Source organism: Nocardia sp. NPDC004068 (assembly GCF_042874315.1).
Taxonomy (GTDB): domain Bacteria; phylum Actinomycetota; class Actinomycetes; order Mycobacteriales; family Mycobacteriaceae; genus Nocardia.
Genome location: NZ_JBIAMW010000025.1, coordinates 1 through 54693 on the forward strand (window position 1 = coordinate 1; position 54693 = coordinate 54693).

The following is a 54693-nucleotide window of genomic DNA, read 5'->3' on the forward strand; positions in this document are numbered from 1 at the left end:
TAACGCGGAACATCGTGGGGTTCCGTCTGCCCGACCCCCGTTGTCCCGTTTCCGCTGGTCAGCTAGTATGCACTAAATACATGCTGATCGGGGTGAGCACGGATTGGTATGTGCGGCTGGAGAAGGGGCACATCGCGGGTGTGTCCGAGGACGTCCTGGACGCGGTCGCTCGCGCGCTGCGACTGGACGACGACGAACGCACCTACCTGTTCGACCTGGCCCGGTCGGCGCGGCCCGCGGGTCGCGCACGGTCGCGGCGGCGGGATGTCGAGGTTCCGCCGCAGGTGCGGTGGCTGCTCGACGCGATGACACTGTCCGCGGCGTTCGTGCGCAATGGCCGCACCGAGGTGGTCGCCAGCAATGCGCTGGCCCGAGCGGTGTTCTCGCCGATGTTCGCCAGCGCCACGGTCGATCGGCGCGGCCGCCCCAACCTGAGCCGCTACATCTTCCTCGACCCCGGCGCCCGGGAGTTCTTCCCCGACTGGGACGCCGCCTGCGCCGCCACCGCGGCCCTGCTGCGCGCGGAGGCCGGGCGTGAGCCCCGCGACCGTGCGCTGCGCGAACTGGTCGGCGAGTTGTGCACGCTGAGCCCCGAATTCCGCTCCCGGTGGGCCGCCCACGACGTCCTGATCCGCCACGACGGCGGCAAACGGCTGCGGCACCCCGAGGTCGGGGAGCTGGAACTGACCTTCCGCGACCTCGACCTTCCCCTACCGGGTCCGGCCGTGCACAACCTGATCACTTACACCGCCGAACCCGGCACGCCGTCGGAGGACCGGCTCAAACTCCTCGCCAGCTGGGGTGTCACACCGTCGGGGGTCGACCGGACATAGCGCGGCCCACCGGTCCCGTGGCCGCCGCGAAGGCGGACCCCGGACGCGCGGGTGGGTGGGGGCGTACTAGGGTTCGAGCGCGTTCGGATCATCGGCTCGATCACGGAGGAAACCTTATGCGTCGCACCGGGATCGGTGTCTCGATGTTCGTTCTCGTGTTGGGCGTCGCGGGGTGCGGGGGGTCGGAGTCGCACGAGGGGCACAGCGGGCACAGTTCGACGGTGGCGGCGACGGCGACGTCCGCACCGGCGGCGGGTGGGGATTGCGCGACAACCCAGTGGCCGCAGGTGATGCCGGACTTCCGGGGAAAGCGGTTGGGCGAGACGGTGGTCGGCGCGGCGTTGTGTTACGACATCGCGGCGGTGACCGCGCCCGACGGGAGCGATGTGCGGCAGGATCCGAACGCGATGACCACGCCGTGGGTCATCGCCGAGCAGTCGCCCGCGCCGGGCGCGTCGCTCACCGCGTCCACTCCGGTGACGTTCGAAGTGCAAGCGGCGCCGCGCAATTGAGTCAGTGGCCGGTGGCGCGCTGCATGTCCTCGGGGTAGCGGGCGCCCGCGACGGCGGTGGCGGGGGCGGCGGACTCGATGCGCGCGAGATCCTCGGGGGTGAGGGTGAGGTCGGCGGCGGCGACGTTCTCCTCGAGGTAGGCGCGGCGTTTGGTGCCGGGGATGGGGACGACGTCCTCGCCCTGGTGCTGGACCCACGCCAACGCCAATTGCCCTGCGGTGACGCCCTTTTCGGCGGCGAGGGTGCGCAGCGCGTCGACCAGGGCGAGGTTGCGCTCGAAGTTGGCGTCGCTGAAGCGGGGCAGGCGACGGCGCATGTCGTTCTCGGGCAGGTCGGCGACGGAGGCGAGCGCGCCGGTGAGCATGCCGCGGCCCAGCGGGGAGAACGGGACGATGCCGATGCCCAGTTCGCGGCAGGTGGGCACGATCTCGGCCTCGATGTCGCGGGTCCACAGCGACCATTCGCTCTGCAACGCGGTCACCGGGTGCACGGCGTGGGCGCGGCGGATGGTGTCCGCGGACGCCTCGGAGATGCCGAGGTGGCGGACCTTCCCGGCGCGCACGAGGTCGGCGAGCGCGCCCCAGGTCTCCTCGACGGGCACGGCGGGGTCGACGCGGTGCTGGTAGTACAGGTCGATGTGGTCCACGCCCAGCCGGGTCAGCGACTCGTCGAGGCACTGCCGCACGTAGGCGGCGTCGCCGCGCGTGCCCGCCGGGCCGCTGTCGCCCCACACGATGCCGAATTTCGTTGCGAGCACGACCTTGTCGCGGCGGTCGGCGATGGCGCGGCCGACCAGTTCCTCGTTGACGCCCGCCCCGTACACGTTGGCGGTGTCGAGCAGGGTGACGCCGAGGTCGAGCGCGCGGTGGATGGTGGCGATGGATTCGCGGTCGTCACCGCGGTCGCCGTAGGCGTGGCTCATGCCCATGCAGCCGAGCCCCTGCGCGCCGACGGTCAGCGTGCCCAACGTCCTCGTTGCGATCATGGAGTGCGGTCCTCCTTCGTTGCGCGAATGGGTGAATCGTGGTCACCGGCACCGACGCTACGGCTTGGAGTGCGCTCCAGGTCAAGAGGAAACCTAGACGGGGGCGGCCCCGCTCCGGCGGTCGCCGGGGGTTTGCATGATCTTGGTCCACCACGCGGCGAGCGGACTGGGATCGGGCCAGACGACGGCCTCGTCGGCGCTGTCGCCGTCGTCGCGGGGGGATACGGGGGCGGCTTGCGGTCGAACGGTCATCACGGATCTCCTCCGGAAACACCTACGGCTCCGGCTCGCGGTGGCGAGCGGCTCGGATCTATATCGTCAGTGTTAGATTTTGTATAGCAGATCGCGGGAATCGAGCTCAACCGAACCGGTCCCTATAATGCCGTTGTCGGATCGGAGGTGAGGTGTGGAAATGGGTCCTGACCAGGGGCAGCCACTGCCCGACCCGACGGTAGGGGTTTACGCGATCTCCGTCGCGGCCGATTTGTCCGGTATCGGGGTGCAGACCCTGCGGCTCTACGAACGCCACGGTCTGGTCACCCCGGCGCGCAGCGCGGGCGGCACCCGCCGCTACAGCAGCGCGGATCTGGCGCGGCTGCGGCGGATCGTGGCGTTGGTGCGCGACGGGGTGAATCTGGCGGGGGTGCGGCGGATTCTGGAGTTGGAGGACGACAACGCCGCGCTGCGGGCCGCGAACGGGACTGGGGCGCAGCGGGATTCGTAGGCTCTCGTCGGCTTGTAGGCTCTCAGGCGGGTTGCCACAGTTCGATACGGTTTCCCTCCGGGTCGGTGACCCAGCCGAACCGGCCGATCCCGTCCATGTCCTGGATCTCCTCGGCGACATTCGCGCCCTTGTCCCGGAGCTGGGTGAGCATGGCGTCGAGGTCGCGGACCCGGAAGTTGAGCATGGTCTGCTGGGTGCGAGCGCCGAAGTAGTCGGTGTCGGCGGGGAAGGGCGCGAAGACGGTGGGGCCGGGCTGTTGCTGCCACACGGCGTTGTCGGTGGCGTCGAGGCCGAGGCAGTCGCGGTACCAGGCGGTGAGGGCGGCGGGGTCGGCGGCGCGCAGAAAGTAGCCGCCGATGCCGAGGACTCGTTCCATGGCGTCAGTCTGGCACGGCCGCTCTGCGCGCGCGCCGGGCGCGGACCCAGCGCCGGGCGCGAAGAGCCAACCACCACACCACGATCAGCAGGATCAGGACGGCGACGAAGGCCAGGATCGGGACGGCCAGGGCGAGGACGGTCAGGACGAGGGAGGTGCCGTCCTCGGCGGTGGAGACCACCGGGTTGCCCGCGCCCGCGGTGGTCGCGGTGACGAAGGGCCGGGCGACGGTGCGGCCGACGTGCACGCTGCCCGCGGTGAGGGCGCCCAGGACGACGGCGACGGTGGGCGGGAGGTGGGACTCGAGGCTGGTGTCGGCGGCGAAGAGGATGGCGCCGGAGGTGGGGGCGATGAGGGTGCCGACGGCGTGCACGGCCGAGTCGAGGGCGGGGATCTTGTCGCCGATGAGGTCGAGGACGAACAGCACGGCGAGCCCGAGCAGCGCGGGCGTCGACGACAGCCAGGAGTAGGAGTCGCCCAGATCGATCCAGCCGAGACGGTCCGCGCCGCCGACGACGAGCAGGGGAAGCCAGGCGTTGAGCCCGGCGGCGCCGGACAGACCGAAGGCGCCGAGGATGGCCGTGAGGGCCGCTGAGATCTCCACCCCACCAGTGTGCAGTCCGCAGGCGTCGGTGCGGTGTGAGTACGGCGTCAGTGCGGTGTCAGCGGGGCGGGCGACGGTGGCGGGGTGAACGGTCTTGTGACACAGCTTGTCCGGGGTGAGCGCGCGCTGGCCCAGTTGCTGCGCTTCGCCCTCGTCGGCGGATCGAGCAATATCGCCTACGCGCTGGTGTTCTGCGCGCTGGACCGGTCGGGGCCGATGCTGGCCAATATCGTGGGGTCGATCGTGAGCACGGTCCTGGCCAACGAACTGCACCGCCAGCTCACCTTCCGCGCGGCGGGCCGGGTCGGCTGGTTCACCGCGCAGTGGGAGGGCGGGGGGCTCGCGGCGGCCGGATTGCTCTGCAGCACAGCGGCTTTGGCGGGGCTGGCGCGGTGGGCGCCGGGTCTGGGCGCGGCCGGGCAGGCGGGCGCGGTGCTCGCGATCACGGCCGCGGTGGGCGCGCTGCGGTTCCTCGCGTTGCGGGGGTTGGTGTTCTGAGAGGGTGGGTACATGAGTGCTGAATTGCGTTCGGTCACAGTCCGGGTCGAGAACGAGCGCTGGCGCCAGACGGTGCTCGCGGCGGTCGATCTGGTCGCGGAACCGGGCCGGATCACCGCGCTGCTCGGCGGGCCGGGGGCGGGCAAGACGATGGTCGCGCTGGCGCTGACCGGGCAACTGCCCGCCGCCGCGCGGGTGCGGGGGCAGGTGCTGATCAACGGGTCGGTCGTCGGCGCCGGGCAGTGGCCGCGGCTGCGGGGGCCGGTGGTGGGGTATGTGCCGCAGGACGGGGTGCGCGCGTTCGACCCCGAGCAGACGGTGGGCGCGCAGTTGCGCCGCCATCACGACAGCGCCCGCGTCGAACAAGCCTGCGCCGCGGCGTATTACCCGCGCGAGGCGCTGGATCTACTGCCGCATCAGCATTCGGGCGGCCAGATCCAGAGGGCGGCTCTGGCCGCCGCCCTGCTACCCGAGCCGTCCGTGCTCGTCGCCGACGGCCCGGCGAATTCCCTCGACGCCGGAACGGCGTTCGGGGTGTGGATGTCGCTGCGGAGGTACGCCGACGCGGGCGCGACCGTCGTGGCCGTCAGCAACGAGGTGTCGCTGCTGACCCGCCGGGGTATCGCCGACCGGCTGGTGATCCTGCACGAGGGCCGCGTCGTCGCGGCGGGCTCCCCCGACGAGCTCTCCCGGTCGAGCGACCCGTTCGTGCGCGCCCTGCTCGCCGCGCCGTGACACCGGTTGGGCGCCAGCGGGTTTCGCCGGGAGCGGTCGGGTTCCCGCTCGAGCGGTCTGCCTCCCCGCGTGGTGCGGGCGAGCCGTCGGCCGCTGCCCGCCACCGTGTCTCAGCGCACCACGATAGTCGCGGACCCGTGCCCAAACAGGCCCTGGTTCACCGCGATTCCCGCGCGGGCGCCCTCGACCTGGCGGCCGTCGGCCTGGCCGCGCAGTTGCCAGGTCAGTTCGCAGATCTGGGCGATGGCTTGGGCGGGGATGGCTTCGCCGAAGCAGGCCAGGCCGCCGCTGGGGTTGACCGGGACGCGGCCGCCCAATGTCGTTGCGCCGCTGCGCAACAGCTGCTCCGCGGCGCCGGTCTCGCACAGGCCGATGTCTTCGTACCAGTCCAGTTCCAGCGCGGTGGACAGGTCGTAGACCTCGGCGAAGGACAGGTCCGACGGGCCCAGCCCGGCCTCCTCGTAGGCGGCGTGGGCGATGGCCGCGCGGAAGGGGCGCGGCGGCGGGTCGACGGCCACGGCGGAGTCGGTGGCGAAGTCGGGCAGATCGAGGACGGTCTTGGGGAACGTCGGGGTGATCGTGGACAGCGCGCGGATCCGTACCGGATCGGTGCTGCCGTGGCGGCGGGCGTAGTCCATCGAGGTCAGCACGAGGGCCGCGCCGCCGTCGCTGGTGGCGCAGATGTCGAGCAGCCGAAGCGGATCGGACACGATCGCCGAGGCCGACACCTCCTGCGCGGTGACCTCCTTGCGGTAGCGGGCGTACGGGTTGTGCAGGCCGTGGCGGGCGTTCTTCACCTTGACCGCGGCGAAGTCGTCGAGGGTCGCGCCGTGCAGGGCCATGCGGCGGCGGGCGTAGAGCGCGAAGTAGATGGGGTTGGTCGCGCCGAGCAGGTGGAACCGCAGCCAGTCCGGATCGTCGCGGCGCTCCCCGCCGACGGGCTGGAAGAACCCCTTGGGCGCGGCGTCCGCGCCGACGACGAGCGCGACCTCGGTGAGCCCGGCGAGGATCTGGGCGCGCGCGGTGGCGATGGCCTGGGCGCCCGAGGCGCAGGCGGCGTAGCTGCTCGAGATCCGCGCGCCCGACCAGCCCAGCGCCTGGGCGAAGGTCGCGCCGGAGACGAAGCCGGGGTAGCCGTTGCGGATAGTGTCCGCGCCCGCGATGTAGCCGACGTCGCGGTGGTCGATCCCGGCGTCGGCCAGCGCGGCGCGCGCGGCGACCAGGCCGTATTCGACGAAATTGCGTCCCCACTTGCCCCATGGGTGCATGCCCGCACCCAGGACGGCGATATCGCGGTCAGGCATCGACGGGCCTCCACATCCACACGGTGTGCTCGGTGTCGGCGTCGGTGTAGAGCACGCCCACGGTCAGTTCGACCGGCATGCCGACGGCCAGGTCGTCCACGCTGAGCCCGCGCACGACCTGCCCGAGGACGACCATCCGCTCGACGTCGAGTTCGACCGCGGCGACGAGGTAGGGCTCGAACGGGTCGGGGGAGACGTAGGGCGGGGGCGGCTGGTAGCGGGCGTCGGCGTAGGACCAGATCCGTCCGCGCGAGGAGAACCGGTACTCGGCCAGTTCCGACCCGTCCTTGGGGCTGTCGCACTGCGGGTTGCGGCACGCGAGGGTGTTGCGCGGGAAGTACGGCGTACCGCAGACGCCGCAGCGGCTCCCGATCAGGCGCGGCGTGCCGTCCTCGGCGGTGAACCAGTCGGCCACCGCGGGGCGTTGTTGCTTCTGCACGCCACCGACGTTATAGGAACACGTTCTATTTTGGAATGGGAACGGTTCCGTGAATCCGTGCCAACCGGTACGGTTCGGTCGGTGGGCACGAATGACATTGACCCGCAGGCGATCCGCACCGTGACGATCGCCGGGGACCCCGGGGACACGCGGCGGATCGTGCGGCGGCTGGTGGCGACGGGATCGGGCACGGCGGCCGCGCTGCGCTGGCACGAGCACACGATGCACCTCACCGAGCTGTCCACCCGCGCCCCGATCGCCCACGTCGAGCGCGCGATCCGGGTCGCCGACGGGCTGATCGTGCTGGCCGGCGCGGCCGACGCCGATCCGCGGCTCGAGACGGTGCTGCGGGTGGCCGACGACCATCAGGTCGCGAGGCTGTGCCTGGTGACCGACCTCGCCCACCCCGCCGCCGATTTCGGCCGCGCCCTGCGGGTGATCACCGCCGCGCGCGGCGCGGTCCCGGTGCCGGTGCAGATCCCGGTGGGGGTGGGGCCGGGGTTTCTGGGGATCGTCGATCTGGTCACGATGTGGTCGCGGGCGCCGTTGGAGAGCGAATTCTTCGGGGGGCGTTGGGAACTCGCGCGGCGGTGGTATCGCGGTCTGGTGGCGGCGGTGTCCGACGCGCCGGAGGCGGGGGTGCCCGACGACCTGCCCGACCGGATCCGCGCCCGCACGCTCGTCGGGGAGGTGGTGCCGGTGCTGTGCGACGCGGCGCCGCGCAGCGCGGACCTCGCGGCGCTGCTCGACGCGGTGGTGCGGTATCTGCCGTCGCCGATGCAGGTGTGTCAGCCCGAGCACGTCCTGGATTACTGATCCGGGTGCGGGTCAGTCGGCGGCGTCGGGGAGTAGGTTCACGCAGCCTGCGATGACGTCGGCGGCGGTGCAGGAGAGGGTTTGGTCGGTGGCGAAGGCGTGGGCGCGGAGGCGGGCGAGGGCGTCGGCGAGGGTGTAGTCGCTGTGGGCGGCGAGCATGCCGCAGGCGGTGTCGACGTCGTGGTAGACGACCTCGGAGCGGATGCGCCAGGGGGCTTGGTCGTTCTCCTCGGCCAGTGCGCGGCCGGTGAGTGCGGTCAGGGTGGTGGCGTCGTCGCGGGTGCGGTCGGAAATCGCTTGGGCGCCCGCGGAATACAGGTCGAGCGAGCCGAAGGGGGCGGCGCCGAGTCGCAGCGGGAGGGCGGTGACCGCGCCCGCGTTGACGGTCGCGGCGTAGGCGCCGAAGATGGGCCAGCGGGGGTCGCGCTCGATCTGTACGGATTTGACCGGTTCGCCCGCGCGCAGGGCGTAGGCGTCCCGTGCCGGTCCCTCACCGAATCCGTACTGGGCGTCTTCGAGGTTCTGGCCCCAGTCGCAGCTGCTGCCGAAGATCTCGAGGCTGTCGATGTCGGCGCGCAGGGTGACCGCGACGGCGTCGACGCCGGGCAGGCAGGTGACGCAGGCCGCGCAGATGCGGTGTCCCCAGGTCGCGGCGGGGACGGGTTGCCCGATCGCCGCGATCGCGGCGTGCAGGCGGGTGTGGGTGCGCCCGTTCATGGGTCGCTCCGATCCGTGTGGGTGTGCCCGCTGGCCTGGAGATCGTGGGGACCCTCGCGACGCCCGCCCCGGGCGCCTGCTCAGCGTGTTCGTGCCGCGGTCAGGGGAGCGCGACGACATCATCTCGATCGGAGCAGCCGAAACCCGCTTCCACCGCGGGCCGCGTCTCCTGGGCGTGGTCGAACCGAACCCCACGAGGAGTCGGGGGTCGAGGCAACTCGACCGATCGGGCGGGCCACCGGATACACCGGCTTGCTCAGTTTCCCACGAACGGTTCCTGGGCGCATCCCCCGGATTCGGCCGTGCGTGTCTGGAGGGTTCGGTCGGCGAGAAAGCCGTTGTGCCCCAATGCGATTTACCGACAATGCCCGTTCGGGAACGCGCGGCGGCGTGTCGACATCGGGGGGCGACGACGGCGGTGGGTGATGTGTCCAGCAGGTCGAGGTTGCCGGAATTCGCAGGGCGGGGCCGCATTCGGCGATGGGGCGGCGGTTCATACCGGGCGCGCGGCTATGTGTCTGCGGACCTGTTGTGCGCCAAGGTTTTTGGGGGTCGGTTCGTCGTCCGATCTCGGCGCTGCGCTAGGCGATGCCGCCCCCGCGCCGGGATCTCGATCCCGTCCGGGGCTGAGGAAGGCGTGCTCACACCGATCGCCGTACCAGCGGCGCTCAGGGATCACCCCTACAGTTCGACGACGACCTTGCCCTGCACGTGCCGCCCGGCCTGGAGCTCGACCGCGGCGCGGATCCGCTCGACCGGGAAAGTCGCGGCGATCGGAACCCGCAGCTCGTCCGCCGCGACCAGGCGGGCGATCTCGTCGAGAGCGCCGGGGGCGGCGTCGGCGCCGTTGGCCGGGGTGATGCCGTCGATCTGCCCGGCGATGGTGGTGATGCGCGCGTCGGGGACGCCGAGTTCGCGTGCGGCGTAAGCGGTTTCGGTGCCGTGCAGGTCGATCGCGGCGGTGATGCCGTCGGGGGCGAGGGCGCGGACGCGGTCGGGCAGTCCGTCGCCGTAGGTGACCGGGTCGGCGCCGAGGTCGCGCAGGAACCGCGCGGAGGTCGGTGATCCCGTGCCGATGACGCGTGCTCCGGCGCGGCGGGCCAGCTGGACGGCGAACACGCCGACCCCGCCCGCGGCGCCGCCGATGAGGACGGTGTCGCCGGGTGCGGGGGCGACGACGGCGAGTGCGGCGGCGGCGGTGCAGCCCGCGATGGTGAGGACGGCGGCGGTGCGGTCGTCGACCCCGTCGGGGGTGTGGTGGGCCTGGCCGCCGTGCGCGATGGTCCCGGCCGCGTCGATGATGACGTGGTCGGCGATCGCGCGGGACAGGACGCCGCCGAACACGCGGTCGCCGGGCGCGAACGCGGTGAAGCCGTCGCCGACCTGGTCCACCACGCCCGCGTAGTCGGTGCCGAATCCGCACGGCAGGCTCAGACCGAATCGGGCGGCGGTCTGCTCGTCGGAGGTCATGAACCAGTCCATCGGGTTGAGCCCGGCCGCGGTGACGCGCACCCGGATCTGCCCCGGACCCGCCTGCGGTACGGGAACATCTCGGAGCGCAAGGACTTCCGGGCCGCCGAAGGATTCGAGCCGCACCGCTCTGCTCGGGCTCGCCGGTGTCGGGGTGCTGCCGTCGGGCATGCTGGCCTCCTCGGGGTCGGGAGAAACGGACTACGCTCCTGTTCCGTGCGCCACGATAACACAACCGGAGCGTGATCCGTTTTGACCGAGAGGGAGGTCCGGCCCGCGCGCTCGGACGCGGCCCGCAACCGTGACCAGGTGCTCGCGGTGGCGACCCGCTTGTTCGCCGAGGCGGACGCCGAGCCGTCGATGCGGGCGATCGCGCGGGAGGCCGGGGTCGGCATCGCCACGCTCTACCGGCACTTCCCCACCCGCGAGTCGCTGGTGGACGCCGTGTATCGGGGGCAGGTGGAGCGGTTGACCACCGGCGCTCGCGAGTTGCTCGAGCGGCTGCCCCCGGCGGCGGCGCTGCGCGGGTGGATGGATCTGTTCGGGGAGTGGATCGCGACCAAGAACGGGATGCTCGACACGCTGCGCGCGATGGTCGAGTCCGGGGAGATCGCTCATGCCCGCACCCGGGCGGAGTTGTTGGCGGCGGTGGGTGAGATCCTCGCGGCGGGTCGCGCCGCGGGTGAGTTGCGCGCCGATGTGACCGCCGAGGATGTCGCGGCGCATCTCATCGGCGTGTTCACCGTGGCGCGCCCGCCCGCGCAGGCCGCGCAGGCGCATCGTCTGCTGAATGTGGTGCTGGACGGTTTGCGCCCGCCCGCGGGGGGCGAATGAGGCTGGGCGCGTGGGTGTTCAGCGCGAGTGGGTGACGAGCAGGGCGGCGAGGGCGCGGGCTTGGAGGATGACGCCGACGTGTCCGGCGGTCAGGGTGTGGACGGTGAAGGGGTTGGCGGGGGTGCGCTGGTCGGCGTCGGTGATCATCTTGGTGGCCAGGGCCGGGGTGATGACGTGGTCGAGGGTGAGGCGGATATAGGTGTGGGGGACGCGGCCCCAGGTGGCGGGGTCGATGCGGGCGTCGGCGAGGCTGGTGTGGGCGGCGTCCTCGGGTTGCATGCCGTAGTTGAGGACGGTGAGGGTTTGGTCGAGGGTGGCCTCGGGCATGTTGGTGCGGCGGAAGTCCTCGACGGCCGCGAGATCGGGGGAGCGCAGGTTGAACCGGATCAGGCCGCGCGACACCGGTTCCGGGCCGAGGAACAGGGAGTGGTGGGGGTCGGGGACCGGGACGCCCGTGGTGGCCTCGGGGGTGCGGCTCAAGGCCATGGCGCTGGGGGCTTCGGGGGTGGAGGGGCAGAACGCCGACAGGTAGATCAGGCGGTCGAGGGCGTCGGGGATGGCGTTGGCGACCAGGCCGAGGGTGATGCCGCCGAGGCTGTGGGCCACCGCGACGACGGGGCCGTGGTCGCGGACGCGTTGGACGACGTCGATGACGTGGGAGACGTTGTCCTGCACGGTGATCGAGGCCAGGGGTGAGGGGGCGGTGAGGAATTCGGGGATGTTCCGGGTGTGGTAGGCGGGTGGGATGGGGGCGGCGTCGAGGCCGTGGCCGGGGAGGTCGATGGGCAGGCCGCGGTGGCCGAGGAGGGCGAGTTCGCGAATGACGGGGGTCCAGTAGTAGCTGGTGCTGGTGAGGCCGTGGATGAAGAGGAAAGTGGGTGTGGGCGTGGTGGTTTCGGGCATGGGTCCCCCGGGTGTGATGGCTGTGGCTGGTGGGTTCCTTACCCGTGGGGGGTCGGGGTCAATCTTTTCGCAGGCCCGGGGGCGACCGAGGCCCCGCGATGGTTCGTTCGTTGCCGCGGTCCTCGTGATCGAGTTGCGATGTGTGTGCGACCGATCGTCCAGCCTCTCGAACCTCGTACGGTCGGAGAGGTGTGCGGGAATTCAATCGCTTGTGTCGCAACGGGTTTCGGCGGGAAGCGCCGGAATGTGGTGGTGGAGGCCGTATTCGGTGGCGTAGGTTTCGAGGCGGTCGGCGAGGTCGGTGGGGTGGCTGAGGGCGGGGGTGTGGCCGCCGTCGATTTCGTCGGGGGTGAGGTGGAGGCGGTCGTGGGCGACGCGGCGCAGGTAGGGGGGTGGGAACAGGCGGTCGTCGCGGCAGAGCAGGACGCGGGTGGGGGTGGTGGGCCAGGCGCGCAGGGGGGACGGCTCGCTCATGCGGGCCTCGGATTGGGTGCGTCCGCGGGCGCGGGCCGCGGCGGCGAGGTCGGGTGGGATGTCGTGGTAGAAGACGTCGTCGAAGGCTTCGCGGGGCTCGTCGTGGTATCGGGTGTGGGTCCAGTAGTCGGCGGGCGCCTCGCCGGGCGCGGGGATCATGGGCGCGAGGAGGATCAGGAGTTTCACCGCCGCCCGCTCGCACACCAGGGGCGCGACGAATCCGCCGAAGGATTGCGCGACGACGATGACGTCGCCGCGGTCGCCGAGGGCGTCGAGCACGATGTCGGCGTATTCGACGAGTCCGGCCGAATCGTCGTCACACGGCAGATCGGGCGCGACGGTGTCGTGGCCGCGCGCCCGGAGTTCGGTTTCGACGAGGTGCCAGTACCAGCCGACGTCTCCGGCGCCGTGGATGAACGCGAAGGTCGCCATGGGGGCAATCTACGCGGCGCGCCGAGGGTTTCGGAGTGCCTCAGGAGGAGGGTGCGCCCCACGCCTCGAGTCGATGGATCGCCCTGTCGTGCGGGCTGTCGAAGTCCCCGTGGGTGACTCCCGCTCCCCGTGGCGTGCGGATACGCCAGGCGACCCCGGTCCATCGTCCGTCGCTGTCGAGGAACGCGTGTTCCTCGGCTCCGCCCCGGCAGATCGCGTCGATGAGGCTCGCGACGAACGACAGGTGGCCGGGTTCGGCGATGGTCAGATCGGCGAGACTGTCGATGCACCAGCCTGTCCGGATGCGGACCGTCTCATCGTCGAAGCGTGTGATGACGATGGTGCGCGCGGAATGGTCGGTGGGGACGAACTCCTTCGCCGAGACGATCACCTGGCCGTCGCTCAGATGTGTTGTCCCGCCGTGTCTTATCGCGACGTCGCAGAGTTCGGGAACCAGATCCTCCCATGTTCTTTCCCCCGCCACGGGTCTCCTCCCTCCCTCACACCCGTCGCGAACCGCCCGGATTATCCGGCTGTTCGTCGAGCAACTCCACCAGCCGAGTCAGCGCCCGGGTCAACACCTTTCGGTCTTCGGCGTCGATGGTGTCCAGGGCGGTGGCGAAGCGGTGGATGCGGGCGGAGGTGAGGCCGTTGACGAGGTCGCGGGCGGGGTCGGTGGCGACGAGGAGTTGGGCGCGGCCGTCGACGGGGTCGGCGAAGCGTTCGAGGTAGCCGAGTTTCTCGAGGGCGGTGACGATGCGGGACATGGTGGGGGCGGTGACGCGTTCGGCGGCGGCGAGGTCGCCCAGGCGCATGGCGCCGCCGCGGACGAGGGTGGCCAGGGCGGCGGCCGCGCCGGGGCTGAGCGAGCCGAGGTCGCCGGAGCGGCGTAGCAGGCGGGTGATGCGGCCCAGGGCCAGGTAGAGATCGGCGGCCTCGGCGAGTTCCTCGGCGCTGCGGGTGTGCGCGTCGTGGATCATGGGGGGTCGCTCCTGGTCGAGTCGGGGCCGCGGGGGCCGTTTTCCGTGACGACCAGTATGCCTGGCGTTCGCGGGGCGGGAATGCGACGCGGCGGGGGTCGTGTTGGGGCTGGTATGCGCTACGCGATCTCGATTCCGCAGTTCTACGCCGACGGTGAGTTCGATCCGCGCGCGTTCGGGGCCTATGTGCGCCGCGCCGAGGAGCTGGGTTTCCACAGTGGCTGGACCCAGGAGCAGGTGCTCACGATGAACGCGATGCCGCAGTTGGGGGCGGTGGAGACGATGACCTACGCGGCGGCGCTGACCGAGCGGTTGCGGTTGGGTTGCGCGGTGTTCGTGACCCCGTTGCACAGTCCGGTGCATCTGGCGCGGTCGCTGGCGACGCTGGATCAGCTGTCGGGGGGCCGGGTGGAGGTGGGGGTGGGCAGCGGCGGCACGCGGCGGCCGTTCGCGGCGTTCGGGATCGACCCGGAGGGGTTGATCTCGCGGTTCACCGAGGGGATCGAGGTGATGCGCGCGTTGTGGTCGCGCCCGAGTGTGGATTTCGAGGGCCGGTTCTGGCAGTTGCGGGACGCGCGGATCCTGCCGGGGCCGGTGCAGAAGCCGAGCCCGCCGGTGTGGTTCGGCGGCGGGCATCCCAACGCGCTGCGGCGCGCGGCGCGCTTAGGGGACGGGTTCTTCGGGGCCGGGTCGGCCACGACCGCGGCGTTCGCCGAGCAGGTGCGGACGTTGCGCGCCGAACTGGCGGCGGCGGGCCGGGACGCGGCGGGGTTCCCGATCGCCAAACGCGTCTACATCGCCGTCGACGAGGACACGGGCCGGGCGCGGCGACGGGTGGAGGACGCTCTCGAAAAACTGTATGGGACAACCGCTTTCGCGCCGGTCGCGGTGACGGGGACGCCGGAGCAGTGTGTGGCGGGGGTGCGGGAGGTGATCGCGGCGGGCGCGGAACTGGTGTTGTTCACGCCGTTGTTCGACGAGGCCGAGCAGATGGAGCGGGTGGCCGCGCAGATCGTGCCGGGGCTGGCGTGAGCGGGCGCGGGTATTCGGCCGCGCTGCTGGTGTACGCGTTCGCGGTGGTGATGCTGGGCACGACGCTGCCGACGTCGATGTACGGGTTGTACGGGGCGAAGCTGGGGTTCTCGGTGCTCACCACGACGATCGTGTTCGCCACCTACGCGGTGGGGGTGATCGCGGCGCTGGTGGGGGTGGGGCACTGGTCGGATGTGGTGGGGCGCCGCCCGATGCTGGCGGCGGGGCTGGGGTTGGCGGCGGCGAGTTCGCTGGTGTTCGTGACGGCGGGCCCGGTGTGGCAGTTGCTGATCGGGCGCGGGTTGTCGGGGTTGTCGGCGGGCGTGTTCACCGGGACGGCGACGGTGGCGATCGTGGAGGCGGCCCCGCCCGCGCGGCGCGAGTTCGCGGCGGTGGCGGCGACGATCGCGAACATGGGTGGGCTGGGGTTGGGGCCGGTGCTGTCGGGGGTGCTGGTGCAGTACGCGCGGTGGCCGTTGCAGTTGTCGTTCGTGGTGCATCTGGTGTTGCTGGCGGTGGCGGCCGCGGGCCTGGTCGCGGTGGCGGAGACGGTGCCGGTGACCTCGCGCAGACCGCCTGCGCCGCAGGGGCTTTCGGTGCCGTCGTCGGTGCGGGCGGTGTTCGTGCCCGTGGCGATCGCGAGTTTCGCGGGGTTCGCGGTGCTGGGGTTGTTCACCGCGGTGGTGCCGACGTTCCTGTCGGGGATTCTGGGGGTGTCCGATCACGCGGTGGCGGGGCTGGTGGTGGGGGTGATCTTCGCGGCGTCGGCGGTGGCGCAGGTGCTGGTGCGGCCGGTGCCCACGGCGGTGGCGTTGGTGGCGGGCTGTGGGGTGCTGGTGGTGGGGATCGGGGGGATTCTGGTGGCGTTGCTGGCGGGGTCGTGGGTGTGGCTGGTGGCGGGGGCGGTGGTGGCCGGGGCGGGGCAGGGGGTGACGTTCTCCAAGAGTGTGCGCGCGCTGGCGGAGGCGGCTCCCGCGCAGCGGCGCGCGGAGGTGATCTCGACGTTGTTCGTCGTTGCCTACCTGGCGATCTCGGTGCCGGTGGTGGGTGAGGGGTTGGCGGTGCGGTGGTGGGGGCTGCGCACCGCGGGGATCACCTTCACCCTCGTGGTGGGGGCGCTGGCGGTCGTGGCGTTGGTGGCGTCGTGGGTGGTGAACGCGCCCGCGGTGCGCGCGGCCGGGACATCGAAGGTCGGCGGTGACGCGGCGTCCAGCATGCGCGAATCACGCTGACCGGCAACGGTTTTCGACGGGTCAGGTGCGGGGCCCGCAGGGGTGGAAGGCGTGGGCGCCGACCTGGTCGGGGTCGATGATGTGGGCGATGAACAGTCGCGCGGCGGGGGTGGGGGTGCGGGTGGTGACGGCGTGCCAGGGGCGGTCGAGGGGGGTGCCGTCGACGGGGCGGGCGACGAGGGTGCCCTCGGCGAGGTCGGTTTCGACGGCGTCGCTGTGGATGAGGGTGACGCCCAACCCTTCTCGCGCGGCGGCGAGCACCGCGCCGTGGGTGCCGAGGGTGAGGGCGGGTGGGCGGATCTGGAGACGGTCGAGCAGGGCGAGGGTGGTTTCCAGGGTGCCCGAGCCCTGCCCGCGCAGCAGCCAGGTGGCGGTGCGCGGGTCGGGGCAGCGGTGCGGGGCGCCGACGACGACGAGGCGGCTGGGGCGGCGCGCGCGCACGATCAGCCCGGTGTCGCGCGGCGGGCGCCCGGCGATGACGAGATCGGTTTCGTGGTGCTGTAATTCGATGAACAGCAGGTCGCGGGGGTGGATGGACAGCCCGACCTCGATGTCGGGGTAGCGGTCGCGAAACGACGCCAGCAGCCGCAGCAGCACGTATTCCCCGGCGGTGGCGACGACGCCGATGCGCAGCCGCCCGGTTTCGGCGCGGCGCACCGCGGCGTGGGCCTCGTTCATCAAACCGAGGATGCTGCGGCAGTATTCGGCGTAGACGCGGCCGGCTTCGGTGAGGGTGATGCCGCGCCCGGATTTGGCGATCAGCTTGGCGCCCAACTGTTTTTCGATGTGGGCGACCGCGGCGGAGGCGGCGGCCTCGGTGATGTGCAGTTGGGCGGCGGCGCGGCGGATGGAGGCGTGGCGGGCCACGGCGAGGAAGGTCTGCATGCGGACCGCGCTCACGGTTCCCATCCACAGACGGTAGCAAACTCAACGATTCGGTTGAGCGAGACGAGGAACAATCGGATTGTCCCTCCGACCGGTGCGCCCGCATGCTGAATCGGCACGGTGAGGCGACCCCAGCTCCGGGAGGAACGATGGCCGAGGGAAAAGACCGGTGGGATCCCGGCGTTCAATCCTATGCGTCGATGGGATATTACGATCCGGACTATCAGCCGTCGGACACCGATGTGCTGGCGGTGTTCCGGGTGACCCCGCAGGCGGGGGTGGATCCGGTGGAGGCCGCGGCGGCGGTGGCGGGCGAATCGTCCACGGCCACATGGACTGTGGTGTGGACCGACCGGTTGACCGCGCACGACCGGTATCGCGGCAAATGCTATCGGGTGGAGGAGGTGCCCGGCCGCGCGGGTGAGTACTTCGCCTATGTGGCCTACGATCTCGATCTGTTCGAGGAGGGGTCGATCACGAACCTCACCTCGTCGGTGATCGGGAACGTGTTCGGGTTCAAACCCCTGGCGGCGTTGCGGCTCGAGGACATGCGGATCCCGATCGCGTATGTGAAGACCTTCCCCGGTCCCCCGCACGGGATCGTGATGGAACGGGAGTATCTCAACAAGTACGGGCGGCCGTTGCTGGGGGCGACGGTGAAACCGAAACTCGGTCTGTCGGCACGCAACTACGGGCGGGTGGTGTACGAGGCGTGCAAGGGTGGGCTGGATTTCACCAAGGACGACGAGAACATCAACTCCCAGCCGTTCATGCGCTGGCGTGATCGCTACCTGTTCGCCATGGAGGGCGTGAACCGCGCCGCCGCCGAAACCGGGGAATTGAAGGGCCATTACCTCAATGTCACCGCGGCGTCGATGGAGGACATGTACGAGCGCGCCGAGTTCGCGAAATCGCTGGGCAGCGTGATCATCATGATGGATCTGACCGTCGGCTACACCGCGATGCAGTCGATGTCGCACTGGGCGCGCCGCAACGGGATGCTGCTGCATCTGCATCGGGCCGGGCACAGCACCTATACGCGGCAGAAGACCCACGGGGTGAGTTTCCGGGTGCTGGCCAAGTGGTGCCGGTTGATCGGGGTGGATCATCTGCACGCGGGCACGGTGATCGGGAAACTCGAGGGCGACCCGCACACGGTGCGCGGGTTCTACGACACGTTGCGCGACAACCACATTCCCGCCAACCCGGTGAACGGGATCTTCTTCGATCAGCAGTGGGCGAGCCTGCCGGGGGTGATGCCGGTGGCCTCGGGCGGCATCCACGCCGGGCAGATGCATCAGTTGCTGGATCTGTTCGGCGACGATGTGATCCTGCAGTTCGGGGGCGGCACGATCGGGCATCCGCTGGGCATCGCGGCGGGCGCCGAGGCCAACCGGGTCGCGCTCGAGGCGGTGGTCAAGGCCCGCAACGAGGGCCGGGATCTGCTCGCGGAGGGGCCGGAGGTGCTGCGCCGCGCCGCGGCGGCGTCGCGGCCGCTGGACGTCGCGCTCGCGACGTGGGGGGATGTGACCTTCGACTACACCTCCACCGACGCCCCGGACGCCGTGCCCACGGCGAGCCGCTGAGATCCGCCGAAACCCGAGGAGTCGCAATGTTTCTGCGTCAGGGCACGTTCTCGCATCTGCCCGCGTTCACCGACGACGAGATCGCCGCGCAGGTGCGCTACGCGTTGCTGAACAACTGGCCGGTGTCGATCGAGTACACCGACGATCCGCATCCGCGCAACGTGTACTGGGAGATGTGGGGGCTGCCGTTGTTCGATCTGGACGAACCCGACGGGGTGCTGGCGGAGATCGCGGCCTGCCGGGCCACGTTCCCGCGCCACTACATTCGCCTCACCGCCTACGACGCCCGCTACGGGCGCCAGACCACGGCGTTGAGTTTCCTGGTGGCGCGCCCGCCGACCGAGCCGGGGTTCCGGCTCACGCGCACCGACGGCGACGACCGCCGCCAGCGTTATCAGCTGCACGCCTACGCCACCGACGCCCCCGCGGGCGCCCGCTACGGGCAGGATCCGCTGTGAGCGGGAACGCCATGTCCGACACCGGGTTTCGCCTGCACCGGCCGGGCACCGCACCGGCCGCGGCGGAGGTGGAGACGCCGCCGCCGCTGGGTGAGGACGCGGAGCTGGACCTGGCCGCCGACGACGCCGCCACGCATGTGGAGGCGACCCTGGCGCGGTTGGACGCGGAGCTGGTGGGGTTGGCGAATGTGAAGCGGCGGGTGCGTGAGATCGCGGCGCTGCTGCTGATCGATCGGGCCCGCGCCCGCTTCGGGCTGTCGTCGACGCGCCCGACGATGCACATGAGTTTCACCGGCGGCCCGGGCACGGGCAAGACGACGGTGGCGTTGCGGATGGCGGAGATGCTGCACGCGCTGGGCTATCTGCGAAAACCCAAGGTGCACACGGTGACCCGCGACGATCTGGTGGGGCAGTTCATCGGGCACACCGCCCCGAAGACGAAGGAGGCCCTGGCCAAGGCCGCGGGCGGGGTGTTGTTCGTCGACGAGGCGTACTACCTGTTCCGGCCGGAGAACGAACGCGACTACGGGCAGGAGGTGATCGAGATCCTGTTGCAGGAGATGGAGACCGAACGCACCAGCCTGGTGGTGATCTTCGCGGGGTATCCGGATCGGATGGAGACCTTCTTCTCCGCCAATCCGGGCCTGTCCTCGCGGGTGGCCCATCACATCGAGTTCCCCGACTACAGCCCCGAGGAGTTGCTGGCGATCGCGGAACTGATGGTGGCGCAACAGAATTTCCGGTTCGACGCCGACGCGAACGCGGCGTTCGCGCAGTATCTGCGGTTGCGGATGGCGCGCCCGCGCTTCGCCAACGCGCGCAGTGTCCGCAACGCGCTGGACCGGTGCCGGTTGCGGCAGGCCAAACGGCTGATCGAGTTGGGGCGGCCGTTGCGCCGCGCGGACCTGATGACCCTGACCGCGGCGGATGTGCACGGTTCGAGCGTGTTCGCCGCGTCGGGCTGAGCAGAAAGGCACACGTCATGCCCGAGGGCCTGGTGACGTTGACCCGCTACACCATCGATCAGGAGCATCGCCATCCCGGATCGTCCGGGGAGTTCTCGGCGTTGATCAACGTGGTCGCCACCGCCACCAAGATCGTCGCCAATCGGGTGACGCGCGGGCGCATCGCCGGGTCCTTCGGCGAACGCGACGACGAGGCTGCGTCCGCGCCGGGGCGGCGGCGGTTGGACGCGATCGCCAACGACATCATCATCGCCGAATCGCAGTGGACCGGGCCGTTGGCGGGGTTGTTGTCCGAGCAGATGGACGGGTTTCATCCGGTGCCCGCCGAATTCCGGCGCGGGAAGTACCTGCTGGTGTTCGATCCGCTGGACGGGTCGTCGAACATCGACGTGAATCTGCCGGTGGGCACGATCTTCAGTGTGTTGCGGGCCCCGGAGGGGCGGGAGGTGCGCGCGACGGACTTCCTGCAACCGGGGGCGGCGCAGGTGTGCGCGGGGTTCACCCTCTACGGCCCGGCGACGATGCTGGTGTTGACCACCGGCAGCGGGGTGGACGGGTTCACCCTGGATCGGGAGGTGGGGGCGTTCGTGCTCACCCATCCACGCATGCGCATCCCGCCCGACACCTCGGGGTTCGCGATCAACGCCGCCAACGAACGGTTCTGGGAGCGGCCGGTGCGCCGGTATGTGGGCGAATGCCTGGAGGGCGCCGAGGGGCCGCGGGGGCGTGATTTCAACATGCGGTGGGTGGCGTCGCTGGTGGCCGACGTGTTCCACATCCTGACCCGCGGCGGGGTGTATCTGTACCCGTACGACACCCGCGCTCCGGGGCGGGTGTCGTTGCTGTACGGGGCGAATCCGATCGCGCTGGTGGTGGAGCAGGCCGGTGGGGCGGCCAGCACCGGGCACGAGCGGGTGCTGGAGGTGACCCCGACCGGGTTGCATCAGCGGGTGCCGTTGATCGTGGGGTCGCGTCACGAGGTCGAGCGCATCGAGCGCTATCACCGCGAACCGGAGGAGGGGCCGAGTTTCGACGCGTCGCTGTTCGGGACGCGGTCGTTGTTCCGGCCCGCCCGTCACTGAATCGTGTTGCCGCAGTGGAGGTTCGATGTCGTTCAAGCATCCCGTCGTCGCCATCACCGGATCCTCGGGGGCGGGCACGACCAGTGTCACCCGCACGTTCTGTGAGATCTTCCGCCGGGAGGGGCTCACCGCGGCGATCGTGGAGGGGGACGCGTTCCACCGCTACGACCGCGGCGAGATGAAGGCGGCGATGCTGGCGGCCGAGCAGAACCGGGATCTGCATTTCTCCCATTTCGGGCCGGAGGCGAATCTGCTGACGGAGTTGGAGACGTTGTTCCGCGACTACGGCCAGTCCGGGGTGGGGATGGTGCGCCGCTATCTGCACGACGAGGCCGAGGCGAAACCCTATGGGCAGCAACCGGGGACGTTCACCCCGTGGGAGGAGCTCGCGCCGGGCAGCGATCTGCTGTTCTACGAGGGGTTGCACGGGGCGGCGGTGTGCGGGGAGGTGGATGTGGCCCGCTACACCGATCTGCTGGTGGGGGTGGTGCCGATCATCAATCTGGAGTGGATTCAGAAGGTGATCCGCGACAAGACCGAACGCGGCTACTCCTCGGAGGCGGTGATCGATACGATCCTGCGGCGGATGCCCGATTACGTGAACTACATCTGCCCGCAGTTCTCCCGCACGTATGTGAACTTCCAGCGGGTGCCGACGGTGGACACGTCCAATCCGTTCATCGCGCGGTCGATTCCGACGGCGGACGAGTCGTTCGTGGTGATCCGGTTCGCCGATCCGAAGGTGATCGACTTCCCGTATCTGTTGTCGATGCTGCACGATTCGTTCATGTCGCGGCCGAATTCGATCGTGGTGCCGGGCGGGAAGATGGATCTGGCGATGCAGTTGATCTTCACGCCGTTGATCCTGCGGCTGATGGACAAGCGGCCCAAGCGGTTACGGTAGCCGCGCGTTGGCGCGCCGCGACCAGCGCAGGTCGGCCAGCCAGGTGTAGACGGCGACGATGAGGGAGCCGACGACGGCGGCGAAGAGCATGTCGCGGCCGGCGACGACGACACCGACGAGGCCGCCGAGCATGAACGACCCCCATTGCACGGCGTAGCCGAGCCAGTCGCGGTGGGTGCCGCCCGCGAGGTGGCGTTCGATGCCCTGGGCCATCTTCACCAGGGTTCCGGTGACGTAGGTGACCGGTATCGATACCTCGCCGCCGCGGACGAAGGAGGTGTTGAGCGCGCCCATCCCGAACGCGACGAACAGGATCGGGGTCAGGCCGAGGTCGTTGTCGTTCCAGTACAGCACCGAGTCGACCAGGGCGGCGGCGATCAGCGCGGCGGTGGTGAGCACGGTCGCGCCGTGCGGGTGGTTGCGCCACCAGTGGCGGCGGCACAGCGAGGCGACCACGACCCCGCCGAGGAAGCACGCGATGAGCCCGGCCGCGCCGATGGCCAGGGCCGCGTCGCCGAGGAAGCCGCCGAGCACGGCGCGTTCGGAGTTGCCGGTCATGAAGGTGACGAAGTAGCCCGCGGAGTGGGTGTAGGCGGCGGCGCCGATGAATCCGGCCAGGATCAGCAGGGCGGACGCGAGCCGGGTCTCCAGATTCCAGAACGGCTCGGGGGAGTCGGTGGGTTGCGGAGTCACAGCGACAGGCTAGCAACGCCTGAGTCGGGGCGCAGGGTGGGTGACCGGGCTGTTCGGTGGGTTGCGGCGAAGCCGGGTCTCGGCTGCTGGCCGATTGCTCCGGTCGTGGTGTCGGTGCCGGGTTCTACAGTGGCCGGGTGCGGGTGAGTTGGGATCAGGTGTTCGCGTGGCGGTTGCGGCGGCAGTTCGTGGCCCTGCGCGGCGACGCGGACGCGGTGGCGGTGGCCGACCGGTTGTGCGGGGTGCAGGCCCAGGTGGCCTCGGCCGCGGAAACGGCTGTGGCGCTGCGGCATTCGAGCGCCGCGCCGGGCGGGGTGGCGGCCGCGTTAGGAGCCGGGCGTCTGGTGAAGACGTGGGCGATGCGCGGCACCCTGCACGCGATGACACCCCCCTTCGCGGCGGCGGCGCTGTCGCTGCTGGCCTCGGCACGCACCTGGGAGAAGCCGTCGTGGCAGAAGAACTTCGGAGCGAGCCCCGCGGAGGTGGCGGCGCTGGCCGACGCGGTCGGCGCGGTCCTCGACGGCCGGGCATTGTCCCGCGCGGAGCTGGTGGCCGAGCTGCTGGCGGACCCGCGGTGGCATCGTCTGGGCGCCGAGCTCGGGTCGGGCTGGGGCGCGCTGCTCAAACCCCTGGCCTGGCAGGGCGTGCTGTGCCACGGCCCGCTGCGCGGCACCACCGTCACCTTCGCCCGCCCCGCCGACCTACTGCCCGACTGGCCCGGCCTGCCCGATCCCGCCGACGCGGGCCCGCGCGTGCTCGCCGCGTACCTGCGCGCCCACGGCCCCGCCACCGAGGACGCCTTCACCGCCTGGCTCGCCCGCGGCGCCCACCCGAAAAAGACCGTCCGCCAATGGTTCTCGGCCCTCGGCCCCGACCTCACCGAGGTCGACGTCGAGGGCCGCCGCGCCTGGTGCCACACCGCCGACGCCGACACCCTCGCCACCACCACCCCCACCGACTCGGTGCACCTGCTCGGCCCCTTCGACCAATACCTCCTCGCCCCCGGCACCGCCGACACCGCCCTCCTCCCCGCCGCCCACCGCCCCGCGATCAGCCGCACCGCGGGCTGGATCTCCCCCCTCGTCCTCGTCCGCGGCCGCATCGCGGGCACCTGGGAGGTCACCGACACGACCCTCACGGCCACGCTGTTCGACGGCGCACGCCCGGACCAGGACGCGCTGCGCGAGGAAGCCACGCATGTGGCGCGGGCGCTGGGGGTGCCGTCGCTGACGGTGAAGATCGCCTGACTCGCCGGTGGCGGAGCCGATCAGGTTGTCGCCGTAGGATGTTCGGGACCGGTGAGTTCTGCGCGGAGCGAGGGCCGATGACCGTTGTGCCGGTGTGGGCGAATGATCCGCAGGTGCTGGCGATCACCGAGGATCAGTACGACGCGCTGCCCTCGCACGCGCGCAAGCCGATCGAGGTCATCGACGGGAAAGTCGTTCTGCGCCAACCTGGTTCGGCCGAACACAGCGACATCGCCCGCAGGCTGGCCACCCGCCTGGAGGCCGCCGCGCCCGACGAGCCGTGCACCCGGGTGTCCACGGATGTGGATGTGCGTTTCACGCGGCGTCGAGACCGGCCGCTGTCGTTCCGTCGCCCGGATGTGACCGTGTACCGGTGCGTCGAGCGCGGCACGAAACTGACCACGGCCGAGGCGCTGCTGGTCGTTGAGGTCGTCTCCCCGGGGTCGGGCTACACCGATACCGTCGACAAGCTCGCCGAGTACGCCTACGAGGGCATCGCGGTCTACCTGATCGTGCACCTGGACAGCGAACTGTACGTGAAGATGATCCAGGAGTACCGGCTGGATTGGGCGAGCCGGGTGTACCGGTTGGCCGAGGCGCACGAGGCGACGTTGTTGCTGGAGAGTCCGTTCCCGGCCGTGGTCGATTTCGCCGAGCTGGACGGGTAGCGGCCCGGCCGTCCTTGTACACGATCACCCCGATTCCCGCTACTGTGACGACCGTCACAATGGCGGGTGTTGTCGCAGTTGGGCGGGGTTGCGGGGGCGGTCGCGGGGGTTCACGCCTTGTTTGCCCGGTGCGGCGGCCGGGTACATGCCCTTTCCGTGCCGGTGTGGACGAATCGCACCGGCCCGGATCGAAGGGGTAAGCCGTGGAGGACCACGAACCACAGCCCGTGCCGCAGCGGCGGTCGGTGGCCGCGGCCGCGATGGGCAACGCGACCGAATGGTACGACTACGGTGTGTACGCGGCGACGGCCGGATATCTGACCGACGCGTTCTTCCCCGGGCATCTCGGGACGCTGGGCACGCTGCTCGGGTTCGCGATCTCGTTCCTGCTGCGCCCGCTGGGCGGGATGGTGTGGGGGCCGCTGGGGGACCGGGTGGGCCGGAAAGCGGTGCTGGCCACCACGATTCTGTTGATGGCCGCCGCGACCGGGTTGATCGGGGTGCTGCCCACCCACGCGAGCGCGGGGGTGTGGGCGCCGATCCTGCTGATCACGCTGCGGGTCGTGCAGGGGTTCTCCACCGGCGGCGAATACGGCGGCGCCGCCACCTATATCGCCGAATCCGCGCAACGCGAGCGGCGCGGGTTCTTCGGCAGCTTCCTCGAATTCGGCACCCTCGCCGGATTCGTCGGCGGGTCGGCGGTGGTGCTGCTGTGCCAGGTGCTGCTGTCCGATCACGCGATGGACACCTACGGGTGGCGCATCCCGTTCCTGCTGGCGGTGCCGTTGGGGCTGATCGGCTGGTATCTGCGGGTGCGGTTGAGCGAATCCCCGATCTTCACCGAGGTCGCCCAGGACGACAACCAGCCCACCGGCAGCCTGCTCACCCTCGTCCGCGACTACCACCGCGAACTGCTCACCCTCGGCGGACTCGTGGTGGCGCTCAACGTCGTCAACTACACCCTGCTCGCCTACCAGCCCACCTACCTCAACAAGACCATCGGCCTGTCCGACACCACCACCACCGCGATGATGCTGATCGGGCAGCTGGTGATCATGCTGCTGCTGCCGCTCGGCGGCGGCCTCTCCGACCGGATCGGACGCCGCCCGATGTGGCTGGTGTCGCTGATCGGGCTGGCGGTGCTCGCGGTGCCGATGTACTGGCTGATGGGGCAGGGCACCGGCTGGGCGATCCTCGGATTCGTGGTGCTGGGCGTGCTGTACGTGCCGCAGCTGTCGACGATCTCGGCGACCTTCCCCGCGATCTTCCCCACCCACGTGCGGTACGCGGGAATGGCGTTGGCCTACAACGTGTCCACCGCCGCGTTCGGCGGCACCGCGCCCCTGGTGAACGAGGCCGTCATCGACCGCACCGGCTGGACGCTGTTCCCCGCCTTCTACACCGTCGGCGCCTGCGTCGTCGGGATCGTGGCGTGGCTGTACCTGCGCGAGACCGTCGGCGCGTCGCTGCGCGGCACCACGGTCCCGCGCACCGGCGAGATCCCCGCGGTGTCCCCGGCGTCCTAAGCGACTGTAAGGAATCCGCGACGGGACTGTCGCCGCCGCGGCGGGCCCGGCCACAGTGATCGGACCGGCGACGCGAGCCGCGCGCCGCGATCCGAGGGAGGTCACGTGAGTTCGGGCCAGCCGGTGAGCGAACGCCGCGTCGTCGCCAACGTCCTGCGCGGATCCCTCGGCAACCTCATCGAATGGTACGACTGGTACGTCTACACCGCCTTCAGCGTCTACTTCGCGAAAACGTTCTTCCCGCAAGGCGATTCGACCGCGCAACTGCTGTCGACCGCGGCGGTGTTCGCGGTCGGATTCCTCATGCGGCCCCTCGGCGGCTGGCTGCTGGGCCGCTACGCCGACCGGTTCGGCCGCCGCGCCGCACTCACCCTGTCGGTCACGGTGATGGCCGCGGGCTCGCTGCTCATCGCGCTCACCCCCGGCCACCACCGCATCGGCGTCGCCGCCCCGACCCTGCTGCTGGCGGCGCGACTGCTGCAAGGACTGTCCGTCGGCGGCGAATACGCCACCAGCGCAACATATCTGTCGGAGGTCGCCGCCCCGGGCCGCCGCGGCTACTACTCGAGCTTCCAGTACGTGACCCTCGTCGGCGGGCAACTGGTCGCGCTCGCGGTGCAGATCGTGTTGCAGCAGCTGCTCACCGACACCCAGATGACCGACTGGGGATGGCGCGTCCCGTTCGCCGTCGGCGCGCTGGGCGCGATCATCGTCATGCTGCTGCGCCGCGGCATGGACGAATCCGCGGCGTTCGAGGCCCAAACAGTCCCCGAAAACCCTTCGCGCACAGCGTCATCGGAAACCCGCGGATCGCTGCGGGTGCTGGTGCGCTACCCGCGCGAATGCCTGCTCGTGGTCGGCCTCACCCTCGGCGGCACCATCGCCTTCTACACCTACACCACCTACATGCAGAAATTCATGATCAACACCTCGGGCATCGCGAAACCGACCGTCGCGTGGATCAACTTCCTCGCCCTACTGGTGTTCGTGGTGCTGCAACCCCTCGCCGGCGCGCTCAGCGACCGCGTCGGACGCCGCGCGCTGCTGCTGTTCTTCGGCATCGCCGGCACCCTCGGCACCGTCCCGCTGATGACCGTCCTCGGCCACACCCGCAACCCCCTCGCCGCGTTCGCGCTGATGATGCTCGCCCTGATCGTCATCACCGGCTACACCTCCATCAACGCCGTCGTCAAAGCCGAACTGTTCCCCACCCGCGTGCGCGCCCTCGGCGTCGGCCTGCCCTACGCGCTCACCGCCGCCCTCTTCGGCGGCACCGCCGAAACCCTCGCGCTGCGCCTCAAACAGATCGGCCACGAATCCTGGTTCTTCTGGTACGTCTCCGCCGCCATCGCCATCTCCCTGCTCACCTACTGGTTCATGCGCGAAACCTCCCACCGATCCCCCCTCGACGACACCGACCCCGCCACCCACCCCGCGCGAGCACACTCGTGAACCCACCCGGTTACCGCTCGGCCAACCCGCCGGGACGCTACCATCGCCCTTCGGACGATTCGCCGACGATGTGGAGACCTGGCGCGGTGCGGTTGGCAGTGGTGGAGGACGACGACGGGGTGGGCGACGCACTGGTGGAGGCGCTGACCGTCCGCGGCCACCACGCCAAACGCCTCCGCCGCGGCCAGGACCTGCTCATCGCCCACCGCGGCTACGACGCGGTCATCCTCGACCTCGGCCTGCCCGACGGCGACGGCCTGCACGTCCTGCGCCAACTGCGCGAGGTCAGCCCGGTGCCGGTGGTCATCCTCACCGCCCGCAGCGACGAACGCTCCATCGTGCGCGGACTGCGCGGCGGCGCCGACGACTACGTCATCAAACCACCCCGCATCGCCGAACTCCTCGCCCGCCTCGAGAACGTCACCCGCCGCGCCCAGGCCGCCACCGAACCCGCCCCCCGCCTCGTCGTCACCGGCGACGTCCGCGTCGACCTCGCCGCCCGCCGCGTCGAGGTCGCCGGGCAACCGATCGCGTTGACCGCCAAGGAATTCGAACTCGTCGAAGCCCTCGTCGAACGCCCCGGCGCCGCCGTCAGCCGCCAACAACTCATGGACCGCATCTGGGGCGACGCGTTCGTCGCGGTCTCCCGCTCCCTCGACGTGCACATGGCCGGACTGCGCCAGAAACTCGACCGCCCCGGCCTGATCACCACCATCCGCGGCTACGGATACCGCTGGGGCGAATGAGACGACGCCTGCTCGTGGCGTTGACCGCGTTCGCCACCATCGCGGTCCTCGCCTTCGCCGCACCCCTGTGCTCGATCGCCGCCACCAGCCGCACCCAGCAACTCGTCGCCGGCCGCACCGGCGACGCCGACCGCTTCGCCACCCTCGCCGACACCGCCGCCGAAAGCGGCGACACCCACGCCCTCGCCGCGGAAGTCGGCCGCTACCACCAGCTCTACGGCGAACCCGTCCTCGTCGTCGACGCCCGCGGCCAACCCCTCGTCAACGCCGGCGTCGACCCCACCGACACCGGCGTCCAAGCCGCGCTCGCCGCCGCCCGCCGCAACCAACGCCCCGCACCCATCGCGCAACTGCTGCCGTGGACACCCACCACCGTGCTCATCGCCCGACCCATCGGCACCGGCGTCCAGGTCCACGGCGCGGTCCTCATCGCCGCCTCCACCGCCCCCGCCCGCGCCGACATCCTGCGCACCTGGGGCATCGTCGGCGGCGGCGCCCTCGTCGCCATGACCCTGTTCACCGCGCTCGCGCTCCTGCTCGCCCGCTGGGTGCTGCGCCCCCTCGCGGACCTGTCCACCGCCGTCGCCGCCCTGACCGCGTCGCTGCCCACCCCCCGCCCCGGCCCCGCGACCCCCACCACCCACCCCCACAGCGGACCCCCGGAGATCCTCGCCGTCGCCGCCTCGGTGGACACCATGGCCGCCGCGGTCCTCGACTCCCAACGCGCCCAACGCCAACTCGTCGCCGACACCGCCCACGCCATGCGAAACCCCCTCGCCGCGTTGACCATTCGACTCGACTCCCTCGAACCCGCCATCCCCGCCCACGCCGCCGCCACCTTCCACGGCGCCGTCACCGAAGCCGAACGCCTCACCGGCCTGCTCGACGGCCTGCTCGACCTCGCCGTCGCCGAAGGCAGCCACGACCACGACCGCCCCGGCGCCGACGACCACTGCGACGCCGCCCGCGTCATCGACGACCGCCTCGACGCCTGGCACACCGCCTTCGACCACGCCGGACAACACCTCACCGCCGACACCACCCCCACCGGCATCGACGTCGCCGTCCCCGCCGACGTCCTCGCCCAGATCCTCGACGTCGCCCTGTCCAACTCCTGCCGCTACGCCGGACCCGGCGCCCACACCCACCTCACCCTCACCCCCGCCGACACCACCGTCACCCTCACCGTCAGCGACGACGGCACCGGCGTCCCCGCCGACGAACTCGACCACCTCACCACCCGCTTCTTCCGCGGCTCCACCGCCACCGCCGGCGGCTCCGGACTCGGCCTGCCCATCGCCGCCGCCCTCACCACCGCCCACCACGGCCACCTCACCGTGCGACCCGTCCACCCCCACGGACTCGCCGTCGTCGTCGAACTCCCCAAGGCCCCCGCATGACCCCGAACCGCCGCCGATTCCTCACCGCCGCAACCGGATTCGGCGCCGCCCTGCTCACCGGCTGCGGACCCGCCACCCCACCCACCGTCCGCGTCGCCGCCGGCGAGGTCGGCGGCTTCTACCACGCGTTCACCGCCATGCTCGCCGACGTCGCCGCCGAAACCGCCACCATCCGCATCCACCCCGTCACCACCATGGGCTCGCTGGCCAACCTCGACCTGCTCACCCGCGGCGACGCCGACGCCGCCCTCACCCTCGCCGACGCCGCCCAACACACCCCCGACCACCTCACCGCCATCGGCCGCGTCTACGAGAACTACCTGCAACTCGCCGTCCGCGCCGACGCACCCCTCACCGACATCCGCCAACTACGCGGCGCGCGCCTGAGCCTCGGCGCACCCGGCTCCGGCGCCACCTTCACCGGCGAACGCCTGCTCCGCGCCGCCGACCTCGACCCCGACACCGACCTCACCGTCACCCACCTCGCCCTGCGCGACGCCGTCACCGCCCTCACCGACCGCACCGCCGACGCCCTGCTGTGGGCCGGGGGAGTACCCACCGCGCTGCTCGACGTGCCCCGCTCCCTGCGCCTGATCGACATGGGCGCCCTCGCCCAACCCATGCGCGACCGCTTCGGCTACCTCTACGACCGCGTCATCATCCCCGCCGACGCCTACCCCGCCACCCCCGCCGTGCAAACCATCGGCGTCGCCAACCTGCTCGTCACCACCCCCGCCCTGCCCGACGACACCGCCGACGCCCTCACCGAACTGCTCATCACCCACGCCGACCGCCTCGTCCCCGCCGTCGCCGCCGGCACCCAATTCCTCGACGTCCGCTCCCTCATCGGCACCGACGGCATCGGCCTGCACCCCGGCGCGGCCCGCGTCTACCGCCGCTACCACGGCTGAGCACCCTCACATCGGCGACGGCCCCGACGACGCGCTCATCCACGGCGACACCACCACAGGCAACGGCACCACCGGATCGTAGGCGGGCCGCGTCCCCCGCCCGCTCAACAACATCACCGCCGCCACCACCAACCCCACCGCGACCAGAACACCCACCACCAACCGCACCCACTCCCGGCGCCTTTCCCCACCGACCACCATCGCGCCCCCTCCGCACCGAAAGACCTCACCCCGCGAATCGCTTTGCGGCAGCGAACGTTACGGGCGAGATCCCCAAAGCGCCGTGACCCTGCGACCCGGCGCCACCGTCGAGCGGATCGCGTATCCGGAAGCTGTCCAGGGCTTCGCGCTGCACCCCGACGTGCGGGCGCTGCTCGACCATCACGACGGCGCCGACTTCCCGCCGATGGCATACCCGCTCGACCCGATCGACCGAATCCTCGCCGGTCACGAATGGCGAACCACCTTCAGCGCCAGAACCGAGCATCGGGCTCGCCCGAGGACACCCTGTACGGCCATGCCCACCACCGGGTTCCGATCAGGGCCGAGCGCCCCAGGCGATCCTGCCCGGAGCCGACCACCGCGGGTAAGCCGACACCCGCAGGCGCAGCGTGCCGCGCGGCCATACTGAACTCCCGCGGGGTTGCCGAAGTCCCGGCGCTCGTGTGGGATCGGCAGGAACGCGGTAGCGGAAGGACACACCATGCGCCCGTTGGGCAACGACGATCCGGTGGCGCTCGGCGACTACCGGCTGCTGGGCATCCTCGGCGCGGGCGGCATGGGCCGGGTCTATCTGGGCCGCACCCGCGGCGGGCGCACCGTCGCGGTCAAGGTCGTCCGCCCCGACCTCGCCGACGACGGCGAATTCCGGATCCGGTTCCGCCGCGAGGTCGCCGCCGCCCGCCGCGTCGGCGGCCGCTACACCGTCCCCGTCCTCGACGCCGACGTCGACGCCGAACACCCCTGGCTGGCAACGGCATTCGTCGCCGGACCCGACCTCGGCACCGCCATCGCCAACCACGGGCCGCTGCCCGAACCGTCACTGCGCGCGCTCACCGTGGGCCTGGCGCGCGCCTTGATCGACATCCACGCCGCCGGACTCGTCCACCGCGACCTCAAACCATCGAACGTGCTGCTGACCATGGACGGGCCCCGCGTCATCGACTTCGGGATCGCGCGCGCCGCCGACGACGTCAACCTCACCACCACCGGACAGGTCATCGGATCACCGGGCTACCTGTGCCCCGAACGCATCACCGGCACCGCCCCGGTCGGCCCCGCCGCCGACATCTTCGCGCTCGGGGCCGTGCTCGCGTTCGCGGCCACCGGGACCGGACCGTTCGGCGACGGCGACCCGGTGGCCCTGTTGTGGCGGGTGGTCGCCCAACCCGCGCAACTCGACGGAGCCCCCGACACGATGCGCGGGCTGCTCGAGGCGTGCCTGGCCAAGGAGCCGGGGCAGCGGCCCACCATCGAGCAGGTGCTCGAGCGGGCGCTGGCGTGGGGGCCGGTTCCGGCGCGGGGGTGGCTGCCCGGGGCGATCGCCGAGGACATCGGGCGGCTGGCGGTGGAACTGCTGGATCTCGACGGCGGGGCGGAGCCCGGATTCGACACGGGCGGCCAGGGATTGGGCGGCGCAGTGGGGGAGTCGGGCGCGGTCGAGAGCGGGACCGGCGTTCACGACGACACGGGCGGCGGGCAGGATCGGCGGGCCGCGCCGACGGTGCGGGCGGCGGGGGAGCCCGCACCGACCGTGGTCCGGCCGCAGGACGCGTCGGCGGATTGGTGGAATCGGCCGTCGGAAACCGTTGTCACGCAACCGGATACGGGCAGTCCGGCGGGGGAGCAGGGGAGTGGGCCGCGACCGGTGCCCACACCCTCGGGACCGCGTCCCCTCCGCAGCCCGTCTGGGCCTCTCGCGGAACCCGGCGACGAACCGACGATCCAGGCACCGCCCTCGGGGCCGCGGCACCCGTTCGCCGCCTCGCAGCAACCCGGACCGCGCACCAATATCGCTGGGGGCGTCCGGGATTCGGGGGAGCATCGGTACTCGCCGCAGCGACCGCACACCACCGGCCCGCACGACGCGCGCGAACCGCAGCCCCCGCAACCGGTGCGGCGGCGATCCCGTAGACCGTGGCTGTGGGCGGCGGCGGTCGTGCTCGTCGTGGCCGTGGCGGGCGGCAGCGCCTACGCCGCGTACTCCCTCACCGGCGGGGGCGATGACGCCGCGAGCACCTCCTCCTCGGCCTCCTCGGAGACGGAATCGGCGACCGAGAGTTCGGCCGGAGAATCGGGCGGTCAGGCGCTGCCCGAGGGCTATGTCGGCTCCTGGACCGGAACCGGGAGCGATATGTTGGCGAGCTTCGACATCACGGTCACCTTGCACGGCGGGAACGTCGGCGAACAGGTGGGCACCTCACGCAACACGGAGAAGGTCTCCAAGGGGACGTGTGAGCGCGCCGAAACCCTCGTGTCCGCCTCGGGCGGTCAGGTCGTGCTCCAGGCCCGGCTGACGACCCCGGGCGCCTCGTGCACCGACGACGGCGAGATCTCCACCCTGACGCTCAACGGCGACGGCAGCATGAAATACGAGACCGCCGGGGGAGTCGGCGCCATCAACGGCACCCTGCACCGCCACTGAACCCGTTGTCGCCCAGCCTCATTCGCTGTCGGCGGCCGAATGCGGTTCGCACCGTCGCGCCAGATCCGCCACCCGCGCCCGATACTCGATCGGCGTGATCTGCCCCGAGATCCGCGCCGCCAGCAACGCGTTCTCCGCGTTGAGGGCGGGCCACACCTGCGCCGGATCGGCCCACTCCACGGTCAGATCGTGATCGAGCACCGCCGGGGGACCGTCATCGATCACCGGCCGCGCCGCCACCCGGGGCCGGGCCTTCCGGGCCTTCCTGTTCCGCCGCCACCACGCCGTGGGCCGCACCCGTCGCTCGAGACACGCCGCGATCGCCCACCACAACAGAAACGTGGCCGCCACGCACACCAGCAGCAGCATGATCTCCATGCTCATCAGCGGGTCTCCTCACGCTCACTCGAGCCCACCTTTACTATTCCCCGCCACCGCGACCCGAACCAGCGCACCGGCCCACCCGACGACGAAGCATGCGAATCAGAGTACGTCCGTGAACGCCTGCCCGAGAACACAATCCGATCACCGATTCCCATCCCGGCACCGAACCCCGATGATCATGACGAGTATGTCCAGAGGGCTGGGCAGGACAGAACCCCCTTCTTTTCGTCACTGTGACGAAAAGAAGGGTGGTGTCCATCGAGGGGAAGAGGGGCTGAAGCGACCCCTCCGAGCGTATGTGGACAATTTCCCGCGAAAGGGCGAAAACGGAGAAATATCTACATCGCGGCTTCGGCCAACCACGCCGCCGCCGACCCGACGAACCGACTGCCATCCGACACGCTCGGAGGCCACGGCAGACCGGAAGGCCGTGCCCACCAACCAAAACCGTTGCGCAACACCATCTTCAAGATCACCAACAACCGTAGTTGTTACGCCGATAATCAACACTATGTCAAGTAATGCAGCACAGAGTGATCCACGAGAATGAACCCTCCCCGCAGGGTATGTCGTACAAGCAACAGCGAACCCGGACCGGAAGGTATGCGATGAGCAGCAGACGAACGATGGCCCTCGCGATAACGGCCCTGGCGGTGGGCGGATTGACGGTGTTCGGTACTCCCTCGGCTCAGGCGGCGGCCGTCTGTCCCGGGGCGGGACAGCCCACCGCGGTGGTGGCCAGTATGCCGGGGGCCGCGTTCGAGGGGTTGACCGTGGACACGGTAGGGCGGGCGTATACGACGGATCTGGTGACGGGGCGGGTGTATCGGTTCGACTCCCCCGGGGCCGCGCCCGTGGTGGTGGCCAGTGTGCCCAGTGGTGGGGCGGGGGCGTTGGCGTGGACGCCCGATGGGCAGCTTTTGGTGGGGTACGGGGCCGATCCGCGGGTGATCGTCGGGGACGGGTTGCGGCATGCGGGGATCGTGCGGGTGGATGTGGGGTCGGGGGCGGTGACGCCGTTCGCGGCGGGGTTGAGTGCGGCGGACGGGTTGGCGGTCGCTCGGGACGGGACCGTGTACGCGACCAATGATTTCGGGGCGTTGGTGGGGCGGGTGACGCCGAACGGGGCGACGCAGGCGGATTGGGCTCGGTTCCCCAGCGCCAACGGGGCCGTGCTGGGCGGGGACGACGGATACCTGTACGTGTCACGGACATTCGTGAATCCGGGAGTGAGCCGGATCCCGGTCGGCGATCCCGGTGCGCCGCAGTCATTGCTGGATCTCGGCATCGGTGACGCGCCCGACGGGTTGACCCTCGACTCCCGGGAACGGCCGGTGGTTCCGTTCAACCCGTCGGGCACCGTGGTGCGCGTCGACTCCCCCGGCTCGTACTGCGTGCTCGGCTCCGGCCCCGGCACCACCAGCGTGGTGAGTTACGGCCGTGGCGCCCAAGGCTTCTCGGCAGGGCGGCTGTTCGCGGCCACATTCACCGGCGTCGTGTACGAGGTGCCGGGCGGATTCGACCCCGCCGCCACCACGGCCGCGCCCTGACCCCGAGCCTTCCGGCACTCGAGGCCACGGGCCGACGCCCCGCGACAGCGCCCTACTTCCGCCCGAGCGCGAAATCGTGTGCGGCGTGGACCAATTCGACCAGTTCCTTCCCGTCCCGCTCGTCCAGCACCCCGAACGCCGGGGCGACGAGCCGATCGGTGAGCTCCTCGGCCGCCTCCCACCGCGCCCGGATCTCGGGGCCGATCTCCTCGAACGGCTCCGGCCACCCGTAGAGCCGCGCCTGCGTCGGCCCGTCGCTGAGCGGTGAGCCGCCGACCAGCACCGCCTGCATCGGGCTGATCCCGCTGGCGCGGACCGCGAGCAGATGCGATCCGCCTCGGTGCTCGCGCAGCACGTGCGTCAGTTGCAGGACCCGGCCGGGCGCGTCCGCGGCCAGCGGCAGCGCCCGCCAACCGGCGAACAACGGCAACCCGGCCACGTCCGCCGCGCGGGCCACGGTCTCGAGCAACTCGGCCAGCCGCTCGGCGGCGTCGAAGTCGGCGAGTTTGCGCCGCCCGAAGTCCTGCGCCACCCCGAGATACGCCGCGGCGGCCTCGGCGGCGGGCATCGCCACCGATTCCCAGGCGGCGCGGATGGTTTCGGGCCGGAAGAACCCGAACGCGGCGGTGACGACGTCGGCATCCACCTCCCCGAGCACACCGCCGCGGCCGCGGGTGTAGGGGCCGATGAATCCGTCCACGCCGGTGCGCGCGCCGTAGGCCTTGGCCTCGCGGGAGAACATGAACGCTCCCCCGAGCTGCTGGATGTGGGTCTTGACCGCGGCGGGCACCGACACGGGCCAACCCCTTTCTCTGCGAACCTGTTTCACCGCGAGCATATCTCGCTATCGTCCACTAAGGCCAGCACTGGAAACCGGACAGCGGAATGCAAAATAATGTCACCCGGAGGTAACGGCTGCCAGCGGGCGGCGATTACCCGCACGAGCGATGACATATTCTCGGGGCCGGGCCCGGGACACCACAGCTGCGAAGCGAGCGACGATGGAACATGACCTCGGCGCGACCGCACCCGAACCCGGTGCCGACCGCGCGACGGCGACACGCACCGCGTTGACGAGTCTCGTCGCGCGCTTCTCCGACCACTGGCACCACGACGGCGAACCCCCCGACCTGTCCGCGCACCTACCCACCGAACCCGCCCTGCGCCGCACCGCCCTCATCGAACTGATCAAGGTCGACCTGCACGAACGCTGGCAACGCGACCCCGACGCCCCCCGCCTCGCCGACTACCGCGACCGCTTCCCCGAACTCGCCGCCCACCCCCTGCCCCCCGACCTCATCTTCGAGGAGATCACCGCCCGCAGCCGCCGCGACGACGTCGACCTCACCGAATACCGCAACGACTATCCCACCCAGATGGCGCGCATCGACGAAAACCTCGACGCCACCGGCGAATACGCCAGCACCGGCTTCACCCGCGGCATGCGCTCCACCCTGCTCGCCGACCCCACCGCCCTCGACGCGCTCGACACCATCAACCCCGGCGCCACCGTCGACGACTTCGACCTGCTGCTCCCCCTCGGCCAAGGCAGCTTCGCCCGCGTCTTCCTCGCCCGCCAACGCTCCATGAGCCGCCTCGTCGCGGTCAAGATCTCCCACGACCGCGGCACCGAACCCCAAACCCTCGCCCAACTCGACCACGACCACATCGTGCGCGTGTTCGACCAACGCCAGATCACCGAGCACCGCCTCAAACTCATGTACATGCAGTACGTGCCCGGCGGCACCCTGCTCGGCGTGCTGCGGCTGTTGCGCCGCACCCCCACCGCCCGCCGCGACGGCAACCTGCTGCTGCAGGCCACCGACGCCGCCGCCTCCACCGGCGGCGTCTTCGAACCCCAACCCTCCCCCACCCGCAGCCACCTCGAACGCCTCACCTGGCCCGAAACCGTCGCCTGGCTCGGCGCACGCCTCGCCACCGCCCTGGACTACGCCAACCGCCGCGGCGTGCTGCACCGTGACATCAAACCCGCCAACGTCCTGCTCACCGCCGACGGCCAACCCAAACTCGCCGACTTCAACATCAGCTTCAGCCGCCACCTGCCCGGCGCCAACCCCGTCGCCTACTTCGGCGGCTCCCTGCCCTACATGTCCCCCGAACAACTCGCCGCCTGCCACCCCACCCTCACCGCCAGCGCCGCCGACCTCGACACCCGCAGCGACCTCTACGCCCTCGCCGTCGTGCTGTGGGAACTGCTCACCGGCCGCATCCCCTTCGACGACGAACACGGCGCCGGGGAATCGGAACACTCGTTGCAGGCCATGATCGACCGCCGCCGCCGCGGCATCGACCCCCGCTACGAGGCCGACCTCCCCCACGACACCCCCGCCGTCCTGCGCCACGCCCTGCTCACCTGCCTGTCCCCCGACCCCGCCGACCGCTACCCCAGCGGCGCCGACCTCGCCCACCAACTCGAACTGTCCCAGGACCGCGCCGCCCGCGACCTCGTCGACCCGCCCACCCGCTCCCTGCGCGCCCGGCTGCGCAACCGGCCCGTCCCGTTCGTCATCCCCTCCAGCCTGTTCGGACAGCTGCTCGGCGGGGTGTACCTCGCCGGACACAACCTCACCCTCATCCGCGACACCCTCGGCGCCCACGCCGCCACCCAGATCGCGCGACTGGGCCTGCTGCTGATCGTCATCGGCTACCCCCTCGCCACCGCCGCGCTGCTCTACTGGTGCCGCGCGATGTTCTTGGTGCCCAACGGCTTACGCCGCGGCAAGCAGTTCGACCCCGACACCCTCGTCCGCGCCCGCGCCGACACCCTCGCCTGCGGCGACCGCATCGCCCTGGCCACCTTCACCGGCTGGATCGCGGCCCTGGCGCTGTTCCTGTGGCGGCTGCACAGCCTCGGCGACCTGCCCCTCGGCCTCACCGTCGACCTCGTCGGCTCCAACCTCGTCGCCGCCGCCGTCGCCGTCGTCTACACCTACTTCCCCGTCACCTTCTTCGGATTACGCTGGTACTACCCGGGATTGGTCGCCGCCGGGCACACCGTGCCCGCCGACGCCGTCCGGCTGCGCCGCCTCATCCGCCGCATCCGCGTGTATCTCGGTGTCGCCGCGTCGGTTCCGCTCGTCGGCGTCCCCCTCGGGCTGATCCTGCTCGACCCCCACCAGCAACAACTCGTCATCGGCTCCATCGTCGCCCTGTGCGTCGGCGGGCTCGTCGGATTCGTGGTGGCGCTGCGCACCTTCTACGCCCTCGAATCCGACCTGAACGCGTTGCGGCGCATCGTCGGAGCGCGCTGACCATACCCGCCGAACAGCCCACCAAGATCGACTAGGCTCGACCGGTGCTAGGACATTCACATGCGACCAGTGGCGCGCTGGCATGGGCGGGAGCCGCTGCCGCGCTACCACTTTCGGTGCTCACCTACCCCACATGGCATCAAGGCCACCTGCGCACCGTCGACCTGCTGATGGGAACACTGCTCACCGCCGGCGCCGCGCTGCTGCCCGACGCCGACCATCCCAGCGGCACCATCTCGCATGTGCTGGGCCCGATCTCGCACGGCGCCTGCAAACTCATCTCCACCGTCTCCGGCGGCCACCGCCACGCCACCCACTCCCTCGCCTTCGTCGCCGCCATCGCCTACGGCACCTGGGCCGGCGAACACTGGATCGGCCGCTGGTTCACCCTCGGCCTCGTGTTCTTCCTGCTCGCCCTCGCCATCCGCGCCCTCAACCTCTGCCCACCCGGCACCGGCTTCCGGTCCTACTCCACCATCGCCGTCCTCGCGGTCTCCGGCACCTTCGTCATGGACCACTGGATGACCGACAAACCCTCCTGGCTGCCGTTCTGCGTCGGCCTGGGCTCACTCGCCCACCTGATCGGCGACTGCCTCACCGACCGCGGCTGCCGCCTGTTCTGGCCGCTGAAGATCCGCACCAGCGTCGGGCTCATCGACCGCACCGGCAACAAGGTCGAAACCTGGGTCATCTCACCGCTGTTCGTACTCGGCACCATGGCCGTGCTCTGGTACATCATCACCCACCAGCCCTAACAGGGCCAGCGCGTCGCGATCCGGGCCCGGCGCGGCCTGGAACGCGACGAACCGCTGACCGTCGGGCGCGGTGAGGATCTCCGAGGTCAACTCGACCCGACCCACCGCCGGATGGGCGAACATCCGCCGCGCCCCCCGCTTGGTCCGCACCTCGTAATGCGCCCACAATTGCGCGAATTCCGCGCTCGCCGCGCACAATTCACCGGTCAACGCCGCCAGCTCCGGCGACCCCGGATCCCGGCCCTGCACCGTCCGCAGATGCGCCACGCAATCGCGCGCCATCCCCGCCCAATCCTCGAACACCGACCGCGCCGCCGGATGGGTGAACACGTACCGAATCAGATTGCGCCGCTGCGGCTCCCACGCCGCGATCCCCCACAACAACCGCAGCCCTTCGGGATTGGCGGCCAGCAGATTGCTCACCTGATCCAACACGAACCCCGGCGTCGGCCGCACCGACTCCAGTAACGTCAGCAACCCCGGCCGCGCCGCCACCGGCTGCCGCCCACCCGGCCGCCGATCCGCCACCGCCCGCGCCAGATCCAGCAGATGCCCCCGCTCGTCCTCGGTCAACCGCAACGCCGCCGCCAACGCGTCCAGCACCGCCAGACTCGGATTCGTATCCCGCCCCTGCTCGAGCCGGATGTAATAGTCCACGCTCACCCCCGCCAACGCCGCCACCTCCTCCCGCCGCAACCCCGGCGTCTGCCGCCGCCCCGCCCCGACCGGCAACCCCACCTGCGACGGACTCACCCGGCCCCGACACGCCCGCAGAAAATCCCCCAGCACACGACGATCACTCACGCATTCAGTCTGCCCCCACCCCACGACGCCGGGGTGGCCCCCTCAGGGCCAGGGGCCGCCCGCGGCTCGTCGGGCCCGCGGCGGCCTCGAGCGCCCGAGGGTCCGAGTCCAAGGGAAGGGGTGGCCCTCGCAGGACCAGGCCCCCCACGGTCTCCCTGCCCCGGCAGCCAGGCCCGAATGTGGCTGTCATGACCGATCTTTCGCACACCCTCATCATCGGCGGCGGCTCCGGCATGGGGCTGGCGCTCGCCGCGCGCCTGCGGGACCACGGGCAGGAGGTGACCATCGCCGGGCGCTCCACCGAACGGCTCGAGGCCGCCGTCGCCGCGCTCGGGCCGCACGAATCGCTCCATCACCACCGCGTCGACATCGCCGACGAGGACTCCGTGCGGGCGCTGTTCGACCGCTACGAGAGTCTCGATCACGTCGTGGTCACCGCCGCCGATATGCGCACCGGGTACGGGCCGATCCGTGAGTTCCCGCTGGCCGACACCCGCGCCGTCATCGATATCAAGATCCTCGGGCCCTGGCTCGTCGCCAAACACGCCGCCCCCGTGCTGCGTGAATCCCTCACCGTCACATCGGGAATCGCGGCCTACCGCCCGGCCCCCGGCGGCACCCTCGTCGCCACCGCCAACGCCGCCCTCGAGGGACTCGTCCGCGCCCTCGCCCTCGAACTCGCCCCGCTGCGCGTCAACGCCGTCTCCCCCGGCTGGGTCGACACCCCCATCTGGAACGACTTCGCCGGCGACGCCAAGACCGAACGCCTCACCGCCATGGCCCAGCGCCTACCCGGCGGCCGCGTCGGCCACCCCGACGACCTCGCCGCCGCCTTCCACGCCGTCATGACCAACCCGTTCATGACCGGAGCCGTGGTCCACGTCGACGGGGGCCACCGGCTGGTATAACGCGTCGGCTACCCTTCACCGAATGAGCGACCGCGAAGAGCTCGGCTGGGACCTGTTCGGTACGGCCAGCAGGGAATTGGCGGAGCAGGTCGCCGCCGACGGATTCGAACCCGATCTGATCCTGTCCATCGCCCGCGGCGGACTGTTCGTCGCGGGCGCGCTCGGCTACGCCCTCGACGTGAAGAACCTGCACGTGATGAACGTGGAGTTCTACACCGGCGTGGACCAGCGCCTCGACATGCCGGTCGTGCTGCCGCCCGTGCCCTCGGCCGTCGACCTCGCCGGGGCGCGGGTCCTGGTCGCCGACGACGTCGCCGATACGGGCGCGACCCTCAAGCTGGTGCGAGACTTCTGCGCCGACAAGGTCTCCGAGGTGCGCTGCGCGGTCGTCTATCAGAAGCCGCGCTCGGAGGTCGACTGCGAATACGTGTGGAAGCGCACCGACCGCTGGATCAACTTCCCGTGGTCGGTGCTGCCGCCGGTCGCCCGGCGGCAGCCGCGCGTCCTCGACGCCTGACTCAGACCAGCTGAGCCGACTCGATCGTCACCGCGTCGACCGGCACGTCCTGATGCCCGGCCTTCGACCCCGTGCGCACCTTCTCGATCTGATCCACCACGGCGGTACCGTCGACGACCTTGCCGAACACCGCGTAGCCGAACCCGTCCTGGCCCGGGTAGTTCAGGAAATCGTTGTTCGAGGTGTTGATGAAGAACTGGGCGCTCGCCGAATGCGGATCCGACGTCCGCGCCATCGCCACCGTGTACTTGTCGTTGCGCAGCCCGTTGTTCGCCTCGTTCTCCACCCGCTGCGGCGCCGGCTTCTGCTGCATCTCGGGCGTCATCCCGCCGCCCTGCACCATGAAACCGGAGATCACGCGATGGAAGATCGTCCCGTCGTAATGGCCCGACTTCACGTAATCGACGAAGTTCGCCACCGTCTTCGGCGCCTTGCTCTCGTCCAGCTCCAGGGTGATGTCCCCCGCTGACGTTTTCAACAGCACTTTGGTCATTCGGCCATCGTAGGTGCCGCGCCCGGTGGCCCTTCACAGCGGCTCGAGACTCTCGGGTCTGCTTGCGCGAGTTCGGCTTGCGACGTGTGCGACACGCAGTTGTGAGAGTGGCTTAAACATGCATGGATACGCACATGCCAATGGGGCACTGAATGATTCGGCCCTCACAGTTCGTACAGCTCCAGCGGCAGATCATCCGGATCGAAGAAGAACCCGAACCGCTTCCCCGTGAACTCGTCCACCCGAACCTCCTCGGTCCGCACTCCCCTCCCCCGCAACTCCGCCAGCGCCGCCGCCACATCCCCCACCCCCAACGCCAGATGCCGCAACCCGCACGCCTCCGGCCCCGACACCCGCCGCGGCGGATCCGGGAACGAGAACAACTCTACCTGCGTCCCGTCCGGCAACGCCAGATCCAGCTTGAACGAATCCCGTTCCGCCCGATAGTTTTCCGCGACCACCCGCAACCCGAGCACCTCGGTGTAGAACGCCTTCGACACGGCGTAATCCGAGGCGATGATCGCCGCATGATGAATCCGCTCCAACCGCACCCACCCGACGCTAGCCCACCCGCCCGCGGCCGCTCCCCTTCCCCGTCATTGCCTCGTCTGTTCGGCGAGTCGGCTGGGACTCGACGGTGGGACATGAGGTAAACTAATCAGTAGATGCGCATATGCCCATTTAGGTATTTTTCAACGATAGAGCGGGCGATCTCAGAGGATCGCCCGAGCCGCCTCGAGGGTCATGGCCCGATACGAGCCGCCGAACAGAACGACATGCACCAGCAACGGGTACAGCTGATGCAGCGGAACCCGTTGGCGCCAGCCCGCTTTCAAAGGAGCCACCTCGTCATAGGCGGCCAGGATCCGATCGAGATGCGGGGCGCCGAACAGGGCCAGCATGGCCAGATCCGTCTCCCGGTGACCGCCGTGCGCGGCGGGATCGACCAGGCGGACGCCCTCGGCGGTCCACAGCACATTGCCCGACCAGAGGTCGCCGTGGATGCGGGCGGGCGGTTCCGGGGGTCCGGCGAGGGTGTCGATCTCGGCGATGACGCGCTCCACGAGGCGCACCCCCTCCTCCCCCAGCGTCGGCGCCGCGCGGCGCAGCAGCGGGCGCAGGCGATATTCGGCGTACCAGCTCCCCCACTCCCCCGTCGTTCGCGAATTGTCCTGCGGCAGCGAGGCTATGAAGCCGGGCCAGGGCGCGCCGAACCAGCCCGGCGTGCGGGCGTGCAGGGCGGCCAGGTCGCGGCCGAGTCGTTCGGCGGCCGCGGGAGTGGGCGCGGTTTCGGTCAGCCACGGCAGTACGAGGGTGTCCGCGTCGGCGGCGAGCACCTCGGGGACGAGTCGGTCGCCCTCCCCCAGCCAGCGCAGGCTCGCGGCCTCCGCGGCGAGGGCGTCGGCGGCGTCGGGACGGCCGGGGTCGAGGGCCTTGACGAAGACGTCGCGGCCGTCGGTCAAGCGGGCGCGGTGCAGGGTCCACGCGTGCCGGTGCCCGAGGTCGGTGACGGCGGCGACGGGCACGCCGAGGAGATCCGCGAGTCGGTTCATCGGCCGGATTCCGCTCGCTCGCGCAGGAATCGGGCGGTGGCGGGGTCGGCGGGGAAGAAGGATTCGATGGCGAGTTCGGCGACGGTGACGTTCATGGGGGTGCCGAAGACGGTCATGGCGCTGAGGAAGGTGAGTTCGGTTCCGTTGTGGCGCAGGCGCAACGGAACCACGGCCTGTTCGGGTTCGGGTAGGCCGGGTGGTTGTTCGCCGCCGGGGTAGGCGCGCAGTTCGCGGTGCAGGGCGGCGAGGTCGGCGGAGCCGGAGATCTCGATCTGGCGGTGCAGGCGTTCGAAGAGATGCCCGCGCCACTCGGCGAGGTTGACGATGCGGCTCGCCATGCCGTCGGGGTGCAGGCTGAGGCGCAGCGCGTTCACCGGTGGGGCGAGCAGGTCGGCGGGGATGCCCTCGAGGAACAGGTCGACGGCGGTGTTGGCCTCGACCATGTTCCAGGCGCTGTCGACGGCGAGGGCGGGGACGGGTTCGTGGCCGGTGAGGATCTGGCGGAGGGCGGAGCGCACGGGTTGCATCTGTGGGGTGTCGAGGGCGGGTTCGGCGTAGACGGGGGCGTACCCGGCGGCGAGGAGGACTCGATTGCGTTCGCGCAGTGGGATTTCCAGGTGTTCGGCGAGGTGCAGGATCATCTGGCGGCTGGGGGTGGCGCGGCCGGTCTCGATGAAGCTGAGGTGACGGGCGGAGGTTTCGGCGCGGCCGGCGAGTTCGAGTTGGCTGAGGCGGCGGCTAATTCGCCAGTGGCGGATCAGGTCCCCGGCGTTCTGGGTGGGCACGGGTCGATCGTACGGAGCCGGCGGGGGCGTGCCGATTACCCGTGGGGTAATGGGTTCGGGGTGTGGGCGTAGGGGTGGGGTTTCGGGCTATCCGAGGGTGGAGACGGCAACGAAGGGGTTCTGGCATGGTTGCGGATATGAGGACGATCCTGATCACGGGGGCGACATCGGGTATCGGGCTGACGGCGGCGCGGCAGTTGGCGGCCGCGGGTGATCGGCTGGTGCTGGTGGGGCGCAATCCGGCGAAGCTCGCGGTGGCGGCGGAGCAGGTGGGCGCGGCCGGGGCGGGGGCGGTGGATACGCTGGAATGTGATGTGTCCGTGCAGGATTCGGTGCGGAAGCTGGCCGCGGAGGTGCTGGATCGGTACGCGCGGATCGATGTGCTGGCCAACAACGCGGGCGGGTATTTCGGGAGTCGGTCGGAGACGGTGGACGGGGTGGAGTCGACGTTCGCGACGAACTTCCTGGGCGGATATCTGTTGACGGAGTTGTTGCTGGATCGGTTGATCGCGAGCGCGCCCGCGCGGATCGTGTTCACGGCGTCGGTGTTGCATTACGGGATGCGGCTGGATTTCGCGGATCTGGGTCTGCGGAAGGGGTATTCGGGGCAGCGGGCCTACAGTCGGTCGAAGGTGGCGGCGGTGTTGTACACGCGGGCGTTGGCGCGGCGGTTGGCGGGGACGGGGGTGACGGTGAACGCGTTTCATCCGGGGGCGGTGGCGACGGGGATCTGGGATTCGATGCCGTGGTTCGCGCGGCCGGTGCTGGGTCCGGTGAAGCGGGTGTTCATGATCTCCGCGGAGGAGGGTGGGGAGCGGTTGGCGTATCTGGCGGTGTCGCCGGAGGTGGCGTCGGTGTCGGGGTGTTATTTCCAGCGGGATCGGGTGAAGGAGCCGGGGCGGGGTGCGCGGGATGACGCGGCGGCGGAGCGGTTGTGTGCGGTGAGTGCGGAGTTGACGGGGTTGTCGTCGCCGTAGGGCGGGGTCGGGGGCGGGCGGCTATGGTGGCGTACGTGTCGTTGGTGCAGCGGGGACTGGATCGGGTTCCACAGCGTTATCGGGCGGTGGTTCTTCAGCATCAGGAGTTGTTGAAGTTCGCGGTCGTGGGGGCGATCACGTGGTTCGTGGATACCGGGACGGTGTACGCGCTGAAGTTGACGGTGTTGCAGGACAAGCCGTTGACGGCGCGGGCGTTGGGGGTGTTGATCGCGACGATCGTGTCGTATGTGCTGAATAGGGAGTGGTCGTTCCGTGCGCGGGGTGGGCGGCAGCGGCATCATGAGGCGGCGTTGTTCTTCGCGGTGAGTGCGCTGGCGATCGTGGTGACGGTGGTGCCGCAGGCGGTGTCGTTGTATGTGTTCGATATCCGGGTGCCGCATGTGAGTGCGCCGACGCAGGCGGTGGCGAATTTCGTGTCGGGTCAGATTCTGGGTGTGTTGTTGGCGATGGGTTTCCGGTTCTGGGCGTTGCGGCGGTTCGTGTTTCCGGAGGATCTGCGGGAGGCGGAGTTGGAGACGCTCTGAGGTTCGTGCGGTGCGGGTCGGCTGCGCGGAGGCAACGGTGGCGTAGCGGGTGGGTGACGGTTGGGGTGATCCTGGGTGGACGTGCTGTCTTTCGGGATGCGGATTTTCGGTGAGCGCTTACGATGACCTCGCCGGGGGCGATCCGCGAGGAGGCGAAGGTGATGCTGGATCATCAAGTGGCGCAGGCGTTCACCCGTTTCGTGGCGTTGGGGGACAGTCAGACCGAGGGGATCGGGGATCCGGACGGTTCGGGGGGTCATGTGGGGTGGGCGGATCGGTTCGCGGCGTTGTTGGCGGGGGTGGATCCGGGGTTGGGGTATGCGAATCTGGCGGTGCGGGGGCGGCGGGCGGCGGAGATTCGGGCGGAGCAGTTGGGTCCGGCGTTGGCGTTGCGGCCGGATCTGGCGGCGGTGGTGGCGGGGATGAACGATCTGATTCGGCCGCGGTTCGATATGGAGGCGGTGCTGGCGGAGATCGATGCGATGTTGGCGGCGTTGACGGCGGCGGGGGCGCGGGTGGTGACGTTCACGTATCCGGATATCGGTGGGGTGGCGCCGATCGTTCGGCCGTTGTCGGCGCGGGTGCGGGCGTTGAACGCGCGGGTGCGGGAGTTGGCGCGGCGGCCGGGGGTGGTGTTGGTGGATTTCGAGCCGGTGGCGGCGGCGACGGATCGGCGGGTGTTCGCGGAGGATCGGTTGCATCTGAATCCGCTGGGGCACGAGTTGGTGGCGCGGGCGGTGGCGGAGACGTTGGGGTTGCCGGGGGCGGATGGGGGGTGGCGGTCGCCGTTGCCGCCGTTCCGGCAGGGGTGGGGGGATGCGGTGGTGGCCGAGTTGCGGTGGGCGGCTTTGCATATGGCGCCGTGGATCGGGCGGCGGTTGCGGGGGATCTCGACGGGGTCGGGGTTGACGGCGAAGCGGCCGGAGCTGGTTCCGGTGGTGTCGGGGGTGGTCTCGCCGGGGTGAGTCGGTGCGGGATGGCAGGGTGTGCGGTCCCGCACCGGATGCGGGTCAGGTCCAGAGGACGGCGACGAACACGTTGGCGATGGCGAGGATGCCCGCGGTGTGGGTGAGGGCGGGGATGACCTTGTCGCGCTTGGCGTCCGCGCGGCCGATCTCGGCGCAGCCCGCGACGGCGACGGCGATGACGAGTTTGACCACGATCTTGGCCATGTTGGGGTGTTTGTCGAGGGAGTCGATCGCGTCGGCCATGCCGACCAGGATGAGTCCGGTGATGATCTGTGCTCGCGCGCCCCACACCATGACCTCGTTGACGCGGGGTTGTCCCGCGGCGTAGCCGCCGATGACCGCGGCGAGGCCGAGGATGTGGGTGACGACGATGAGGTTGTAGACGACCGTCATGGGGTCTCAGCGTAGTTGATCTACCGCCGGTTTACGACGGAATGTAGTAGGGAGTCGGGGTCAGCGGCGGATCGCGGCGAAGGTGCCGATGCGGGGGTCGGGTTGGGCGACGTCGCGGCCGAGGGGTGCGGTGAGGTCGTTCCAGCTGTGGAATGTGGTGTCCCAGCCGAGGTCTCGCAGCCAGTTCTCGACGTCGAAGTCGGCGGTCACGGCGGCGGGGGTGACGTCGGCGGCGACGAGCTGGCGCATTTCGCGGTACGGGGCGCTGTCGGGGTCGACAGTGACGCGGGCGGCGCCGAATCGGCTGCCGGGGGCGGACAGGTCGGTGAGGGTGGTGACGACGCGGCGGTTCCAGTCGCGGGTGAGGGGGCCGAGGGTGCCCTCGTCGATCCAGCAGGTGGGGACGTCGGTGCGGAAGTCGTTGTTCAGCAACGGGTTTGGCCAGTCGTCGCGCAGGTCGGCGGGGATGACGCGGCGGGCGCAGGTCGGTGTGGCGCGGGCTCGGGCGAGTACCGGTTCCTTGAAGGCGAACAGTTCGGGCAGGTCGATCTCGTACACGGTGGTGTCGGGCGGGAGGTCCATGCGGAAGGCTCGGGTGTCCAATCCGGCGCCGAGCAGGACGAATTGGCGGATGCCGGCGTGGGCGGCGGCGCGGACGCGGTCGTCGACGAGGCGGACGCCGACGGTGCGGCCCGGGTAGAACTGGTCGGCGAGGGCGAGCAGACGTGTCCATCGGTCGGTGTCGAAGCCGGGTTTCGCGGCGTCGACGAAGTCTTCCGCCAGCGGGTCGGTGTAGAGCCGGTCGGCGCGTCGGGTTTCGCGTGCCCGGATGACGGCGACGCCGAGGGCGGTCACCGCCACGCCTGTCACCGGAACCCGTGGGGTGTCCCCGCCCATGAACCCTCCCAGAATTTTACTTGCCGCCCGGCTAGGTATTCGCCGGTGGCCCACACGGTAGGCTTCCGCCTTGCCGGTCGTCAAGCAAGGCATGGGGATTCGATGGACAAGCGACGCAGTGACACCCGGGAGCGGATCCGCGCGGCGGCGATGGAATTGTTCGCCGAGCGCGGCTACGAGCGCACCTCGCTGCGCGAGATCGCCGAACAGCTCGGCGTCACCAAGGCCGCGCTGTACTACCACTTCCGCACCAAGGAGGACATCGTGGTCAGCCTCGCCGAGGACCTGCGCCGCGGCGTCGACGACATCATGCGCTGGGCCGAGACCACCCCACCGGGCCCCGCCCGCGCCCGCGAGATCGTCCTGCGCTACGGCACCCTGCTGCACGGCCTCGGCAAGGACATGATGCGCTTGTTCGCCGACAACCAGGCCGCCTTCCGCGACCTCGGCATCGGCGCAAGCCTGCGCTACGAATTCCGCGAACTGGCCGACCTCATGGCCGCCCCCACCCCCACTCCCCTCTCCGTCTTCCACGCCCGCCAGGCCCTACTGGCCATCAGCTGGAGCGTCTCGATGATGGGCGATGTAGCCCTCGACGATGACCAGAGCCGCACCGCGGCGACGAGCATCGCCCTGGACATCGTGGCGCGCATGTGAATTCGGTTCCCGCTGAACGCAACTGAACGAATCACCCCCGCCGCGATACGCTGGAGAACTTGCCCTTTCGAGTGAGGGAGGTGACGTGGTGGGATTTCCGCCCGAGGTGACACAGCGGCTGGTGAGTACGCCCGAGCAGATGGCGGCCGCGTGGGTGGGTGGGCCGCCGGACGAGCGGGCGATCGTGATCGCGCCCTACGATGCGCGGTGGCCGGAGCTGTTCGCCGAGCAGGCGGAGGTGATCGGGCGGGCGGTGCCGGGGTGGATCGCGATCGAGCATGTGGGCAGTACGGCGGTGCCCGGGCTGGCGGCGAAACCGATCATCGATATCGACCTCATCGTGCCCGATTCAGGCGACGAGGCCGCGTACCTCCCCGGCCTCGAACGGGCCGGATTCCGGCTGGTGCTGCGGGAACCCGAATGGCATCAGCATCGCATGCTCACCCGCGATGAACCCGCGGTCAATCTGCACGTGTTCGGCGTCGGAGCCGCCGAGCACCTCCGACACCTGATCTTCCGGGACTGGCTGCGCGCCCACCCGCGAGACCGGGAGCGGTACGAGCGAGCAAAGCGCGCCTTGGCAACCCGCACGGCCGCCGCACCGCGTGACTACAACCTGGCGAAGAATCCGATCATCGACGAGATCTACGCCCGCGCGTTCGCGGCTGTCGAGGGTCGGTGATCAGACACTCGCGACGGCCGTCAGTTCGCGCGGAGTGAGCGTGACGAGGGCCCGCCCGCGCCCGGCGCGCCCTTTCGGGAGGGTGGCGCCGAGGTACTTGGCGCGGATCCGGTCGGTCCACACGTTGTCCGGATCGGGGGCGACGGTGGCGTCGCCGATCACGCGGATCTGCTTGTTCGGCCGCTCCCCGTCCGGACGCAACGCCGCCTCCACATCGATGACGAGCCCCACGCGCGGATTGCGCGCGATGCGGTTCAGGTGGGGGCGGCCGACATAACTGGTCAGGTAGAACGTGCCCGCGGCCCACACGAACCACAAGGGGGTGACGTGGGGAAAGCCCTCGGCGTCGACGGTCGCCACGCGGGCGAGGGCGTCCGAGGACAGGAGTTGCTCGATCTCGGCATCGTGGAGTCGGCGCATCGGGCTCAGCGCAATGGGAAGCCTTGGGCGGCAAGGTGTTCGCGGAGGCGGTGGCGGCCTTTGAGGGCGGCGGTGGAGCCGAGGCGGGTGAGGACGCGGTCGATCCAGGAGTGGGGGAGGTTCTGGTCGGCGTAGAAGTGGGCTAGGCGGGTTTCGTAGCGGGTGGCGTATTCGGTCTGACCGGCGGCGTCGTAGGTTTCGTGGTGCAGGACCGCCTCCTGGGGCAGGCGCGGCTTGACGCGGGCGTCCTCGGTGGGGTCGGGGGTGCCGACGACCAGCCCGACGACCGGGAAAACGCCTGGGGGCAAAGCCAATTCGGCCGCGACCTCGGCGGGGTTGTTGCGGATCGCGCCGATGTAGACCGTGCCCAGTCCCAGGGACTCCGCCGCGACGACCGCGTTCTGCGCGGCGAGCGCCGCGTCCAGGAACGCCACGTAGCTCGACTCCAGATAGTCCGCCCCGTCCAGCGGCACGCCCCGCTCGGCCGCCAGGCCCCGCGCCCGCGCGAGATCCGCCGTCCACACCAGCAGCACCGGGGCCTGGCGGATGTGGTCCTGGTCGCCCGCGAGCTCCGCCAGCCGGGCCTTGCGGCGCGTATTGCGCACGGCCACAACGCTCCACGCCTGGAGATTCGACGACGTCGGCGCGGACTGCGCCGCCGACACCAGCACCCGCAGCACCGCGTCGGGCACCGGATCGGGGCGGTACCGCCGCACCGACCGATGCTCGTGCAGCACCTCCAGCACCGGGTTCCAGGCCGCCGGTTCGACCGATTCCGCGGCGCCGTAGCGGCGGGCCACCGCCCGAGCGGGCGAGGAGACGATTCCAGTCATGGCGGCCATTCTCGCCGCCGGACCGGCGCGGGTCAGGGGTTGCCCGCGGCGCGAGTCGAATTCGGCACACCGGGACACCGCGCCCGGCGCGAAAGTGAGCATGCGCACAGCAGTCCGCGTCGCGAATACCCGATTCCCCCTGCGCGTTTCGGATGTTCGCGCAGGTCACACCGTGCTTCCGCGACCACATCGGCGGCAGGTAAAGAAAAGTAGAAGGTGAGTTCGCGTGCGACTTACCGTTGCTGACATGCGTAACAGTCGGTTACACCTGCTGCTCGCACCAGCGCGGAAGGAAGGGCGACGATGACCACCGACACCTCGGACCGGACGGCCACACCGTTCTCCGCGCCGCTCGCGGACGTGCGCGTGCTCTCCGAGCGCATGGTCGCACAGGTCCTCGACCCCGGCTCGGCGGACAGTGCCGAACTCACCCAGGCGTGCCTGCGGCTCGTCGTGGCCATGCTCGAGGGAACCGACGTCCCGGGCCGCACCCGCGAACTCGACGAGGCCGCCGCCGGGTGGGCGCGAGACGGCTTGCCGCTCAACCAGATCCACCACGCCGTGCACGAGGGATTCCGGCTCGGACTCGACCTCGCGCGCCCCGACCACGGCATCATCGAGGGCACGCGGCGGGTCGTGGAGATCCTCGGCTCGATCACCACGACGGTGTCCGCGGCCTATCTGCGCGAGCTGCGCGCGATCCTCGACGAACAACACACCGCCGTGCACACGGTCGCCTCCGCGCTGCTCACCGGGCGCGTCACCAGTTCGCTACCCCGCGAATACGGGATTCGCATCGCGTCCCGCTACGCCGTGCTCGCGCTGCACATCCCGCACGACGACCACGCCCCCGACGACGAACACCTCGCGCGGGTCCGGCTGCGCCGGGTGCGCCTCGCGGTGAGCAACGCCTGCGAGGCGGTGCTCCCGCTGCTCGACGGCGACGGCGGCACCCTGCTCGTCCCCGCCGACAGCATCGACCTGGACCGGCTGCTCGCCGCCCTGTCGACCGCGGCGCGAATCCCGTTGACCGCCACCGTCGTCGACGCCGACACCGACGACATCCCCGACGCCGCCCAGCAGGCGCACCGCCTGCTCGAGGTCGTGCGGCGCGCGAAGTCCCGGCCCGGCCTCTACCGCTTCGACGATCTGGCCCTGGAGTTCCAGCTCACCCTCCCCGGCCCCGGCCGCGAACACCTCAGCCGGCTCCTCGACCCCCTCGACGACCACCCCGAACTCCTCGCCACCCTGCACCACCACATCGACAACAACCTCAACCGCCAGCGCACCGCACGCATCCTGCACCTGCACCCCAACAGCGTCGACAACCGCCTCAAACGGATCGCCACCCTCACCGGCTGCGACCCCACCCACACCACGGGGCTGTGGTATCTGCGGGCGGCGCTGGTGACCCGCGACCACAAGGCGGGCGCGGAGCAGCGGATCGCGCGTTCGCTTGCGGCGCAAGGAGATCCGGTGGAGTGAGGCACGGCTCCGGGACGCGCGGTGGCGGCGCGCGGCGCGCGGGGATCGCGGCGGGTTAGATTGAGCGCTGCACGCTCGCATCCGCTGTCCCCGAGGGAGATCCGTGACCACGACCGACCGGCCGCGCTCGGCGCTGACGGCCTGGCTGCTGGAGGGCGCCGAGCAGGATCGGCACTCGCATCATCCGGGGCCGATGGCCAAGTCCGCGCACACGACCCACCAGCGGTCGTGGTGGCAGGTGATGTGCCTGACCGGCGTGGACTACTTCTCCACCCTCGGCTACCAGCCGGGGATCGCGGCGCTGGCGGCCGGGGCGCTCTCGCCGATGGCGACGCTGGTGCTGGTCGCGTTGACCCTGCTGGGGGCGCTGCCGGTGTATCGGCGGGTGGCGGCCGAATCCCCGCACGGCGGTGGCTCGCTCGCGATGTTCGCCGAGGTGTTGCCGCGGTGGACGGGCAAGCTGTTCATCCTGGTGCTGCTCGGCTTCGCGGCGACGGATTTCGTGATCACCATGACGTTGTCGGCGGCCGACGGCGCGGCGCACATCGTGGAGAACCCGTTCGTGCCCGAGGCGCTGCGCTCGCACGCGGTGGCGATCACGCTGGTGTTGCTGGCGCTGCTGGCCGCGATCTTCCTCAAGGGGTTCGCCGAGGCCATCGGGATCGCGGTGGTTCTGGTCGGCAGCTATCTGGCGTTGAATCTGGTGGTCGCGGTCGTGGGCCTGTACCAGGTGGCGACCGCGCGGGACCGGGTGGTGGACTGGTCGCACGCGCTGACCACCGAACACGGCAGCGTCGTCGCGATGATCGGCATCTCGCTGCTCGTGTTCCCGAAACTCGCGCTCGGGTTGTCCGGTTTCGAGACCGGGGTGGCGGTGATGCCGCAGATCAAGAGCGCGCCCGGTGAGACCGAGGACGCGCCGCGCACCCGCATCCTCGGCGCCCGCAAACTGCTCACCACCGCGGCGCTGATCATGAGCGGCTTCCTGCTCGTCACCAGCTTCATCACCGTCGTGCTCATCCCGGAGAAGGACTTCGAGTCCGGCGGTCCCGCCAACGGGCGCGCGCTGGCGTACCTCGCGCACACGTATCTGGGCAGCGGATTCGGCACCGTCTACGACGTGTCCACCATCGCGATCCTCTGGTTCGCCGGGGCCTCGGCGATGGCCGGTCTGCTGAACCTGGTGCCCCGCTACCTGCCCCGGTACGGGATGGCTCCGGAATGGGCACGGGCCACGCGTCCGCTGGTGCTGGTGTTCGCGCTCGTCGCGTTCGGGATCACCTGGTATTTCGACGCCGACGTCGACAAGCAGGGCGGCGCCTACGCCACCGGGGTGCTGGTGCTGATCACCTCGGCGGCGGTCGCGGTGACGATGTCGGCGGCCCGGCGCGGGCAGCGCGGGCGCGTCCTCGGATTCGGCGCTGTCGCAGCGGTTTTCGTGTACACGACGGTCGCCAATGTCTTCGAGCGGCCGGAGGGTGTGCAGCTGGCGTCGCTGTTCATCGTGTCGATCGTCGTGGTGTCGTTCGCGTCGCGGGCGCGGCGGGCGTTCGAGCTGCGCGCGGTGGAGGTGCGGTTCGACGACAAGGCGGCGTGGCTGATCGACCGGATCGCCGCCAGCGGCACCATCCGCATCGTCACCCACGACGTCGAAGACACCCGCGACCGGATCCCCGAGGACTACCGCGAGAAGGAAGCCGCGCAGCGCGTCGAGAGCCACATCCCGGCCAAGGATCCGATCCTGTTCCTCGAGGTGGTCGTCAAGGACGCCTCGGAGTTCTCCAGCGACCTGCGCGTCACCGCCGTCGAACTGGACTCCTACAAGATCCTGTCGGTGGAGGCGGCCGCGGTGCCCAATTCGATCGCCGCGATCCTGCTCGCCATCCGCGACCGCACCGGCCTCGAACCGCACGTGTATTTCGAATGGACCGAAGGCAACCCGATCGTCAACCTGCTGCGGTTCCTGTTCATCGGCGAAGGCGAGGTGGCCCCGGTGACCCGGGAAATCCTCCGCCGAGCCGTACCCGACCCGCACCAGCGGCCGCACGTGCACGTCGACTCGTGATCCGAGGGGTGCGAATCCCCCTGCGGCACAACGACTCTCAGCGCGTCGGCCAGCCGGAGTCGCTGAGGATGGTGGCGGCCTGCTCGGCCTGGCGGACACCGGATTCGTAGGCGGGGGCCAGGGCGGCGGGGTTGAACAGGTCGGGACCGAACGCGGCGATGGACATGGTGTCGGGCACGATCGAGACCGCGGTGGCGCCGCCGAGGTCGCCGTCGGAGGGTAGGTGGCCGAACAGGTGGGCCAGCGGCTCGATGATCACCACCAGCTCCGCGCCCGCCGCGAGATGGGCGTTGATGGGTGAGCCGATCCCGCCGTCCATGTAGTGGGTGGCGCCGATCGGGATCGACGGGAACACCCCGGGCACCGCCGTGCTCGCCGCGACCGCCTCCGGCAGCGAAACCCCGTCGGCGGCGGTGAAACCGCGCAACTCACCGCTGGCCGTGTCGACCGCGGTCACGATCAACTCCCGCGCGGGCCACATCGTCGCGCCGACCAGCTTCTCCATCCGCGCCACATGCTCGGCGGGCGAGTCCACCAGCGGTTCCCGCGCGGCGAGTTCGGCCACCTTGCGTCGCGCCGCCGCCAGATCCAGGCCCGGCTCCCGCAGCGGGGCCAGCACGTCGAGGTTCACCCGTTGCGCGGGCCGCGGCTCGGCCGTGGGCGCGGGCGGGGTGAGGATCTGG

At 70.6% G+C, this 54693-nt stretch carries 62 protein-coding genes (1 of these 62 only partly in view); 34 read left to right on the forward strand and 28 right to left on the reverse strand.

Annotated elements, in window-relative coordinates:
• Positions 1-92: 92 nt before the first annotated feature.
• Both ACFYTQ_RS36330 and ACFYTQ_RS36335 read left to right on the forward strand, forming a co-directional pair.
• Complete coding sequence (locus ACFYTQ_RS36330) at positions 93-833, forward strand: transcriptional regulator (RefSeq protein ID WP_387370740.1); 741 nt, start codon at positions 93-95, stop codon at positions 831-833.
• 143 nt (positions 834-976) lie between these two features.
• The gene (locus ACFYTQ_RS36335) at positions 977-1345 is read left to right on the forward strand and encodes a hypothetical protein (protein ID WP_387370742.1); all 369 of its coding nucleotides are present in this window, start codon (positions 977-979) and stop codon (positions 1343-1345) included.
• 1 nt (position 1346) lies between these two features.
• Here ACFYTQ_RS36335 and ACFYTQ_RS36340 read toward each other — a convergent pair whose 3' ends face one another.
• Both ACFYTQ_RS36340 and ACFYTQ_RS36345 read right to left on the reverse strand, forming a co-directional pair.
• On the reverse strand, positions 1347-2327 hold the full coding sequence (locus ACFYTQ_RS36340; RefSeq protein WP_387370859.1) for an aldo/keto reductase: 981 nt from the start codon (positions 2325-2327) through the stop codon (positions 1347-1349).
• 96 nt (positions 2328-2423) lie between these two features.
• Entirely contained in the window at positions 2424-2582 is a 159-nt protein-coding gene (locus ACFYTQ_RS36345; RefSeq protein ID WP_387370744.1) for a hypothetical protein, read from the reverse strand.
• Positions 2583-2742: 160 nt separating this feature from the next.
• Here ACFYTQ_RS36345 and ACFYTQ_RS36350 point away from each other — a divergent pair, with 160 nt between their 5' ends.
• On the forward strand, positions 2743-3054 hold the full coding sequence (locus tag ACFYTQ_RS36350; RefSeq protein WP_387370746.1) for a helix-turn-helix transcriptional regulator: 312 nt from the start codon (positions 2743-2745) through the stop codon (positions 3052-3054).
• A gap of 22 nt (positions 3055-3076) precedes the next feature.
• Here ACFYTQ_RS36350 and ACFYTQ_RS36355 read toward each other — a convergent pair whose 3' ends face one another.
• Positions 3077-3430, reverse strand: coding sequence for a VOC family protein (locus ACFYTQ_RS36355; protein WP_387370748.1), 354 nt, complete (start codon positions 3428-3430; stop codon positions 3077-3079).
• Positions 3431-3434: 4 nt separating this feature from the next.
• On the reverse strand, positions 3435-4034 hold the full coding sequence (locus ACFYTQ_RS36360) for a DUF4126 domain-containing protein (protein ID WP_387370750.1): 600 nt from the start codon (positions 4032-4034) through the stop codon (positions 3435-3437).
• A gap of 84 nt (positions 4035-4118) precedes the next feature.
• On the opposite strand from ACFYTQ_RS36360, the gene ACFYTQ_RS36365 reads away from it, so the two are divergent.
• Positions 4119-4532, forward strand: a complete 414-nt coding sequence (locus ACFYTQ_RS36365) for a GtrA family protein (protein WP_387370752.1) — start codon at positions 4119-4121, stop codon at positions 4530-4532.
• Positions 4533-4544: 12 nt separating this feature from the next.
• Positions 4545-5267 carry an ATP-binding cassette domain-containing protein gene (locus tag ACFYTQ_RS36370; RefSeq protein WP_387370754.1) on the forward strand — a complete coding sequence of 241 codons (723 nt, stop codon included), beginning with the start codon at positions 4545-4547 and terminating at the stop codon, positions 5265-5267.
• Positions 5268-5377: 110 nt separating this feature from the next.
• On the opposite strand, the gene ACFYTQ_RS36375 is transcribed toward ACFYTQ_RS36370, so the two are convergent.
• Entirely contained in the window at positions 5378-6571 is a 1194-nt protein-coding gene (locus ACFYTQ_RS36375; RefSeq protein ID WP_387370756.1) for a lipid-transfer protein, read from the reverse strand.
• A complete protein-coding gene (locus tag ACFYTQ_RS36380; RefSeq protein ID WP_387370861.1) occupies positions 6564-6986 on the reverse strand; it encodes a Zn-ribbon domain-containing OB-fold protein in 423 nt (140 codons plus the stop codon). The genes ACFYTQ_RS36375 and ACFYTQ_RS36380 overlap by 8 nt, the downstream gene beginning before the upstream one ends.
• A gap of 105 nt (positions 6987-7091) precedes the next feature.
• Here ACFYTQ_RS36380 and ACFYTQ_RS36385 point away from each other — a divergent pair, with 105 nt between their 5' ends.
• Positions 7092-7826 carry a hypothetical protein gene (locus ACFYTQ_RS36385; protein WP_387370758.1) on the forward strand — a complete coding sequence of 245 codons (735 nt, stop codon included), beginning with the start codon at positions 7092-7094 and terminating at the stop codon, positions 7824-7826.
• A gap of 12 nt (positions 7827-7838) precedes the next feature.
• On the opposite strand, the gene ACFYTQ_RS36390 is transcribed toward ACFYTQ_RS36385, so the two are convergent.
• Positions 7839-8543, reverse strand: a complete 705-nt coding sequence (locus ACFYTQ_RS36390) for a GAF and ANTAR domain-containing protein (protein WP_387370760.1) — start codon at positions 8541-8543, stop codon at positions 7839-7841.
• A gap of 681 nt (positions 8544-9224) precedes the next feature.
• Positions 9225-10184, reverse strand: a complete 960-nt coding sequence (locus ACFYTQ_RS36395; protein WP_387370762.1) for an NADP-dependent oxidoreductase — start codon at positions 10182-10184, stop codon at positions 9225-9227.
• Positions 10185-10265: 81 nt separating this feature from the next.
• Between ACFYTQ_RS36395 and ACFYTQ_RS36400 the strand changes: the two genes are divergently transcribed.
• Positions 10266-10847, forward strand: coding sequence for a TetR/AcrR family transcriptional regulator (locus ACFYTQ_RS36400; RefSeq protein WP_387370764.1), 582 nt, complete (start codon positions 10266-10268; stop codon positions 10845-10847).
• A gap of 18 nt (positions 10848-10865) precedes the next feature.
• On the opposite strand, the gene ACFYTQ_RS36405 is transcribed toward ACFYTQ_RS36400, so the two are convergent.
• From ACFYTQ_RS36405 to ACFYTQ_RS36420, 4 genes are all read right to left on the reverse strand, one after another.
• A complete protein-coding gene (locus tag ACFYTQ_RS36405) occupies positions 10866-11750 on the reverse strand; it encodes an alpha/beta hydrolase (RefSeq protein ID WP_387370766.1) in 885 nt (294 codons plus the stop codon).
• Positions 11751-11951: 201 nt separating this feature from the next.
• Positions 11952-12656, reverse strand: a complete 705-nt coding sequence (locus ACFYTQ_RS36410; protein ID WP_387370768.1) for an alpha/beta fold hydrolase — start codon at positions 12654-12656, stop codon at positions 11952-11954.
• A gap of 40 nt (positions 12657-12696) precedes the next feature.
• Positions 12697-13140 (reverse strand): hypothetical protein, encoded by a 444-nt coding sequence (locus ACFYTQ_RS36415; protein WP_387370770.1) that lies wholly within the window; start codon positions 13138-13140, stop codon positions 12697-12699.
• 16 nt (positions 13141-13156) lie between these two features.
• A complete protein-coding gene (locus tag ACFYTQ_RS36420) occupies positions 13157-13636 on the reverse strand; it encodes a MarR family winged helix-turn-helix transcriptional regulator (RefSeq protein WP_387370771.1) in 480 nt (159 codons plus the stop codon).
• A gap of 114 nt (positions 13637-13750) precedes the next feature.
• Between ACFYTQ_RS36420 and ACFYTQ_RS36425 the strand changes: the two genes are divergently transcribed.
• Together ACFYTQ_RS36425 and ACFYTQ_RS36430 are read left to right on the forward strand one after the other, a co-directional pair.
• The gene (locus ACFYTQ_RS36425) at positions 13751-14668 is read left to right on the forward strand and encodes an LLM class flavin-dependent oxidoreductase (protein WP_387370773.1); all 918 of its coding nucleotides are present in this window, start codon (positions 13751-13753) and stop codon (positions 14666-14668) included.
• On the forward strand, positions 14665-15900 hold the full coding sequence (locus ACFYTQ_RS36430; protein WP_387370775.1) for an MFS transporter: 1236 nt from the start codon (positions 14665-14667) through the stop codon (positions 15898-15900). The genes ACFYTQ_RS36425 and ACFYTQ_RS36430 overlap by 4 nt, the downstream gene beginning before the upstream one ends.
• A gap of 21 nt (positions 15901-15921) precedes the next feature.
• Here ACFYTQ_RS36430 and ACFYTQ_RS36435 read toward each other — a convergent pair whose 3' ends face one another.
• Entirely contained in the window at positions 15922-16809 is an 888-nt protein-coding gene (locus ACFYTQ_RS36435) for a LysR family transcriptional regulator (protein WP_387370777.1), read from the reverse strand.
• A 125-nt stretch (positions 16810-16934) separates the two neighbouring features.
• On the opposite strand from ACFYTQ_RS36435, the gene ACFYTQ_RS36440 reads away from it, so the two are divergent.
• Genes ACFYTQ_RS36440 through ACFYTQ_RS36460 form a run of 5 tightly spaced genes read left to right on the forward strand, consistent with a single transcriptional unit; the run spans position 16935 to position 21780 of the window.
• The gene (locus tag ACFYTQ_RS36440; protein ID WP_387370779.1) at positions 16935-18371 is read left to right on the forward strand and encodes a form I ribulose bisphosphate carboxylase large subunit; all 1437 of its coding nucleotides are present in this window, start codon (positions 16935-16937) and stop codon (positions 18369-18371) included.
• A 26-nt stretch (positions 18372-18397) separates the two neighbouring features.
• On the forward strand, positions 18398-18829 hold the full coding sequence (locus tag ACFYTQ_RS36445; RefSeq protein WP_387370781.1) for a ribulose bisphosphate carboxylase small subunit: 432 nt from the start codon (positions 18398-18400) through the stop codon (positions 18827-18829).
• Positions 18826-19794 (forward strand): AAA family ATPase, encoded by a 969-nt coding sequence (locus tag ACFYTQ_RS36450; protein WP_387370783.1) that lies wholly within the window; start codon positions 18826-18828, stop codon positions 19792-19794. Before ACFYTQ_RS36445 ends, ACFYTQ_RS36450 begins: the two co-directional genes overlap by 4 nt.
• Positions 19795-19811: 17 nt before the next feature.
• Positions 19812-20876 carry a class 1 fructose-bisphosphatase gene (locus tag ACFYTQ_RS36455; protein ID WP_387370785.1) on the forward strand — a complete coding sequence of 355 codons (1065 nt, stop codon included), beginning with the start codon at positions 19812-19814 and terminating at the stop codon, positions 20874-20876.
• Positions 20877-20901: 25 nt separating this feature from the next.
• Positions 20902-21780: a phosphoribulokinase gene (locus tag ACFYTQ_RS36460; protein WP_387370787.1), complete on the forward strand. Its 879-nt coding sequence runs from the start codon at positions 20902-20904 to the stop codon at positions 21778-21780.
• Here the strand turns inward: ACFYTQ_RS36460 and ACFYTQ_RS36465 are convergent.
• A complete protein-coding gene (locus ACFYTQ_RS36465; protein WP_387370789.1) occupies positions 21772-22473 on the reverse strand; it encodes a YoaK family protein in 702 nt (233 codons plus the stop codon). The genes ACFYTQ_RS36460 and ACFYTQ_RS36465 overlap by 9 nt on opposite strands.
• A 137-nt stretch (positions 22474-22610) precedes the next feature.
• Between ACFYTQ_RS36465 and ACFYTQ_RS36470 the strand changes: the two genes are divergently transcribed.
• The 7 genes from ACFYTQ_RS36470 (at position 22611) to ACFYTQ_RS36500 (ending at position 30423) form a co-directional block, all read left to right on the forward strand.
• Complete coding sequence (locus tag ACFYTQ_RS36470) at positions 22611-23720, forward strand: winged helix DNA-binding domain-containing protein (RefSeq protein ID WP_387370791.1); 1110 nt, start codon at positions 22611-22613, stop codon at positions 23718-23720.
• 77 nt (positions 23721-23797) lie between these two features.
• Entirely contained in the window at positions 23798-24388 is a 591-nt protein-coding gene (locus ACFYTQ_RS36475) for a Uma2 family endonuclease (protein ID WP_387370793.1), read from the forward strand.
• A gap of 260 nt (positions 24389-24648) precedes the next feature.
• The gene (locus ACFYTQ_RS36480; RefSeq protein ID WP_387370863.1) at positions 24649-25914 is read left to right on the forward strand and encodes an MFS transporter; all 1266 of its coding nucleotides are present in this window, start codon (positions 24649-24651) and stop codon (positions 25912-25914) included.
• Positions 25915-26019: 105 nt separating this feature from the next.
• Positions 26020-27366, forward strand: coding sequence for an MFS transporter (locus ACFYTQ_RS36485; protein WP_387370795.1), 1347 nt, complete (start codon positions 26020-26022; stop codon positions 27364-27366).
• Between the two features lie 86 nt (positions 27367-27452).
• Complete coding sequence (locus ACFYTQ_RS36490; protein ID WP_387370797.1) at positions 27453-28112, forward strand: response regulator transcription factor; 660 nt, start codon at positions 27453-27455, stop codon at positions 28110-28112.
• Positions 28109-29512, forward strand: a complete 1404-nt coding sequence (locus ACFYTQ_RS36495) for a sensor histidine kinase (protein WP_387370799.1) — start codon at positions 28109-28111, stop codon at positions 29510-29512. Before ACFYTQ_RS36490 ends, ACFYTQ_RS36495 begins: the two co-directional genes overlap by 4 nt.
• Complete coding sequence (locus tag ACFYTQ_RS36500; RefSeq protein ID WP_387370801.1) at positions 29509-30423, forward strand: TAXI family TRAP transporter solute-binding subunit; 915 nt, start codon at positions 29509-29511, stop codon at positions 30421-30423. The genes ACFYTQ_RS36495 and ACFYTQ_RS36500 overlap by 4 nt, the downstream gene beginning before the upstream one ends.
• 6 nt (positions 30424-30429) lie before the next feature.
• Here the strand turns inward: ACFYTQ_RS36500 and ACFYTQ_RS36505 are convergent, their stop codons facing one another.
• Complete coding sequence (locus ACFYTQ_RS36505; RefSeq protein ID WP_387370803.1) at positions 30430-30624, reverse strand: hypothetical protein; 195 nt, start codon at positions 30622-30624, stop codon at positions 30430-30432.
• Positions 30625-30649: 25 nt separating this feature from the next.
• Positions 30650-30874, reverse strand: coding sequence for a hypothetical protein (locus ACFYTQ_RS36510; protein ID WP_387370805.1), 225 nt, complete (start codon positions 30872-30874; stop codon positions 30650-30652).
• Between the two features lie 252 nt (positions 30875-31126).
• Between ACFYTQ_RS36510 and ACFYTQ_RS36515 the strand changes: the two genes are divergently transcribed.
• Positions 31127-33067 carry a protein kinase gene (locus ACFYTQ_RS36515; protein ID WP_387370807.1) on the forward strand — a complete coding sequence of 647 codons (1941 nt, stop codon included), beginning with the start codon at positions 31127-31129 and terminating at the stop codon, positions 33065-33067.
• An 18-nt stretch (positions 33068-33085) separates the two neighbouring features.
• Here the strand turns inward: ACFYTQ_RS36515 and ACFYTQ_RS36520 are convergent, their stop codons facing one another.
• Positions 33086-33451: a hypothetical protein gene (locus tag ACFYTQ_RS36520; protein ID WP_387370809.1), complete on the reverse strand. Its 366-nt coding sequence runs from the start codon at positions 33449-33451 to the stop codon at positions 33086-33088.
• Between the two features lie 608 nt (positions 33452-34059).
• Here ACFYTQ_RS36520 and ACFYTQ_RS36525 point away from each other — a divergent pair.
• Entirely contained in the window at positions 34060-35001 is a 942-nt protein-coding gene (locus tag ACFYTQ_RS36525; protein WP_387370811.1) for an SMP-30/gluconolactonase/LRE family protein, read from the forward strand.
• Between the two features lie 52 nt (positions 35002-35053).
• Here ACFYTQ_RS36525 and ACFYTQ_RS36530 read toward each other — a convergent pair whose 3' ends face one another.
• On the reverse strand, positions 35054-35797 hold the full coding sequence (locus ACFYTQ_RS36530; protein WP_387370813.1) for a hypothetical protein: 744 nt from the start codon (positions 35795-35797) through the stop codon (positions 35054-35056).
• 205 nt (positions 35798-36002) lie between these two features.
• On the opposite strand from ACFYTQ_RS36530, the gene ACFYTQ_RS36535 reads away from it, so the two are divergent.
• Entirely contained in the window at positions 36003-38273 is a 2271-nt protein-coding gene (locus ACFYTQ_RS36535; protein WP_387370815.1) for a serine/threonine-protein kinase, read from the forward strand.
• A 44-nt stretch (positions 38274-38317) separates the two neighbouring features.
• On the forward strand, positions 38318-39028 hold the full coding sequence (locus tag ACFYTQ_RS36540) for a metal-dependent hydrolase (RefSeq protein WP_387370817.1): 711 nt from the start codon (positions 38318-38320) through the stop codon (positions 39026-39028).
• Here the strand turns inward: ACFYTQ_RS36540 and ACFYTQ_RS36545 are convergent.
• Positions 38966-39832 carry a helix-turn-helix domain-containing protein gene (locus tag ACFYTQ_RS36545; protein ID WP_387370819.1) on the reverse strand — a complete coding sequence of 289 codons (867 nt, stop codon included), beginning with the start codon at positions 39830-39832 and terminating at the stop codon, positions 38966-38968. The two genes, ACFYTQ_RS36540 and ACFYTQ_RS36545, sit on opposite strands and share 63 nt — an antisense overlap.
• Positions 39833-40020: 188 nt before the next feature.
• On the opposite strand from ACFYTQ_RS36545, the gene ACFYTQ_RS36550 reads away from it, so the two are divergent.
• Both ACFYTQ_RS36550 and ACFYTQ_RS36555 read left to right on the forward strand, forming a co-directional pair.
• Positions 40021-40740, forward strand: coding sequence for an SDR family oxidoreductase (locus tag ACFYTQ_RS36550; protein WP_387370821.1), 720 nt, complete (start codon positions 40021-40023; stop codon positions 40738-40740).
• Between the two features lie 22 nt (positions 40741-40762).
• Positions 40763-41257: a phosphoribosyltransferase gene (locus tag ACFYTQ_RS36555; protein WP_387370823.1), complete on the forward strand. Its 495-nt coding sequence runs from the start codon at positions 40763-40765 to the stop codon at positions 41255-41257.
• Between the two features lies 1 nt (position 41258).
• Here the strand turns inward: ACFYTQ_RS36555 and ACFYTQ_RS36560 are convergent, their stop codons facing one another.
• The 4 genes from ACFYTQ_RS36560 to ACFYTQ_RS36575 all read right to left on the reverse strand — a co-directional run bounded on the left by ACFYTQ_RS36560 (position 41259) and on the right by ACFYTQ_RS36575 (position 44088).
• Entirely contained in the window at positions 41259-41750 is a 492-nt protein-coding gene (locus tag ACFYTQ_RS36560) for a peptidylprolyl isomerase (RefSeq protein WP_387370825.1), read from the reverse strand.
• A 164-nt stretch (positions 41751-41914) separates the two neighbouring features.
• On the reverse strand, positions 41915-42301 hold the full coding sequence (locus ACFYTQ_RS36565) for a VOC family protein (RefSeq protein WP_387370827.1): 387 nt from the start codon (positions 42299-42301) through the stop codon (positions 41915-41917).
• A 162-nt stretch (positions 42302-42463) separates the two neighbouring features.
• Positions 42464-43303 carry a fructosamine kinase family protein gene (locus ACFYTQ_RS36570; RefSeq protein WP_387370829.1) on the reverse strand — a complete coding sequence of 280 codons (840 nt, stop codon included), beginning with the start codon at positions 43301-43303 and terminating at the stop codon, positions 42464-42466.
• On the reverse strand, positions 43300-44088 hold the full coding sequence (locus ACFYTQ_RS36575; protein WP_387370831.1) for a helix-turn-helix domain-containing protein: 789 nt from the start codon (positions 44086-44088) through the stop codon (positions 43300-43302). Before ACFYTQ_RS36575 ends, ACFYTQ_RS36570 begins: the two co-directional genes overlap by 4 nt.
• Before the next feature lie 137 nt (positions 44089-44225).
• Between ACFYTQ_RS36575 and ACFYTQ_RS36580 the strand changes: the two genes are divergently transcribed.
• The 3 genes from ACFYTQ_RS36580 (at position 44226) to ACFYTQ_RS36590 (ending at position 46575) form a co-directional block, all read left to right on the forward strand.
• The gene (locus ACFYTQ_RS36580) at positions 44226-45065 is read left to right on the forward strand and encodes an SDR family NAD(P)-dependent oxidoreductase (protein WP_387370833.1); all 840 of its coding nucleotides are present in this window, start codon (positions 44226-44228) and stop codon (positions 45063-45065) included.
• A gap of 35 nt (positions 45066-45100) precedes the next feature.
• The gene (locus ACFYTQ_RS36585; protein WP_387370835.1) at positions 45101-45610 is read left to right on the forward strand and encodes a GtrA family protein; all 510 of its coding nucleotides are present in this window, start codon (positions 45101-45103) and stop codon (positions 45608-45610) included.
• A gap of 122 nt (positions 45611-45732) precedes the next feature.
• Positions 45733-46575 (forward strand): SGNH/GDSL hydrolase family protein, encoded by an 843-nt coding sequence (locus ACFYTQ_RS36590; RefSeq protein ID WP_387370837.1) that lies wholly within the window; start codon positions 45733-45735, stop codon positions 46573-46575.
• A 45-nt stretch (positions 46576-46620) separates the two neighbouring features.
• Here the strand turns inward: ACFYTQ_RS36590 and ACFYTQ_RS36595 are convergent, their stop codons facing one another.
• A complete protein-coding gene (locus tag ACFYTQ_RS36595) occupies positions 46621-46971 on the reverse strand; it encodes a hypothetical protein (protein ID WP_387370839.1) in 351 nt (116 codons plus the stop codon).
• Between the two features lie 60 nt (positions 46972-47031).
• Positions 47032-47868: an SAM-dependent methyltransferase gene (locus ACFYTQ_RS36600; RefSeq protein ID WP_387370841.1), complete on the reverse strand. Its 837-nt coding sequence runs from the start codon at positions 47866-47868 to the stop codon at positions 47032-47034.
• 102 nt (positions 47869-47970) lie between these two features.
• Here ACFYTQ_RS36600 and ACFYTQ_RS36605 point away from each other — a divergent pair, with 102 nt between their 5' ends.
• The gene (locus ACFYTQ_RS36605; protein WP_387370843.1) at positions 47971-48525 is read left to right on the forward strand and encodes a TetR/AcrR family transcriptional regulator; all 555 of its coding nucleotides are present in this window, start codon (positions 47971-47973) and stop codon (positions 48523-48525) included.
• Positions 48526-48610: 85 nt separating this feature from the next.
• Complete coding sequence (locus tag ACFYTQ_RS36610) at positions 48611-49207, forward strand: GrpB family protein (protein ID WP_387370845.1); 597 nt, start codon at positions 48611-48613, stop codon at positions 49205-49207.
• On the opposite strand, the gene ACFYTQ_RS36615 is transcribed toward ACFYTQ_RS36610, so the two are convergent.
• Both ACFYTQ_RS36615 and ACFYTQ_RS36620 read right to left on the reverse strand, forming a co-directional pair.
• On the reverse strand, positions 49208-49627 hold the full coding sequence (locus tag ACFYTQ_RS36615; RefSeq protein WP_387370847.1) for a pyridoxamine 5'-phosphate oxidase family protein: 420 nt from the start codon (positions 49625-49627) through the stop codon (positions 49208-49210).
• Positions 49628-49632: 5 nt separating this feature from the next.
• Complete coding sequence (locus ACFYTQ_RS36620) at positions 49633-50460, reverse strand: NADPH-dependent oxidoreductase (protein ID WP_387370849.1); 828 nt, start codon at positions 50458-50460, stop codon at positions 49633-49635.
• A 303-nt stretch (positions 50461-50763) separates the two neighbouring features.
• Here ACFYTQ_RS36620 and ACFYTQ_RS36625 point away from each other — a divergent pair, with 303 nt between their 5' ends.
• The gene (locus ACFYTQ_RS36625; protein WP_387370851.1) at positions 50764-51945 is read left to right on the forward strand and encodes a PucR family transcriptional regulator; all 1182 of its coding nucleotides are present in this window, start codon (positions 50764-50766) and stop codon (positions 51943-51945) included.
• Between the two features lie 193 nt (positions 51946-52138).
• The gene (locus tag ACFYTQ_RS36630) at positions 52139-54010 is read left to right on the forward strand and encodes an amino acid transporter (RefSeq protein ID WP_387370865.1); all 1872 of its coding nucleotides are present in this window, start codon (positions 52139-52141) and stop codon (positions 54008-54010) included.
• Positions 54011-54047: 37 nt separating this feature from the next.
• Here ACFYTQ_RS36630 and ACFYTQ_RS36635 read toward each other — a convergent pair whose 3' ends face one another.
• Positions 54048-54693 carry the 3' portion of a patatin-like phospholipase family protein gene (locus tag ACFYTQ_RS36635; RefSeq protein WP_387370853.1) on the reverse strand. The gene runs 200 nt beyond the window's last position, so 646 of the gene's 846 nt are visible here — the last part of the coding sequence; its start codon lies beyond the right edge, outside the window; its stop codon occupies positions 54048-54050.

Bases quoted from the DNA above. Each gene is read 5' to 3' on its own strand.
- ACFYTQ_RS36335 (WP_387370742.1), top strand. From the start codon at position 977: ATGTTCGTTCTCGTGTTGGGCGTCGCGGGGTGCGGGGGGTCGGAGTCG.
- ACFYTQ_RS36345 (WP_387370744.1), bottom strand. From the start codon at position 2,582: ATGACCGTTCGACCGCAAGCCGCCCCCGTATCCCCCCGCGACGACGGC.
- ACFYTQ_RS36350 (WP_387370746.1), top strand. From the start codon at position 2,743: ATGGGTCCTGACCAGGGGCAGCCACTGCCCGACCCGACGGTAGGGGTT.
- ACFYTQ_RS36355 (WP_387370748.1), bottom strand. From the start codon at position 3,430: ATGGAACGAGTCCTCGGCATCGGCGGCTACTTTCTGCGCGCCGCCGAC.
- ACFYTQ_RS36370 (WP_387370754.1), top strand. From the start codon at position 4,545: ATGAGTGCTGAATTGCGTTCGGTCACAGTCCGGGTCGAGAACGAGCGC.
- ACFYTQ_RS36375 (WP_387370756.1), bottom strand. From the start codon at position 6,571: ATGCCTGACCGCGATATCGCCGTCCTGGGTGCGGGCATGCACCCATGG.
- ACFYTQ_RS36390 (WP_387370760.1), bottom strand. From the start codon at position 8,543: ATGAACGGGCGCACCCACACCCGCCTGCACGCCGCGATCGCGGCGATC.
- ACFYTQ_RS36395 (WP_387370762.1), bottom strand. From the start codon at position 10,184: ATGCCCGACGGCAGCACCCCGACACCGGCGAGCCCGAGCAGAGCGGTG.
- ACFYTQ_RS36405 (WP_387370766.1), bottom strand. From the start codon at position 11,750: ATGCCCGAAACCACCACGCCCACACCCACTTTCCTCTTCATCCACGGC.
- ACFYTQ_RS36410 (WP_387370768.1), bottom strand. From the start codon at position 12,656: ATGGCGACCTTCGCGTTCATCCACGGCGCCGGAGACGTCGGCTGGTAC.
- ACFYTQ_RS36420 (WP_387370771.1), bottom strand. From the start codon at position 13,636: ATGATCCACGACGCGCACACCCGCAGCGCCGAGGAACTCGCCGAGGCC.
- ACFYTQ_RS36425 (WP_387370773.1), top strand. From the start codon at position 13,751: ATGCGCTACGCGATCTCGATTCCGCAGTTCTACGCCGACGGTGAGTTC.
- ACFYTQ_RS36435 (WP_387370777.1), bottom strand. From the start codon at position 16,809: ATGGGAACCGTGAGCGCGGTCCGCATGCAGACCTTCCTCGCCGTGGCC.
- ACFYTQ_RS36440 (WP_387370779.1), top strand. From the start codon at position 16,935: ATGGCCGAGGGAAAAGACCGGTGGGATCCCGGCGTTCAATCCTATGCG.
- ACFYTQ_RS36445 (WP_387370781.1), top strand. From the start codon at position 18,398: ATGTTTCTGCGTCAGGGCACGTTCTCGCATCTGCCCGCGTTCACCGAC.
- ACFYTQ_RS36455 (WP_387370785.1), top strand. From the start codon at position 19,812: ATGCCCGAGGGCCTGGTGACGTTGACCCGCTACACCATCGATCAGGAG.
- ACFYTQ_RS36460 (WP_387370787.1), top strand. From the start codon at position 20,902: ATGTCGTTCAAGCATCCCGTCGTCGCCATCACCGGATCCTCGGGGGCG.
- ACFYTQ_RS36475 (WP_387370793.1), top strand. From the start codon at position 23,798: ATGACCGTTGTGCCGGTGTGGGCGAATGATCCGCAGGTGCTGGCGATC.
- ACFYTQ_RS36480 (WP_387370863.1), top strand. From the start codon at position 24,649: ATGGGCAACGCGACCGAATGGTACGACTACGGTGTGTACGCGGCGACG.
- ACFYTQ_RS36495 (WP_387370799.1), top strand. From the start codon at position 28,109: ATGAGACGACGCCTGCTCGTGGCGTTGACCGCGTTCGCCACCATCGCG.
- ACFYTQ_RS36500 (WP_387370801.1), top strand. From the start codon at position 29,509: ATGACCCCGAACCGCCGCCGATTCCTCACCGCCGCAACCGGATTCGGC.
- ACFYTQ_RS36505 (WP_387370803.1), bottom strand. From the start codon at position 30,624: ATGGTGGTCGGTGGGGAAAGGCGCCGGGAGTGGGTGCGGTTGGTGGTG.
- ACFYTQ_RS36515 (WP_387370807.1), top strand. From the start codon at position 31,127: ATGCGCCCGTTGGGCAACGACGATCCGGTGGCGCTCGGCGACTACCGG.
- ACFYTQ_RS36520 (WP_387370809.1), bottom strand. From the start codon at position 33,451: ATGAGCATGGAGATCATGCTGCTGCTGGTGTGCGTGGCGGCCACGTTT.
- ACFYTQ_RS36525 (WP_387370811.1), top strand. From the start codon at position 34,060: ATGAGCAGCAGACGAACGATGGCCCTCGCGATAACGGCCCTGGCGGTG.
- ACFYTQ_RS36535 (WP_387370815.1), top strand. From the start codon at position 36,003: ATGGAACATGACCTCGGCGCGACCGCACCCGAACCCGGTGCCGACCGC.
- ACFYTQ_RS36550 (WP_387370821.1), top strand. From the start codon at position 40,021: ATGACCGATCTTTCGCACACCCTCATCATCGGCGGCGGCTCCGGCATG.
- ACFYTQ_RS36555 (WP_387370823.1), top strand. From the start codon at position 40,763: ATGAGCGACCGCGAAGAGCTCGGCTGGGACCTGTTCGGTACGGCCAGC.
- ACFYTQ_RS36560 (WP_387370825.1), bottom strand. From the start codon at position 41,750: ATGACCAAAGTGCTGTTGAAAACGTCAGCGGGGGACATCACCCTGGAG.
- ACFYTQ_RS36570 (WP_387370829.1), bottom strand. From the start codon at position 43,303: ATGAACCGACTCGCGGATCTCCTCGGCGTGCCCGTCGCCGCCGTCACC.
- ACFYTQ_RS36580 (WP_387370833.1), top strand. From the start codon at position 44,226: ATGAGGACGATCCTGATCACGGGGGCGACATCGGGTATCGGGCTGACG.
- ACFYTQ_RS36590 (WP_387370837.1), top strand. From the start codon at position 45,733: ATGACCTCGCCGGGGGCGATCCGCGAGGAGGCGAAGGTGATGCTGGAT.
- ACFYTQ_RS36595 (WP_387370839.1), bottom strand. From the start codon at position 46,971: ATGACGGTCGTCTACAACCTCATCGTCGTCACCCACATCCTCGGCCTC.
- ACFYTQ_RS36600 (WP_387370841.1), bottom strand. From the start codon at position 47,868: ATGGGCGGGGACACCCCACGGGTTCCGGTGACAGGCGTGGCGGTGACC.
- ACFYTQ_RS36605 (WP_387370843.1), top strand. From the start codon at position 47,971: ATGGACAAGCGACGCAGTGACACCCGGGAGCGGATCCGCGCGGCGGCG.
- ACFYTQ_RS36615 (WP_387370847.1), bottom strand. From the start codon at position 49,627: ATGCGCCGACTCCACGATGCCGAGATCGAGCAACTCCTGTCCTCGGAC.
- ACFYTQ_RS36620 (WP_387370849.1), bottom strand. From the start codon at position 50,460: ATGACTGGAATCGTCTCCTCGCCCGCTCGGGCGGTGGCCCGCCGCTAC.
- ACFYTQ_RS36625 (WP_387370851.1), top strand. From the start codon at position 50,764: ATGACCACCGACACCTCGGACCGGACGGCCACACCGTTCTCCGCGCCG.
- ACFYTQ_RS36630 (WP_387370865.1), top strand. From the start codon at position 52,139: ATGGCCAAGTCCGCGCACACGACCCACCAGCGGTCGTGGTGGCAGGTG.